The sequence below is a fragment of the Streptomyces violascens genome (genome assembly GCF_014649955.1).
GTDB lineage: Bacteria > Actinomycetota > Actinomycetes > Streptomycetales > Streptomycetaceae > Streptomyces > Streptomyces violascens.
Genome location: NZ_BMUA01000004.1, coordinates 229,037 through 285,280 on the forward strand (window position 1 = coordinate 229,037; position 56,244 = coordinate 285,280).

Consider the following 56,244-nt stretch of genomic DNA (forward strand, 5'->3'; position numbering starts at 1 on the left):
CGGCGGGCTTCCCGTTGTTCGTGGCCGGCGGCTGGTTCTCGTACAACGTGCTGCCCGCCGCGGCCAGGGTGCTCCTGGACTTCACCCCGGGAGGGGTGGCCAACCTCCTGCCGCTCAACGAGCTCATCGACCTCGTCACCCGCATGATCATCGTCTTCGGCCTCTCCTTCGAGCTGCCGCTGTTCCTCGTCATGCTCAACTTCAGCGGCATTCTCACCGGCCGCCGGATGCTGGGCTGGTGGCGCGGAATGATCATGGGTGTGACGGTCTTCGCGGCCTTCGCGACGCCGACCGTCGACCCGGTCTCGATGCTCTCGCTCGCCACCCCGATCGTGGGCCTCTACTTCATCGCCGTCGGCATCTCGCTGGTCAACGACAAGCGCCGCAAGGAGCGTGCCGAGGCCGGTCCGGCCGACGACGAGGCCTCCGACCTCGACCTCACGCCCGAGGACATCGGCACCGTCGAGTCCGTGTCCTCGCCCCCGGCCGTGCCCGAGCAGGCCGACGGCGGCCGCTCCAGCAAGCTCAACGGGTACGACGACATCACCTGACCTTGACGTGATCGCCGGACCTTGTAGGGTCCGGCGGGTGACCAGCGAGATCACCCTCTTCGTCAATCCCACCGCGGGACGCGGCCGGGGCGCGCACGCCGCGCAGCCGGCCGCTTCGGCGTTGCGGGCCGCCGGATTCTCCGTACGCACGGTGCTCGGCGAGGACGCCGACGACGCGCTGCGCCGCGCCCGCGAGGCCGTCCGGGGCGGCACCGTGGCCCTGATCACGGTCGGCGGCGACGGCATGGTCAACCTCGCCCTCCAGGCGGTCGCCGGGACCAGGACCCCGCTCGGCGTCGTCGCCGCGGGCACCGGCAACGACTTCGCCCGCGCGCTCGGCCTGCCGATACGCGACCCGGCCCGCGCCGGGGAACTCGCGGCGCGGGCCCTCGAGGGCGCGCACATCAGGGACATCGACCTCGGGCGCGTCGGCGACCGCTGGTTCGCCACCGTCCTCGCCTCCGGCTTCGACTCCAAGGTCAACGACCGCGGCAACCGGATGCGATGGCCCGGCGGCCGCTTCAAGTACGACCTCGCGATGCTCGCCGAACTGGCCGCCTTCAGGCCGGTCTCGTACAAGATCACGCTCGACGACGGGGAGACCCGTGAGATCGAGGCGACCCTGATCGCCGTCGGGAACGCGTCCTCCTACGGAGGCGGCATGCGCATCTGCGCCGACGCCGATCCGACCGACGGGCTCTTCGACGTCACCGTCGTCGGCGGCTGCTCGCGCACCACCCTGCTCAAGGTCTTCCCGCAGGTCTACAAGGGCACCCATCTCACCCACCCGGTGGTCACCACGCACCGCGTCGCCTCGATCACGCTCGCAGCCGACGGCATCACCGGGTACGCCGACGGGGAACGCCTCGGTCCGCTCCCGCTCACCGCGGAGTGTGTACGCGCCGCCGTACGGGTATTGGCACCGGTACCGGCGCCCGGCCGGAAGGCCGTCGGTACCGGCCTCCAATAAAGATCGCGACCTCTGTCAGAGGCGGCGGGTAGGCTCGAAGACAAGATGACAGAGGACCTCTCACCAGCCGAAGCGTACGCAGCTGCCCGGCTCCGCGCCGTCGAGCAGGCCACCGCGCTCGCGCCCTTCCGCGACCTGTACGACTTCGATCTGGACCCCTTCCAGATCGAAGCCTGCCAGGCCCTCGAAGCCGGAAAGGGCGTGCTCGTCGCGGCCCCCACCGGCTCCGGCAAGACCATCGTCGGCGAGTTCGCCGTGCACCTGGCCCTGGAGCAGGGCCGCAAATGCTTCTACACCACGCCCATCAAGGCGCTGTCCAACCAGAAGTACGCCGACCTCGTGCGCCGCTACGGCGCCGCCAAGGTGGGCCTGCTGACCGGCGACAACAGCGTCAACGCCGACGCACCGGTGATCGTCATGACCACCGAGGTGCTCCGCAACATGCTGTACGCGGGCTCCCAGGCGCTGCTCGGCCTCGGATACGTGGTGATGGACGAGGTGCACTACCTCTCCGACCGCTTCCGCGGCGCCGTATGGGAAGAGGTGATCATCCACCTCCCGGAGTCGGTCACGCTGGTCTCGCTGTCGGCGACCGTCTCCAACGCCGAGGAGTTCGGCGACTGGCTGGACACCGTCCGCGGCGACACCGAAGTGATCGTCTCCGAGCACCGCCCCGTGCCGCTGTGGCAGCACGTCATGGCCGGCCGGCGGATGTACGACCTCTTCGAGGAGGAGTCCGACCACGGCGGGCGCGGCGTCGCCAGGCGCGAGGTCAACCCCGACCTGCTGCGCATGGCGCGGATGGAGAACCAGAAGACGTACAACCCGCGCGACCGGCGCCGCGGCAAGATGGTCCGCGAGGCCGACCGCGAGCGGGAGCGCCGTCAGCGCTCGCGGATCTGGACGCCGGGCCGCCCCGAAGTCATCGAACGGCTCGACGCCGAAGGCCTGTTGCCGGCCATCACCTTCATCTTCAGCCGCGCCGCCTGCGAGGCGGCCGTCCAGCAGTGCATGTACGCGGGCCTGAGGCTCAACGACGAGGAAGCGCGCCAGAAGGTCCGCGAGATCGTCGAGGAGCGCACCGCCTCCATCCCCGGTGAGGACCTGAACGTCCTCGGTTACTACGAGTGGCTCGAAGGCCTGGAGCGCGGCATCGCCGCCCACCACGCGGGCATGCTGCCCACCTTCAAGGAGGTCGTGGAGGAGCTGTTCGTACGCGGCCTGGTGAAGGCCGTCTTCGCCACCGAGACCCTCGCGCTCGGCATCAACATGCCCGCGCGCTCCGTGGTGTTGGAGAAGCTCGTCAAGTGGAACGGCGAACAGCACGCCGACATCACGCCCGGCGAGTACACCCAGCTCACCGGCCGGGCCGGGCGGCGCGGCATCGACGTCGAGGGCCACGCCGTGGTCCTGTGGCAGCGCGGCATGGACCCGGGCGCGCTCGCGGGCCTGGCCGGCACGCGCACGTACCCGCTGCGCTCCAGCTTCAAGCCCTCGTACAACATGGCCGTCAACCTGGTCCAGCAGTTCGGCAGGCACCGCTCGCGCGAGCTGCTCGAAACCTCCTTCGCGCAGTTCCAGGCCGACAAATCCGTCGTCGGCATCTCGCGCCAGGTGCAGCGCAACGAGGAGGGCCTTGAGGGCTACCGGGAGGGCATGCACTGCCACCTCGGGGACTTCGAGGAGTACGCGCGGATGCGGCGCGACCTCAAGGACCGCGAGACCGAGCTCGCCAAACACGGCGCGGCCCAGCGCCGGGCGGCCGCCGCGGCCTCCTTGGAGAAGCTCAAGCCGGGGGACGTCATCCACGTGCCGACCGGCAAGTTCGCGGGTCTCGCCCTCGTCCTCGACCCCGGGATCCCCGCCGGGCGCACCAATGGCCACCGCGGCTTCGAGCAGCACGACGGGCCCCGCCCCCTCGTGCTGACCGCCGAACGGCAGGTCAAGCGGCTCGCCTCGATCGACTTCCCGGTGCCCGTGGAGGCCCTGGAGCGGATGCGCGTCCCGAAGTCGTTCAACGCGCGCTCGCCCCAGTCCCGCCGGGACCTGGCGTCCGCGCTGCGCACCAAGGCCGGGCACATCGTCCCCGAGCGGCACCGCAAGGCCCGCTCGGAGGCGGCCGACGACCGCGAGATCACCCGCCTTCGCACCGCTCTGCGCGCCCACCCCTGCCACGGCTGCGACGAGCGCGAGGACCACGCCCGCTGGGCCGAGCGCTACCACCGCCTCCAGCGCGACACCAAGCAGCTGGAGAAGCGCATCGAGGGGCGCACCAACACCATCGCGCGCACCTTCGACCGCATCGTGGCCCTGCTCACCGAGCTCGACTACCTGCGCGACGACGAGGTCACCGAGCACGGCAAGCGCCTGGCCCGCCTGTACGGCGAGCTCGACCTGCTGGCCAGCGAATGCCTGCGCGCGGGCGTCTGGGAAGGCCTGAGCCCGGCCGAACTGGCCGCCTGCGTATCGGCGTTGGTGTACGAGGCGCGGCAGTCCGACGACGCCGTGGCGCCCAAGACGCCGTCGGGCAAGGCCAAGGCCGCGCTCGGCGAGATGGTGCGGATCTGGGGCCGGCTCGACGCCCTCGAAGAGGACCACAAGATCAACCAGGCGGAGGGCGTGGGCCAGCGCGAGCCCGACCTCGGCTTCGCCTGGGCCGCCTATCAGTGGGCCTCGGACAAGGGTCTGGACGAGGTGCTCCGCGAGGCCGACATGCCCGCGGGCGACTTCGTCCGCTGGTGCAAGCAGGTCATCGACGTCCTCGGCCAGATCGCGGCGGCGGCGCCGCGCGAGAACAGCACCGTCGCGAAGAACGCCCGCAAGGCGGTCGACGCGCTGCTGCGGGGAGTCGTGGCGTACAGCTCGGTCGGCTGAGCGTTCGGGCGGTACGGGCTCCGTGCTGCCGGGTTGGAGTGGCCCCCGCCGGGGTTGTGGGCGGGGGCCGGCTTCATGTCCGCTTCCGTCGGGTTCGGCCACTCGGCGCCTCGCAAGTCGGGTCGTACGCCGTGACCTGGGCGGGGGCGGCGGGCCGCTTCCGGAGCGGCCGAAAACGGTGCCTCCGACCCCTCTCGGCCGCGTGTGCGACGATCGGCTTCATGAGTGCCACGACGGGTCGAAGGGTCGGGCGGCCGCGGGCTGTGCAGCGGCCGGACAGTGGGCTGGCCGCACGGGACGAACTGCTGTGCGCGGCCGCCGAGTTGTTCACGCTGCACGGATACGCGGCGACCACGACCCGGGCGGTGGCGGACCGGGTGGGGCTTCGGCAGGCCACGATGTACCACTACTTCTCCGGCAAGGAGGACCTGCTCGCCGAGTTGCTGGAGTCGACGGTCACCCCCTCCCTGGAGCTCGCGCGACGGCTCCTCGAAGATGCCTCGCGCAGCGCCGAGGACCGGCTGCGCGAGCTCTGCCGCTCCGACGTGAAGCTACTGTGCGGCGGTCCGTACAACCTGGGGGCGCTCTATCTGCTCCCCGAGATACGCGCCGAGCGCTTCGCCGTGTTCCACCGCAACCGCGCCGAACTGAAGGCGGCGTACGGGGAGCTGCTCGCCGGGACCGAGGCCTGTGCCGAGCTGGACGGGGACGCGCTGGCGCTGCGCACGGACCTGGTCTTCGGCCTGATCGAGGGCGTCATCCTGATCCACCGCTCGGCACCGGGCCGCGATGTCACGGTCTTCGCGGCGGCTACGGCTGATGCCGCGCTGCGTATTGCGGGTGCGCGCTGATCCCGGGGTGATGTCCGGGGATGTCCGACAGGGCGGCTCCGGGCCGGGGGCCCGCGCCTGCCGGCACCCGGAGCCGTTTATGTGCCCGAACCGGCGCCCAACTTCCTTGCCAGCGCGCCCAGTTCGGCTGCCCTCAGAACCCGGTCACCGAACCCCGGCAGGGGGACGTGCAGGGGGGTCGTCCAGCGGGCCGGGATGGAGGGGAGGCCGTAGCAGGCGCCCGCCAGGCCGCCGGTTACGGCCGCGACCGTGTCCGTGTCTCCGCCCAGGTCGATCGCCGCGCCGAGCGCCCGCTCGAACGAATCGGTCGTGCGCAGGGCCCAGAGGGCGGAGCCGAGGCAGGGCCAGACCGCGCCGTTGAACTCCGTCGCGTCGTCGGGGTGCCAGTCGGGTGCCAGGACCGTCGACCAGCGGGCGCGATGGTCGGGGTGGACGGCGGCCAGCGCGTCCGGCACGGCCGACAGGGGATCGGCGCCGGTCAGCGCGGCCCGTATCAGGTCGTGGTAGATCGCCGTGCCCTCCCAGGCGGCCGCGTCTCCGTGGGTGAGGGCGGCGATGCGGCGGGCCGCGGCCATCGTCGCCTCGCGCCCCGCCTTCGCGAAGTACACGGCGGCCGTGGTGGCCCGCATCAGCGAACCGTTGCCCGCCGCACGGCGGTTGACCTGGAAGTGGAGTGCGGCCGCGCGATCCCACGGCTCGCCGTTCGTCAGGACGTCCTCGGTCTGGAGCCCGATGTCCTTGGGGTCGGAGACCGCCCAGCGCTGGAACCGCCGGAAGATGTCGGCCGGTTCGAGGCCGCCGCGTTCGAGCAGCGAGTCGGCGACCAGCACAGCCATCTGTGTGTCGTCGGTGGCCTCGCCCGGGTCCCAGCCGCCGCCCCCGCACATCGTGCCGACGCCGTCGGGGAACCGCCCCGAGTACACCCCGGGCAGCCCGAACTCGAAGGGCGCCCCCAGCGCGTCGCCCACCGCCGACCCGACCACGGCCCCCGTCACTCGCTCCCCCCAGCGCGCGGTCCCGCCCGTGCCGAAGGGGGCGAGATGGTGGCGATCTTCGATGCCCATGCCGGCCACGCTAGCGAACTTCCGTACGGCCGGAGCGACGCTCTCGTTCCACTTCACCGACCTCGACGACTGTCCCGTGTCAGTTGATGTTGCCAGTCAGCGGCCGGAGAGGGCTGGCCGACGGCGGTGCTCGGCCTGCTTGCGGCGCCCCGAGCAGAAGCGAGCGTCACAACGGCGCTCCTCCTTGCCGGGTCGGGCCTGGGTGCTGCGTGCGGCGCGGGAGCGCGTCTGGTGCGGGTCGCCGTCCGTGGATTCAGGACGAAGGCATGTCCATCATGACAGGGCAGCGCCGTTTTTCGTAGGACGGAACGCACAGTTCGCGAGGCTTGTCCGGTCCGTTCCCCGCCTCTCAGAATCTCCTTCGTGCGTCATCCGGAGACAGGGGGAATGGTGACGATCGATCACGATGCGGTGCTTCGGGCCCGCGTGCTGCTGCTGGGGTCCGGCCGGCGGAGTGGGGCCGAACTGGTCGGCGCGTACCGGGTTCTGGCCGAGGTGAGTCCGAAGGCGTACGTGCCGAAGCTGGTCGACGCCCTGCTCGCGCTGCGCTACGAGAGCCGGGATCCGAAGGTGGACGTAGCGCTGGCCGCGGAGGCTTCCCGGGCCGCCCGCAGGATAGAGGTCGGGTCGCCGAACAGGGCGGATCGGTTGTGCCGGGCCTTGGACGCCTACCAGGCTTCCTTGTTCGCCCTCGGGCGCAGGGCGGAAGGACGCGCGATCTGTGAGGAGCTGGCCGAGGCCGGCCGAAGCCAGCCCCTGGCGAGCGTTCTGGCCGAGGAGGGGCGCTTCAGGGAGGCTGCGGAGCTCGACGAAGAGGCCGCCCGGAACGGGATCCCGGAGCACTCCTTCTGGAACGTGGTGCGGTGGGCGGCGAACCTGGAGGGCGCCGGGCTATTCGACGCCGCATCGACCGTGTTCCGTGAGCTCCTTGAGGAGACCCGGCGCAAGGCAGCCGAGCAGCGCACCGCTCTGGCGATACTCACCTGGGAGTTGGTTCACTTCTCCCGGATGCGGGAGACCGTCGGGGATGCGGCGGGTGCTGCGGCCGCCCGGCGAGAGGCCCTGAGTGTCCTGGAGGAGCTCGCGAACACGGGCGAGCCGAAGAACTGGGGTTGCATCCTCGGGTGGTGGAGGACGCTCTTCGTCCTGTCGGGGCGGGCAGCCGAACCCGCCGCGAGCCCCGAGTCCCCGATGCCGCCGTTCGGCACGATACTCGGATGGTCCCGCGACGTGCGGGACGGATTTCTCGGCATGCTGCCGGGCCTCGAAGCGGAGGCGGCGAGACTGCGCGAGGCCGACCGGCTGCCCGAGCTGGTCGAGGTCCAACGCAGAATCGGCATCCGCGCGGCCGTCCGCGAAGGCGACCGCCCCTACCTGTTCGAGGAGCGGTTCGCGCCGTACTTCGACGAGGGTGTGACGCTCTCCCGTCGCCTGCCCGACAACTCCGCACGCCTCGCCCGCGCCCTCACCGACCGGTCGATGTTCCTCGTCGCGGCACGATCCTTCGAACCCGCGCATGCCGACTTCGCCGAAGCGGTCGCCCTTCTCCACGATCGCTGATCGCGCCGTCCGGTCGCCGCGTCCCCGTGCTGGGCACGAAGACGTGGGCCAAGCCGTCGTGGTGCCACCGGTACCGGGCCCCGGACTACAGCAGCCGATCCCAGCCCCGTCGAAGGCCGGGATCGGCTGCTTGACCTCCGAGTCCGCGTGCCCCGCGAAGACTGAGGCTGCCCCGGCTCGTGGGAGGCAGGACACCACTGAGATTCGGCAGGACCTGCTGAGACGAACAGATCCGACCGGCAACATCAACTGAAACCCCAGATCGCCGGCCTGCCCTTCACCGATGCGCCTCCGGGAGCCGGCAGGAAACTGAAGTGAGGGAGCGGGAGAGCGGGGGCCTGCTGGTCCCGCTCCACTTCTTGCCTGCCCAGCCAGCACACCTGGAAGGTCCAACTCGCGATACATCGCGCTTGACGCAACACCCTAGTCGCGATATGTTCGGCTACGAGTATTCGGGAGCGAGGTGAGGTTCATGGCAGCCGGACGGCGCAAGCTCCGTAATCCCTTGGCGCTGGCCGTTCTGGTGTTGCTTGCCGAGCGGGAATCCATGCATCCGTACGAGATCGCCCAGACTCTGCGCCAGCGCGGCAAGGAGTACAGCATCAAGATCAATTACGGGTCGCTGTACACCGTCGTCCAGAACCTCCAGAAGCACGGGTTCGTCGAGGTCGCCGATGTTCAGCGGCAGGGCAATCGCCCCGAGCGGACGCTCTATGCCCTCACGCCTGCCGGGCGCGAGGAGATGCTCGACTGGATGGCGGACATCGTCTCGGTGCCCGTGCACGAGTTCCCGATTTTCGAGACCGCGCTCTCCCTCATGGGCGTCCTCCCGCCCGACGAGGTCGCCGCGCTCCTTGAACAGCGAGTCAATGCGCTCGAAGTGCGGGCCGCGGGTCTGCGAGGAGCGCTGCGGAAGCTGTGCGAGACGCTGCCCCGGGTCTTCCTCGTGGAGAGCGAGTACCAGCTCCACATGATCGACGCCGAGGTGGAGTGGGTGCGCGGCTTCCTCAAGGAGATGGCCGACGGCACCCTCAGCGGCGTCGATGCCTGGCGCACCTGGCACTCCACGGGTGAAGTGCCCGAGGAATGGTGGGAGTTGGAGGATCAGGACCACTCACGCGGCCGACCGGGGGAAACCCCCTAGGGCCAGTCACACAGCAAAAAAAGAACCCCGGTACGGGCTGTTGCAGCAGCCCACACCGGGGTTGCGACCCCGGACCCGACCCGCGCGCGGCAGGCCAGGCGATCGAAGGTGCGGCACACCCAGGATAGCCCGGCGCTTCTCACGCGGAACGGTCCGTCATACCGACCACCCCGCTCACCACAGGAGAGCCCCGTCATGAGCACCCGGGCGCCCGCAGTAGAGGCGCGCAATCTGATCAAGACGTATCCCGGCGACGTCACCGCCCTCAACGGCATGGCCGTCACCGTCGAAACCGGCAAGGTCTTCGGACTGCTCGGCCCCAACGGCGCCGGCAAGTCCACCACCGTCAAGATCCTCACCACCCTCGCCCGCCCCGACAGCGGCGCCGCGACCGTCGCCGGGCACGATGTGCTGCGCCACCCCGACCGGGTCCGCCGCGCGATCGGCGTCGTGGCGCAGAAGTCCGGCGCCGACCCCGTCGCCACCGGCCGCGAGAACCTCCAGCTCCAGGGGCGCCTGTACGGGCTCACGGGTGCGGCCCTGGGCCGCCGCGTCGACGAGCTGCTCGAACGGTTCGACCTCGGCCATGCCGCCAAGCGCGTCGTCAAGGGCTACTCGGGCGGCATGCAGCGCCGCCTCGATGTCGCGCTCGGCCTGGTGCACCGGCCCGAGGTGCTGTTCCTCGACGAGCCGACCACCGGGCTCGACCCCGAGGCCCGCGCCGCGATGTGGGACGAGATCTCCCGGCTCGCCGGAGACGAGGGGCTCACCATCGTGCTCACCACCCACTACCTCGAAGAGGCCGACCGGCTCTGCGAGCGGATCGCGATCGTGGACCGCGGCCGCGTCGTCGTCGAGGGCACCCCGAACGAGCTGAAGGGCGAGCTCCGCGGCGACGCCGTCCACGTGGAGCTGCGCGAGACGGTCACCGAACGCTCCCTGCTGCGCGACGCGCTCACCGGGCTGCCCGGCGTGCACGACGTGCTGCTCGACGGCCGCCGGGTCAGCGCCCGCGCCGACGACGGCGCGGCCGCCGTGCCCGTGCTGCTCGCCGCCCTGGAGCGGGCCGGAGCCCGTGTCGCCGCCGCGACCGTGGCCCGCCCCTCCCTCGACGACGTCTACCTCCGCTATGCCGGACGCCGTTACTCCGAGGCCGAGGCGGCAGCCGAAGCCCCCGCCCTCGCCACCGCGGGAGACTCCCGATGAGCACCCACTCCGCCACCCCGGCGCCCCTGCGCTCCAACGCGCTCGCCCAGACCTGGTACATGACGCAGCGTCAGCTGATGGCGATCTTCCGGCAGCCCGCCTATCTCCTCATCACCCTCGTCCAGCCGGTGATCTGGCTCTTCCTCTTCGGCAACCTCTTCAAGAAGGTCGTCGAGCTCGGCGGCTTCGGCACCACCTCCTACCTGGACTACCTCGTCCCCGGCATCGTGGTGATGAGCGCGCTGGGCTCCAGCATGTGGGCCGGCATGGGCACCCTGGAGGAGATCGAGCGCGGCACGCTCAACCGCTTCCTCACCACACCGGTCAGCCGCGGCGCCCTGATGAACGCCAACGTCGTGCAGAACGGCATCAGCATCGCCGTCCAGACGGTGATCATCCTGCTGCTCGGCAAGCTCGGCGGCGCCCACTACCCGGGCGGCTTCGGTGGTCTGGTCGTCCTCGCCGTCGCCGCGATCCTGCTCGGCACGGTCTTCGGCGCCTTCTCCAACGCGCTCGGCATGCTGGTCCGCCAGCGCGAGTCGATCATCGGCATCAACACCTTCCTGCTGCTGCCGCTGACCTTCCTGTCCTCGGCCTTCATGGCGCCGTCCCAGATGCCCTCCTGGATGCGCCACATCGCCGACTTCAATCCGCTCAACTGGGCGATGGTGGCGGGCCGTTCGGCCATGTCCGCCGACCCCGACTGGGGCATCGTCCTCGGCCGCGGCGGCGCACTCCTCGTCCTGGCGATCGTCGCGGTCTGGCTGTCGACCCGCACGTTCCGCTCGTACCAGAAGTCGGTCTAGCGGCGCGTCTCTTGCAGGGAGCCGCCCGGTCCTCCGCAGTCCAGGAGGGCCGGGCTTTCCGCGTGGTTTGCGGCGCGGGTCACCTGACGGGCTGCTTCGCCCTCTCCGGCGTACGGTCGTCTCCCGACCGGCCAACTGACAGGCGAAGTGCGGTAGTTGTTCCCAGGGCGGCCGCGAGCGCGATCAGGCCCGCGGCGCCCAGCGTCGCCCCGTCGGGGTGGACCAGGGGCTGGCCGCGCAGAGCCTGCCAGGTCAGCAGGGTCAGCACCGCCGCATACACCGCACCCGCGACCGAAACCCCCGGCGGGGCAGGCGCGCCGGGGGTTTCGGGGTGGGCGGGGGGAGGGTCAGGCCGCCGGGGCCTCCTGCTCGCGCTCCACCTGCTCGTTCCAGTCGCGCTTCATCGCGCGCCAGCCGTCGTCGTCCTGGCCCAGACGCCAGTAGCCCGAGATGGAAAGCCGCTCGCGCGGTACGTTCCGCTCGACCCGGAGCAGTCGGCGCAGCTCCTTCACGAAGCCCGCCTCGCCGTGCACGAACGCGTGCACATCGCCGGCCGGGAACTCCAACTCCCTTACGGCGCCGACCAGTTCGGAACCCACCGCGGCCTCGCCCCGGTGCAGCCAGGTCACCGTGACGCCGTCCGGAGTGCTGATCTTCTGCTCCTCCTCGGGGCCGGTCACCTCGACGAAGGCGTGCACCACGGCGCCCGTCGGCATGCGCTCCATGGCCGCCGCGATCGCGGGCAGCGCGCTCTCGTCACCGACGAGCAGGTGCCAGTCGGCCGCCGCGTCCGGGGCGTACCCGCCGCCGGGGCCGAGGAAGCGCACCGTCTCGCCCACCTGGACGCGGGAGGCCCACGGGCCCGCGAGGCCCTCGTCGCCGTGCACCACGAAGTCGACGGTCAGCTCGCCGGCCGCCGCGTCCCAGTTGCGCACCGTGTAGGCGCGGGTGCTCGGCCACTGCTCGCGCGGGAACTCGGCGCGGATCCGCTCCATGTCGAAGGGCTCCGGGTAGTCCACGCCCTCGACCGGGAAGAGGATCTTGATGTAGTGGTCGGTGTGCTCGCCGGCGCCGAATCCGGCCAGCGACTCGCCGCCGAGCACGAGGCGCACCATGTGCGGGGTGAGCCGCTCGGTGCGCACCACCTGGGCCTCGTTGGTCTTCGGTGCCTTGCGAGACGGGCGTTCTGCCACAGTGTGCTCCCCTGTATCCAGCCTGATCCACCGTTAGTTAGGATTACCTAAGTTAGCACCTTGGGGGTGAAAGACGGCACCTCATTAAAAGGTGGCGCCTCATTGAGTGGCGCCCCGCCGGTGGAGCAGGCGGCACCTCACCCGCGAAGGGTGGAGAGCAGCCGCCCCGTCGCCCCGGCCAGGCCCCACTGGGCCACCAGCTCCTCCAGGGTGGCCGGGTCGAGCGGCTCCGAGGGCAGCGCGGGGTCGAACTTTGGCAGCTCCACGTCCATCGCCACCCGCACCACCTTCGGCGCGACGTCCAGATAGTCCGCAGCCTCCAGGATTCCCCGGCGCTTGGCCGGGGTCAGCCCGGAGAAGCGGTCCGCGGCGGCCGCGCGCACCCCCGCCAGGTCGCCGTACTCGTTGATCAGCTGGGCGGCCGTCTTCTCGCCGATGCCCTTCACGCCGGGCAGCCCGTCGCTGGTGTCGCCGCGCAGCGCCGCGAAGTCCGCGTACTGATCGGGCCGCACCCCGTACTTCGTGCGGATCAGCTCGTCGTCGACCAGGTCGCAGTCGCCCACGCCCTTGCGCGGGTACAGGACCCGCACCCCGCGCTTGTCGTCGACCAGCTGGAACAGGTCGCGGTCACCGGTGACGATGTCGACCGGCCCTGACGAGAGGCCGGACAGGGTGCCGATCACGTCGTCGGCCTCGTACCCCGCGACGCCGACCCGGGCGATGCCCAGCGCGTCCAGGATGTCGTCGATCACCGGCACCTGCGGGGCCAGCGCGTCCGGGGTCTCCTCCTCGTCGGGCTGCCCGGCCGGGGTCTCCTCGGCCACCCGGTGCGCCTTGTAGGAGGGGATCAGATCGACCCGCCACTGCGGCCGCCAGTCCGCGTCCATGCAGGCGACGAGGTCGTCCGGGCGGTGGTCGTGGACAAGCCGGGAGATGAAGTCGAGCAATCCGCGCACGGCGTTGACCGGCGTGCCGTCCGGCGCCCTGACCGTGTCGGGCACCCCGAAATAGGCGCGGTAATAGAGGGACGAGGTGTCGAGGAGCATCAGGCGTCGCGTCACACCCCGATGATGCCGCACCGCACTGACACCCACCTCGCGGCCGCTAGTGAATACGTGAACTGGATCACTGTCGTGTTTGCTCCGGGCAAAGGAGGGCAGGCGCGACGCCGGAGCGGACCCAGGTATGGATTTCAACCATTTCTCGGGCTGCGGACCGAATCCGCGCCGCTCCACGGCCCGCCCGCGGGGGAGTCGGGCCGTTTTGAGTTCTACCCGTGAGGTGTATGTGTCCAGGCTGCAAGCCGAGCAGCTCTACAAGGTGTTCGGCAGACGACCCGACGAAGCCGTCCGCAAGCTCGAAGGCGGCGCGGACCGCGACGAGCTGCGGGCGGACGGGACGACCGCGGCGGTGATCGACGCCTCGTTCACGGTGGACCCCGGCCAGATCTTCGTTGTCATGGGTCTCTCCGGATCCGGCAAATCGACCTTGCTGCGCATGCTCAACGGGCTCCTGGAGCCCACCGCCGGCCGCGTGCTCTTCGACGGCCAGGACCTGACCAGCCTGTCCGCCCGCGAGATGCGTACGGTTCGCTCCAGCAAGATCAGCATGGTTTTCCAGCACTTCGCGCTGTTCCCGCACCGCAGTGTGCTCGAGAACGCCGCGTACGGCCTCGAAGTCCAGGGCGTCCCCCGTGCCGAGCGCGAGAAGCGCGCCGCCGAAGCCCTGGAGCTGACCGGCCTCGCGGGCTGGGGCGACTCCTGGCCCGACGAGCTCTCCGGCGGCATGCAGCAGCGCGTGGGCCTGGCCCGCGCGCTGGCCACCGACGCCGACCTGCTCCTGATGGACGAGTCGTTCAGCGCCCTCGACCCGCTGATCCGGCGCGACATGCAGGACCAGCTCCTCGAACTGCAAAAGCGCCTCAAGAAGACGATCGTCTTCATCACGCACGACCTCAACGAGGCCATGCGGCTCGGCGACAAGATCGCCGTGATGCGCGACGGGCGGATCGTCCAGCTCGGCACCGCCGAGGACATCCTTCTCACCCCGGCCAACGACTACGTGGCCTCCTTCATCCAGGACGTCGACCGCTCCCGGGTGCTCACCGCGCTGTCCGTGATGACCACCCCGCACCGCCCCGACGCCGGGGACTGCGACTGCGAGAGCGTCCTGGCCGACACCCCCGTCGCCGACGTGTGCACCGTGGCCGCACGGGTCCCGCACCCGGTCGCCGTGAAGGACGCCGACGGCTCGCTGCTCGGCGTCGTGCCGCAGGAGCGGCTCATCGCCTTCCTGGGGGACGACAAGCAGGGCCCGGCCGTCTGCTCGATGGAGGAGGTGGCCACGCATGCCTAGGCTCCACCTCGGCGACTGGGTCGACAGCGCAGTCGACTTCCTCCAGCGCCATCTCTCCTGGCTGTTCGACGCCATCACCCAGGTCGTCAACGGCATGTACGACGGCATCAACGCGGTGCTCGACGCACCGCAGCCGCTGCTCTTCGCGGGCATCCTCGCCGTCGTGGCCTGGTGGCTGCGCGGTCTGTCCGCCGGTGTGCTCACCTTCGCCGGTTTCGCGCTGATCGACTCGATCCAGCTGTGGGACGACACGATGTCGACGCTGTCGCTGGTGCTCGTCGCGGCGATCGTCACGCTGGTCGTCGCGATCCCGCTCGGCATCTGGGCCGCGCGCTCCAAGACGGTCAGCGCCGTCCTGCGGCCGGTCCTCGACTTCATGCAGACCATGCCCGCGATGGTCTACCTGATTCCCGGCATCATCTTCTTCGGCGTCGGTGTCGTCCCCGGCATCATCGCCACCATCGTCTTCTCGCTGCCCCCTGGCGTACGCATGACGGAGCTCGGCATCCGCCAGGTCGACGGTGAACTCGTCGAGGCGGCCGAGGCGTTCGGCACCACGCCGCGCAACACCCTGGTGCGCGTGCAGCTCCCGCTCGCCCTGCCGACGATCATGGCGGGCATCAACCAGGTCATCATGCTCAGCCTGTCCATGGTGGTCATCGCGGGCATGGCGGGCGGCGGCGGCCTCGGCGGCGCCGTCTACCGGGCGATCGGCAATGTCGACATCGGCCTCGGCTTCGAGGCCGGCATCTCCATCGTCGTCCTGGCCATGTACCTGGACCGGATGACCGGGGCGCTCAGCCGCCAGGTCTCGCCGCTCGGCCGGCGCGCGCTCGCCAAGGCGAAGGCTGCCACCGGCGGTCTCAGGATCTGGAACTACCGTCCGCAGCCCGCCGTCGCGGTCGTCGGCGTGGTCGTCCTCGCGCTCGTCGCGGGCGGCATGAACATGTTCGGCTCCTCGAACGAGGCCACCGCCAGTGGCGCCAAGGACGTCGGCAAGGGCAAGAAGATCTCGCTCGGCTACATCCCGTGGGACGAGGGTGTCGCCTCCACCTTCCTGTGGAAGGAACTCCTGGAACGCCGCGGCTTCACCGTGGACGCCCGCCAGTACGAGGCCGGCGCGCTCTACACCGGCATGGCCGGCGGCCAGATCGACTTCGAGACCGACTCCTGGCTGCCCACCACGCACGCCCAGTACTGGGCCAAGTACAAGGACAAGCTGGAGGACATGGGCTCCTGGTACGGCCCCACCTCCCTGGAGCTGTCGGTGCCGTCCTACGTCAAGGACGTCAACTCCCTCGACGACCTGAAGGGCAAGGGCGCCGAGTTCCAGAACCGCATCGTCGGCATCGAGCCGAGCGCCGGTGAGACCGGGATCCTGAAGGACAAGATCCTCAAGGAGTACGGCCTGGACGGCGAGTACAAGGTCGTCGACGGCTCCACCCCCGGCATGCTGGCCGAGCTGAAGCGGGCGTACGCCAAGAAGGAGCCCATCGTGGTTCCGCTCTGGTCGCCGCACTGGGCGTACAACACCTACGACCTGAAGAAGCTCAAGGATCCCAAGGGCGTCTGGGGCAAGGGCGACGGTGTGCACACCCTGGCCCGCAAGGGCTTCGCCTCCGACAACGCCGAGGTCGGCACGTGGCTGAAGAACTTCAAGATGGACGAGAAGCAGCTCACCAGCCTTGAAGCCAAGATCCAGTCCACCGGCAAGGGCAAGGAGCAGGACGCCGTGCGCGCCTGGCTCAAGGAGAACCCGGGCCTGGCCGACAAGTGGACTCCGGTCTCGTCGTAGCCGCCCGAGGAGGGAAGCCCCTCCTGCCTCCCGTTTCCGCAGCCGCGGCCGGTCCTCCGGCCGCGGCTGCGGAACGTCGGGATCCGGCCTGATCTCGCACGGAACCCTTGGCGATCTTGGCGGGACGGTCCCCTCGGGGCCCGAAGCTGCGTAGGGTGACGTGAACGCAGCCGGTGCGAACGCGGACCGAGTGACAGGGAGGGAGCCCGGGAGATGGACGACAAGGAAACTCTTCGGGTGGGCGTGGCGGTACGGCGGCTGCGCCGCAGCCTGGGTCTCACCCTGGCCGTGGTCGCCGAGCGCAGCGGCCTTTCGGTGCCGTTCCTCAGCCAGGTCGAGAACGAGCGCGCCCGCCCCAGTGCCCGCTCCCTCCAACGCGTGGCGGACGCCCTGAACACCACGGTCGGCGAGCTGTACGACGCCGCCGACTGCACCCGCACGGTCGACGTCGTACGCGCCGAGCCCGAGGGCGAGGGACTCGGTGTGCGGCCCCTGCTGCGCGGGCACCACCAGCTGCACGCGATGGAGTTCACCGGCGAGCAGGACACCGGCCGCGAATTCCAGCACCGCAACGACGAGCTGATGTACGTGGCCGACGGCGCCGCCGAGGTCGAGGCCGAGGGCCGCGCCTACCGCCTGGAGCGCGGCGACACACTGTGCCTGTCCGGCGGGGTGCGCCACCGCTGGCGGGCGGCGCTGCCCGGCACCCGCATCCTGGTCGTAGCGGTCGCCGACCACATCGAGGCCATCGAGGAGACCCGCCACTGATGAGGGTGGTCTCCCTCGTCCCGTCCCTGACGGAGGCGGTCGCGGTCAGCGCACCCGGGCTCCTGGTGGGTGCGACCGACTGGTGCAGCCACCCGGCCGGGCTCGACGTCGTACGCATCGGAGGCACCAAGAATCCGGACGTGGAGCGGATCATCGCGCTCGCCCCGGATCTGGTCGTCGCCAACGAGGAGGAGAACCGGGCCGCCGATCTCGCGGCCCTCGCCGCCGCCGGGCTCGACGTCCTGGTCACCGAGGTCCGCTCGCTCCCGCAGGCGTTCACCGAGCTGGAGCGGGTCCTGGTGGAGGGCTGCGGTCTCTCACGGCCGGGCTGGCTGGACGCGGCCGAGCGGGCGTGGGCCGGGGTGCGTCCGGGCCCCGAACGGATGGCGATCGTGCCGATCTGGCGGCGCCCATGGATGGTGCTCGGCCACGACACCTTCGCGGGCGACCTGCTCGCCCGGCTCGGCGTGCACAACGCCTACGCCACTCACGCCGAGCGGTACCCCCGCATCGGCATCGACGAGCTGAACGCGGCAGGGGCCGACCTGGTGGTCCTGCCCGACGAGCCGTACCGCTTCACGCCCGACGACGGCCCCGAGGCGTTCCCCGCACTGCCCGCCGCCCTGGTCGACGGCCGCCGGCTCACCTGGTACGGCCCGTCATTGGCCGAAGCGCCGGCCGTACTCGGCGCGGCGCTTCGGGGCGGTCTTTGACGCGGGCTACTTCTTCACGGGCGCCGCGAGCAGCTTCCCGCTGACGAGGCCTCGTACGGTGTGGAATCCGGCCACCAGCCAGGCCGTCACGAGCAGCGCGTACAGGGCGACCGCCAGCCAGTCGAAGGCGTGCAGGCCGGTGTGGCGGGCGAGGCCCTCGGCGCCGGTGACACAGGTGCCGACGGGGAAGGTGAAGGCCCACCAGGTCATCGCGAAGCCCATGCCGCGCCGGGCCGCCCGGATCGCCATGGCCGCCGCGAGCGCCAGCCACATCAGGGCGAAGCCCATCACGGGCACCCCGTACAGGACGGCGAAGGCGCCCATTCCGTTCGCGTAGGTGGCGTCGATCGCGCCGGTAGCCACGTCGGCGAGCTTGTTCACGGCGGTGGTGGACTGGCCGAGGGGGCCGAGCACCAGGAACAGGGTGGGGGTCAGGAACAGGGGCAGCGCGCCCCGGTGGATCAGGCGCGAGAACACCACGGGCAGGATGACCAGGGTGGCCAGCAGGCTCATGCCGAACATCGCGTACGAGCCGAGCAACAGCGCCTCGCGGGCCTGCCCGGCGGGCAGGTGGGGGACGAGCAGGGGGCCCAGCGTCGCCGAGACCATGGGGGCGACCACGGGGAGCAGCCAGACGGGGGAGGCGCTGCCGGGCGCGACGTCGTGGCGGGCGACCATCAGGTAGGGCACGGCCACCGCGGCGACCAGGCCGATCAGCGTGCCCACGCCGTAGAGCACCCACGCCAGGGGGACGGCCGCGGCCTCGCCGATCAGGTCGGCGCCGACCGACAGCGAGCCGATGCCGACGGCCAGGAACGCCATCGACAGGCAGCCGTAGAAGGGCGCCACGGTGGGGTCGAGGAGGTGCGCGCGGGCCTGGTCGCGGTGGTGCAGCCAGTGCCCGGCGCGAGCCGCGAGCAGCACCACCAGCATGGCAAGCGCCAGCGCCCAGACCACCTGGAGGCCGGGGATGTGGAACGGCAGTCCCGCGCCCGCGTTGGCGATGATGGCGGTGCCCATGACCGCGGCGTACCAGTTCGGGCCGAGGTGGCGCAGGGCGGGACGACGCCGGACGGCGGCGACGGGGGGTTGGGTGCGGGGGCGCGGTTGCGCGATGGTGGCCATGAATCCAGCTTCGTCCCGGTCAACGGCCCCCGCCACGCCTGCTGGGGCTATGGGCCCATAAGCTGGAGTTATGAGCATGAACGGTCCCGGGGACACCGCCCCCCTCGCCCACCGGGTGCCCGACCTGGGCGCGATGGAGCTGCTGCTCGCCGTCGCCCGCCACGGCAGCCTCGGACGGGCCGCCCGCGATCTCGGCATCACCCAGCCCGCCGCGAGCAGCCGTGTCCGCTCGATGGAGCGCCTGCTCGGCGTGGCTCTCGTCGAGCGCTCCCCGCGCGGCTCGCGGCTCACCGCCGAGGGCGTCCTGGTGACGGACTGGGCGCGGCGGGTCGTCGAGGCGGCCGAGGCGTTCGAGGCGGGCGCGCAGGCGCTGCGCGGCCGACGGGACTCGCGCCTGCGGGTCGCCGCGAGCATGACGATCGCCGAGTACCTGCTGCCGGGCTGGCTGATCGCGCTGCGCTCCGAGCGCCCCGGCACCGCGGTCTCGCTCAGTGCCGGGAACTCGGCCGTGGTCGCCGAGCGGCTGCTCTCGGACGAGGCCGATCTCGGCTTCGTCGAAGGGCTCGGGGTGCCCGCGGGCCTGGACTCGGCGGTCATCGGCCACGACCGGCTCTTCGTGGTCGCGGCCCCCTCGCACCCGTGGGCCCGCCGGCGCCACCCGCTGCTGCCCGCGGAACTGGCCGCGACCCCGCTCATCCTGCGCGAGCCGGGCTCGGGCACCCGCCAGGTCCTGGACGCGGCACTCGCCGCCCACGGCGGGCTCGCCGAGCCGCTCATCGAGCTCTCCTCCACCACCGCGGTGAAGGCCTCCGTCGTCAGCGGGGCCGGGCCCTCCGTGCTCAGCGAACTCGCGCTCGGCGAGGAACTGGCGGCCCGGCGCCTGGTGCAGATCCCGGTCGAGGGCGTACGGCTGCGGCGCGATCTGCGCGCGGTGTGGCGCCAGGGACCGCTGCCCGCGGGGCCGGCCCGTGATCTGCTCTCCCTGACCCGGCCCACCTGACGATCTGTCAGGCGGGCACCAGGCGGCTGCTGTCGGTGTCCCGGCAGGCGCGGGCCAGGCGCTCCTCGATGGTGTGCCGCACCATGGGCCACTCCTCGTCGAGGACCGAGTAGAACGCCGTCCCGCGTACGAGTCCGTCCAGGCCCCGGGTGTGGACCCGGCGCACCCCCTCGCACACCGCGCCGAGCCGCTCGATCGCGGCCCGGGAGCGGGCGTTGCGGGCGTCGGCGCGCAGCGAGATCCGGCGCACCCGCCAGGTGTCGAAGGCGTGCTGGAACATCAGGAGCTTGGCCTCGGTGTTGATGCCGGTGCCCTGGGCGTGCGCGGAGAGCCAGGTGGCGCCGATCTCGGCCGCGTCCGGGACCGCGTCGGCGCCGCCGCTCAGCGGCCCGCGCGGCGCGGGCGGCCACACCACGGGCCCGTCCCAGTAGTCGAGTTCGCAGAACCGGGTCGACCCCACGACCAGCCCGTCGGCGGCCCGTACGGTCGCGAACGCCAGGCTCCGCCCGGCCTGCTGGTCGGCCAGCGCGCTCTGGATGTAGGTGTGCGCCGCGTCCAGGCCGTGTGGGACGGGCGTGAAGGCGTACGAGGTCCGGTCGGCCGCCGCTGCGGCGGCCAGGGCCGGGGCGTGGGAGACGGTGAGCGGTTCGAGCCGTACGGAACGGCCCGACAGGATGACGGGTGCGGGCACGGGGCCTTCGGTCCTTCGGAGCGCGGCGGAGCTTCCCCGCCGTGGGCGGGGAGAGCGGGGACACGGAGGAACACACTGTCAGGATGTGTCCGTGAAATGGCCAGGGAAGGAACGAGAGCGCGAAGAGGAACGAGCGGCCAGGTGAAGGCGAGGAGTCTCGGGGAATCCGCCCTGCGAGGGGCGGCGAGAGGAAGATACCCGGATGATCGCCCCAACGTCACCCCCTCGGAAGAGTGAGGGTTTCCGGGCGTGTCGTACGGCCCCGGACCGCACCGGGTCCGGGGCCGTATTGGCGGGCCTGAGCTGGGGCTTCAGCGCGTGGACACGGCTCGTACCAGACCTTCCACGACGCGGGTGTCCTCGCCCATCTCGGGATGCCACTGGACGCCCAGGACCCAGCCGGGGCCGGGCAGTTCCGCCGCCTCGACGGTGCCGTCCTCCGCGTGGGCCGAGGGGATCAGGCCCGAGCCGAGCCGGTCCACGCACTGGTGGTGGTAGGTCGGCACGTCCGCGGCCTCGGGGACGAGCGTCGCGTAGAGCGTGCCCGGCACCGGCTTGACGGTGTGCTCGCCGAACACGCCCCGCCCGCCCGTGTGCCCCTCCAGGTGCTGGACCAGGGTGCCGCCGAGCGCGACGTTGAGGAGCTGGAGGCCCCGGCAGATGCCGAGCAGGGGCGTGCCCGAGGCCAGCGCGGCGTCGATCAGGGCGAGCTCCCAGGTGTCCCGCTCACGGGCGGGAGGTCCGGTACGGGGCGACGGCTCGGCCCCGTACCGGACCGGCTCCACGTCCGCCCCGCCCGCGACGACCAGGCCGTCCAGGCGTGCCACGACCTCGGCCGCGGCCGTCGGGCCGTCGTCGGGCGGCAGCATCGCGGCGAGCCCGCCGGCCGCCCGGACGAGCCGGGGATATCCGGCGGGCAGCAGGGCGGCGGGCAGGTCCCACACGCCCCACTTGGCGGGCTCCAGGTACGTACTGATGCCGATGAGCGGCTTGGACACGGTGGTGGTCTCCGTTCGGTGGGCGGGTCAGTCCCGGGCGAGTTCGGCCTCGGCGGCGGCCAGGGCGGCGAACTCCTCCTCGGGCGCGTGGGCGACCAGACGGTGGCGACTGTAGAAGGCGAAATAGGCCAGGGCGATCGCGTAGACGCCGAGCGCGATGAAGGCCGCGTCCTTGTCGACCAGGAACGTCGCGACGAGTGCGAACAGGGCGAGCACGAAGGCGACGGACGAGGTCAGGACGCCGCCGGGGGTGCGGTAGGGGCGCTCCAGACCCGGCTCGCGGCGGCGCAGGACCAGGTGTGAGAGGGCCATCAGGGCGTAGGAGATGGTGGCGCCGAACACCGCGACGTTCAGCATCCGGCCGCCGTTGCCGCTCCAGGCCGCCAGCGCGAAACCGATCGCGCCCGGGATGAGGAGGCCCAGGTAGGGGGACTTGCGGCGGCTGGTCAGGGACAGGAAGCGGGGCAGGTAGCCGGCCCTCGACAGGGCGAAGAGCTGGCGCGAGCCCGCGAAGATCAGCGAGAAGAACGAGGCGACCAGGCCCGCGAGCCCCGCGTAGTTGACGAAGCGGCTCAGGGCGGTGGGGCCGTCGTCACCCTGGAGCGCCACGACCAGCGGGTTGCCCGCGTCCTTGATGGCGGCCGAGCCGTGCGCCCCGGTCGCGGCGAAGAAGGTCACCACCGCGAGCAGCACCAGGACCGACAGGGAGATGGCGAGCGCCCGCGGCATGGACCGCACCGGGTCCTTCGCCTCCTCGGCCGCGAGCGGCACTCCTTCGACTCCGAGGAAGAACCACATGCCGAACGGAAACGCGGCCCAGATGCCGAGCACGCCGAACGGCAGCCACGAGCTGGACCCGAGCGCCGAGGCGTCGACCGGAATGTCGTTGAGGCGGGACGCGTCGAAGTCGGTGAAGGCGCCGATGGCGAAGACCAGCAGGGCGGCGACCGCGATCGCGGTGACCACGAGGCTGAAGCGCAGCGCCTCGCCGACGCCCCACAGATGGATCCCGATGAAGATCGCGAAGCAGGCGAGGTACACAGGCCAGCCGGAGGTCAGGCCGAACAGGCCGAGCGATTCGACGTAGTCGCCGATGAAGAGCGAGATCGCGGCGGGCGCCAGGATGTACTCGATGAGGATCGCGGTGCCGGTCAGGAAGCCGCCCCAGGTGCCGAGCGCCCGGCGCGCGAAGCCGTAGCCGCCGCCCGCGGTGGGCAGGATGGCGGAGAGTTCGGCCAGCGAGAACACGAGACAGGCGTACATGATGCCCATCAGGACGGTGGCCGCGGCGAGGCCGCCGAAGCCCCCCTTGGAGAGGCCGATGTTCCAGCCGGAGAAGTCGCCCGAGACCACATAGGCGACGCCGAGGCCGGTGAGGAGCAGCCAGCCGGCGCTGCCGCGGCGCAGGGTGCGCCGGTGGAGGTAGTCGTCCTGGGCGCCCTTGGCGGACGCGGACGGTGCGGTGCGCAGATCGATGTCGGTGCCCTCGGCCATGAGCCGCTCCAGGTGATCGTCAAGGGAGATCAGGTCAATGGTTCGGCTGCATACCTTTGCCGGAGGGCAGGGGGGAGCGCAAGGGGTGTACGTAAAACCGCGGTTACGGAAATCGGCGGTGAACGGCGGGGCGGGGTGGGCCGGGCGGGGCCGGCGGGCTCACGCCGGCTCCGGCGGGCCGGGGCCGGCCCCGGGCCGGGGGCCTCAGGTCAGGAAGCCGCGCAGCAGCGCCGCCGTGCCTCCGCAGTGCTCCCGCATCACCTCGCGCGCCCCGTCCGCGTCGCCGTCGAGCACCGCCTCGACCAGCGCGGTGTGCTGGTGCTGCGAGTGCTCCAGGTTGCGGACCAGGAGCGGGATGCAGTCCAGGAGGTCGTTCACGGTCGCCCGGACCGCCGCGTACTGGGCGGTGAGCGTGGGCGATCCCGAGAGCTCGGCGAGCGTGAGGTGGAGCAGGGTGTCCTGGCGGCGGTAGTCGGTGAGCTCGGCGTCGTGGGTCGAGGCGAGCGCGGCCCGCAGCCGCTCGGCGCCCTCCTCGGTCAGCCCGTGTGCCGCGCACAGGCCGGCCGCGCCGACCTCCAGGACCTCGCGGAAGCGCAGGATGTCCTCGACGTCGACCGACGCGATCCGGCGGCGCAGCTCGTCCTCGCCGCCCTCGGCCGCCCGGGGCAGCACGAACGTGCCGCCGTAGCGGCCGCGCCGGCTCTCCACCAGGCCCTGGTCCTGGAGCACCTTGAGGACTTCGCGCAGGGTGACCCGGCTGATCCCCATCCGCTCGGCCAACTCCCGCTCGGAGGGCAGTCGTTCACCGGGCGGGACCAGGCCGAGCCGCAGGAGCTGGAGAATCTGCTCCAGTGCTTCCTCGAAGCCGTTCCCGGCCCGTACGGTCCGCAGTACGGGGACGAGCGTGTCCGGCGTCCGGCCGTCCGTGCGGTCCGCCGAGTCGATCTTCTTCGCCACGTCGCGGATTCCCCTTCCCAATCAATGGTCTTACCCCATACCTTATGGCTCTCGGCTGACCCAAGGAGGAGCTTCCCGTGGCAGACCGCACACCCCCGCTCTCGATCGAGGAGCTGCGCGCCCTCGTCGCGAGCGGTGAGATCGACACTGTCGTCCTCGCCTTCCCCGATATGCAAGGGCGACTGCAGGGCAAGCGCTTCGCGGCCGGATTCTTCCTCGACGAAGTCCTGGCGCACGGCACCGAAGGCTGCAACTACCTGCTCGCCGTCGACACCGAGATGAACACCGTCGACGGCTACGCGATGTCCTCCTGGGAGCGTGGCTACGGCGACTTCGCCATGCACGCGGACCCGGCGACGCTGCGCCGCGTCCCGTGGAACGAGGGCACCGCGATGCTCATCGCCGACCTCGGCTGGAACGACGGCTCGCCCGTCGTCGCCGCCCCCCGCCAGATCCTGCGCCGCCAGCTGGAGAGGCTCGCCGAACTCGGCTACACCGCCCAGGTCGGCACCGAACTCGAATTCATCGTGTTCAGGGACAGCTACGAGCAGGCCTGGGACGCCGGATACCAGGGCCTCACGCCGGCCAACCAGTACAACATCGACTACTCGGTGCTCGGCACCGGCCGCATCGAGCCGCTGCTCCGCCGCATCCGCAACGAGATGCAGGCCGCCGGCCTGACCGTCGAGTCGGCCAAGGGCGAGTGCAATCCCGGCCAGCACGAGATCGTCTTCCGCTACGACGAGGCGCTGGTCACGTGCGACCAGCACGCCATCTACAAGACGGGCGCCAAGGAGATCGCGGCCCAGGAGGGCGTCTCGCTCACCTTCATGGCCAAGTACGACCAGCGCGAGGGCAACTCCTGTCACATCCACCTCTCGCTCACCGACGAGGACGGCCGCAACGTGATGGCGGGCGACGGGCCCGACGGCATGTCGCCGGTCATGCGCCACTTCCTGGCCGGACAGCTCGCGGCCCTGCGTGACTTCTCCCTCCTGTACGCGCCGAACATCAACTCCTACAAGCGCTTCCAGCCGGGCTCCTTCGCACCCACCGCGGTCGCCTGGGGCCACGACAACCGCACCTGCGCGCTGCGCGTCGTCGGCCACGGCGCCGGCACCCGCTTCGAGAACCGGCTCCCGGGCGGCGACGTCAACCCGCACCTCGCCGTCGCCGGACTCGTCGCGGCCGGCCTCTACGGCATCGAGAACAAACTGGAACTGCCCGAGGCCTGCACCTCGAACGCCTACGTCGGCGACTACGCCCATGTCCCCACCACCCTGCGCGAGGCCGCCGAGCTGTGGGAGAACAGCCCCATCGCCAAGGCCGCCTTCGGGGACGAAGTCGTCGCGCACTACCGCAACATGGCGCGGGTCGAGCTCGACGCGTTCGATGCCGCGGTGACCGACTGGGAGCTCCGCCGCTCCTTCGAACGCCTGTGAGGAACGACTTGTCCACTGCGTACGAGCAACAGGTACTCAACCCGGCCACCGAGGACGTGATCGCGACCGTCCGGGGTGCCACCGCCGCCGATGTCGATGCGGCGGTCGCCCGGGCCCGCTCCGCCCAGCGCGGCTGGGCGGCTGCGGCCCCCGCGGACCGGGCCCGCCTGCTTCGCCGTTTCGCCGCCGTCGTCGACGAACACATCGAAGAACTGGCCCAGTTGGAGGTCCGTGAGGCCGGGCACACCATCGGCAACGCCCGCTGGGAGGCGGGCAACGTCCGCGATCTGCTCGACTTCTCCGCCGGGGGAGTGGAGCGACTGAGTGGTCGTCAGATCCCGGTCGCGGGCGGCCTCGACATCACCCTGCTCGAACCGCTCGGCGTGATCGGCGTCATCGCCCCCTGGAACTTCCCGATGCCGATCGCCGCCTGGGGCACCGCCCCGGCCCTCGCGGCCGGCAACGCGGTGATCCTCAAACCCGCCGAGACGACCCCGCTCACGGCGCTGCGCCTGGCCGAACTCGCCCTGGAGGCAGGGCTCCCCGAAGGCCTTTTCCAGGTCCTTGCGGGTGCGGGGGCCATCGCGGGCGACGCGCTCGTCGCGCACCCCGGCGTCGCGAAGATCGTCTTCACCGGGTCGACCCGGGTCGGCAAGCAGATCATGGCCAAGTGCGCCGACCGCGTGAAGCGGGTCACCCTCGAACTCGGCGGCAAGAGCCCCAACATCGTCTTCGCGGACGCCGACATCGAGGCCGCGGCCCTCGCCACCCCGATGTCGTTCCTCGACAACTCCGGCCAGGACTGCTGCGCCCGCACCCGCATCCTGGTCCAGCGCACGGCGTACGACCGCTTCATGGAGCTCCTCGGCCCCGCGATCGAGCAGATCGTGGTCGGCGACCCGGCCGACGAGAAGACGCAGATGGGCCCGCTGATCTCGCGCGTCCAGCTGGACCGCGTCCGTTCCTACGTCGCCGACGACGCGCCCGGTCTGCGCGGCAGCGCACCCGACGGGCCGGGGTTCTGGTTCCCGCCGACCGTCCTGACCGGCCTGGACGAGGACGCGCCCGCCGCCGTCGAGGAGGTCTTCGGGCCCGTCGCCGTGGTCCTGCCCTTCGAGGACGAAGAGGACGCGGTACGGCTCGCCAACGCCACCGAGTACGGGCTTTCCGGGTCGATCTGGACCCGGGACGTGGGTCGCGCGCTGCGCGTCTCGCGGGCCGTCGCGGCGGGCAACCTGTCCGTCAACTCCCATTCCAGCGTGCGCTATTCGACCCCGTTCGGCGGCTACAAGCAGTCCGGCCTCGGCCGCGAGCTCGGCCCCGACGCCCTCACCGCTTTCACCGAAACCAAGAACGTCTTCATCAGCACGGAGGCCTGAGCACACATGACCGACGACACTGCAACGACCTCTGGGGGTTCCCCCCAGACCCCCGTTTGCCGCCGCCTGGTCGGCCGCACCGCCGTCATCACCGGGGCCGGCAGCGGCATCGGCCTCGCCACCGCCGGGCGGCTGGCCGCCGAGGGCGCGAACGTGGTGTGCGGCGACATCGACGAGAGCGCCGGAAAGGCCGCCGCCGAAGCGGTCGGCGGCACCTTCGTCAAGGTCGACGTCACCGACCAGGAGCAGGTCGAGGCGCTCTTCAAGACGGCCTTCGACACCTACGGCAGCGTCGACATCGCGTTCAACAACGCGGGCATCTCGCCGCCCGACGACGACTCCATCCTCACCACCGGACTCGACGCCTGGCGCCGCGTGCAGGAGGTCAACCTCACCTCCGTCTACCTGTGCTGCAAGGCCGCGCTGCCCTACATGCAGCGCCAGGGCCGGGGCTCCATCATCAACACGGCCTCGTTCGTGGCCATCATGGGCGCCGCCACCTCGCAGATCTCGTACACCGCGTCCAAGGGCGGCGTCCTCGCCATGTCGCGCGAGCTCGGCGTGCAGTTCGCCCGCGAGGGCATCCGCGTCAACGCGCTCTGCCCGGGGCCGGTCAACACCCCGCTGCTTCAGGAGCTGTTCGCCAAGGACCCGGAGCGTGCCGCGCGCCGCCTGGTGCACATTCCGGCGGGCCGGTTCGCCGAGGCCGAGGAGATCGCCGCCGCGGTCGCCTTCCTCGCCAGCGACGACTCGTCCTTCATCAACGCCACCGACTTCCTGGTCGACGGCGGCATCTCCGGGGCGTACGTCACTCCGCTCTAAACCCAGCCAACCCCCGTTGTTCACCCGGGGGTCACACACACGGCAGCCGGGCGTCGCGCGACGCCCGGCTGTGCTGTCTAACGTCCGCGATGTTCCTCCCGACGACAGGAGTTCCTCAGCGTGTCCAAGTCCAGCACCGTCCGCCGACTGCCGGTCCTCGCCGCGGCCCTCTCCATAGCCGCCGGCGGCCTCGTCGCCGCCCAGCCCGCCGAGGCGCGGACGCCCCACTGCCCGCAACTGACCATCTCCGACGGGTGGTACGGGGACAACCGGGCCCGGATCCAGGACCTGATCGACACGTACGGAAGGTGCGGAGCGGGCGCGGGACACGGCAAGAAGCCGGTCGCCGTCTTCGACTGGGACAACACCGTCGTCAAGAACGACGTCGGCGACGCCACGATGTACTGGCTCCTTCGCAACTCCAAGATCCAGCGCCCGGCGCGCGGCGACTGGCACACCACCAGCCGCTATCTGACCGACGACGCCGCGAAGTCCCTCGCCGCCGCCTGCCCGACCGGCACCTCCAAGACCCTTCCGACCGGCACCGACACCAAGTGCACGGACGAGATCCTCGCGGTCTACGGCGACGGCAGGACCGGCAAGGGCGCCGCCGCCTTCGCCGGGTACGACCGCCGCACCATCGAGCCCTCGTACGCCTGGCTCGCCCAGCTCCTGCACGGCTGGACCCCGGCCCAGGTCAAGTCCTTCGCGAGCGCGGCCCGCACCGAGAACCTCGACGCCCCCGCCGACGCCGTCCAGACCGTCGGCAGCAACACCAAGGCGACGGCCTGGGTGCGCTACTACGACCAGCAGCGCGACCTGATCCGCACGCTGAAGAAGGCGGGCTTCGACGTCTGGATCACCTCGGCCTCGCCCGAGCCCGTCGTCGACGTGTGGGCGCGCGGCGCGGGCGTCGACCCGGACCACGCCATCGGCATCCGCTCCACCACCGAGCACGGCCGCATCACCTCGCACCTGAAGGGCTGTGGTTCGGCCAAGGACGGCGACGACTCGGTGATCACGTACATCGACGGCAAGCGCTGCTGGATCAACCAGGAGATCTTCGGCGTGCGGGGCGCGGCCGCCGAGAAGGTCCAGCCCGCGGCCAGGCGCCAGGTGTTCGCGGCCGGCGACTCCGACACCGACGTGTCCTTCCTGCGGGACGCCACCGGCCTGCGGCTGGTCCTGAACCGCAACAAGAACGAGCTGATGTGCCGGGCGTACGACGACAGCGACGGCCGCTGGATCGTGAACCCGATGTTCATCGAGCCGAAGGGCCGGAAGGCGGCGCCCTACCCCTGCGCGACCACCGGCTACACCGACCACGACGGCACCCCGGCCCCCGTACGGCGCGCCGACGGGTCCGTGGTGCCGGATCAGCGGGACTCGGTGTACGGCGGTTAGACACCCCCTAGGGTGTGCGCATGAGCATGACGACCCCGCCCGGCTGGTACCCGGATCCGGGCGTGCCCGGCACCGAACGCTGGTGGGACGGCGCCGCCTGGACCGGCCACACCAGAGCGCCGGGCGGGCAGGCGTTCGGGCCGCCCGAGCCCGTCACCGTGGTGGCCGCGCCCGTGGTCCGGCGGCGCGGCTCGCTGCCGGCCATCGGCGCGACGGCCGTGGTTCTGGTGGCCGCGATCGCCGTCGGGGTCGTGGTCCTCGGCAAGGGCGACGACACCCCGCACACCGCGAGCGGGAGCAAGAGCGCCACGGCGCCGGTGACCGTCAACTCACCTTCCCCGAAGCCGAGTTCAGGGCCGTCCGACGATCCGCACACCCTCGTCGACCAGCTCAACGGCATCACGCTGCCGATCCCCGACGGCTGGGAGAAGACCGACGACGCGGTGACGGGCCTGGTCACCATGGCGACCAAGGACACCTACAACTGCCCCGGCGACTCGGGGTTCTGCCACCACGGCAAGGTCACCACCTCGACGGCCACCATGACCGATCTCAAGACCGCCGAAGCCGTCGCCAAGAACGACATCGCCGACGCCGCCAACGACGCCTACGACCACGACCCGGTCGGCGCCCGCCTCTACAACGGCATCACCTCGCACCGCGAGGTGAAATCCGGCTCCGTGGTGGTCGACGGACGCACCGGATACCTGGTGCGCTGGGAGGTCAGGACCGGCGCGGGGCCGGGCGGCTACGTCGAGTCGCTCGCCTTCCCCTCGACGGTGGGCAGCGAGGCGATGGTCATCGCGCGGTTCGCCTTCGACGCGGGCAAGGACGGGCCGCCGCTCGCCCTCATGGACACCGTCACCCAGGGCATCGCCCCCATCGGCGGCGGCCGGAACGGCGGGGTCGGCAGCAGCCTGCCCCCGCCGTCGCTGTGAGCCTGAGGTGAGTCAGAGGAACGTGCGTCCCTCGCCCCGGTAGGTCGGCACGGTCGCCGTCACCCGGTCGCCCTCGACGAGCTGCAACTCCTCGAAGCGCTCGCACAGTTCGCCCGCCTTGGCGTGCCGGAACCACACCTTGTCGCCGATCAGGAGATCGTCCGCGGCGGAGCCGAGCAGCGGGGTCTGCACCTCGCCCGCACCCTCCTGCGGGTCGTAGCGCAGCCCCTCCGGAAGATACGGCACCGGCAGCCGGTCGGCGCCGGGCGCGCCCGAGGCCGGGTATCCGCCGCCGAGCACCGTCACCACGCCGACACCGGGCCGGCGCACCATCGGCTGGGCGAACAGCGCCGCCGGACGCCCGCTGAACGACGTGTAGTTGTCGAAGAGCCGCGGCACATAGAGCCCGGAGCCCGCCGCGATCTCGGTCACCGCCGCCTCGGCCGCCGTGTGCTGCACACTGCCGGTGCCCCCGCCGTTGACGAACTCCAGGTCCGGCACGACCGCCCGCACCGCGCGCACCACCTCGGCCCGCCGCGCGGCCAGTTCCTTGCGGGCCGCGGCCTGCATCAGCCGGATCGCGCGCGAGCGCAGCGGACTGCCCGCCACCGCGTCCCCGACCCCGGCCACATGACCCTCGTACGCCATGAGCCCGACCAGGCGGAACCCGGGCCGCCGGTCCACCGACCGGGCCAGTTCCGCGAGTTGGGCGGGGGAGCGCAGTGGGGAGCGGCGGGCGCCGACGCGGACCCGGCCGCCGAGCAGCTGGAGCGAGGTGTCCAGTTCCAGACACACCCGTACCTCCAGGCCGTCGCGTTCGCGCGCCCGGTCCACGAGGTCGAGCTGCGCCGGGTCGTCGACCATCACGGTGATCGCCCCGGCCAGCTTGGGATCCGAGGTCAGTTCGGCGAAGGACGCCCGGTCCGCCGACGGATAGGCGAGCAGCACGTCCTCGAACCCGGCCCGCGCCAGCCACACCGACTCGGCGAGCGTGAACGACATGAGGCCGGCGAACCCCGGCCGGGCGAGCACCCGGTCGAGCAGCGCGCGGCAGCGCACCGACTTGCTGGCGACCCGGATCGGCTTCCCGGCCGCCCGGCGGACCAGATCGTCCGCATTGGCGTCGAACGCCTCCAGATCGACGATCGCGACGGGCGCATCGAGATGAGCGGTCGCCCGGTCGTACCGGGCGCGGTCAGCGGCGCGGGGAGTCATGGCGGAAGCCTGCCAGAACCGGTTACCACAAGGTAGGGGAGGACCGGTGCGGATGTGGAAGCCAGGCGACCGGTCTGCGCCCGCACAGGATCAGCCCGTAGAGTGACGCCCGAGCGGCAACGGGCTGAGCTGGACGGCAAGAGGGGCAAGAGGGGGGCGGATGACCACCGACGCACGACCCCCGGGCACCCCTCGACTGCCGCCGCCCGCACCGGAGTCCGAGCGCTCCGAGGCTCCAGCGCCGGCCCCTTCGCCGCTCGCGCCCGAGGCGCCCGCGAGCCGGCTCCGCTCGGCGCTCGACCTGATCGATCCGGGACCGGTCCTCCCGAACACCCCCATACCGCCCAGATCTTCGACCCCGCCGCCTCCCGAGATACCCCCGCTGCCGGTCGCCCCGCCAAAGCCGCTGCTCCCGCCGGAACCGCTGTCCGACGAGCCGGGCCCGCTGCGGCCGGTGCCGGCCCGAAGGCCCGGGCGCGTGGCAGCCGCCGCCGTCTGTGTGGTCCTCGGCGCCGGACTGCTCGGCGGAGCGGCCGCGGGCACCTGGCTCGACGACGACTCCGACGGGCCCGCGGCCCGCAGCAACTACACCGCCGCCCGCGACCTGTGGCACAGCGTGCCCGTCGACACCCTCTTCCCGCGCACCATCCGGGGCACCGGCGCGGGCCCCGGCGGTGCCGACCGCGAATGGACCCGTATCGCGGTCGCCCCCGACGGCGACTGCGCGGACGCGCTCGACCCCCTGCTCCTGAAGGTCCTCGAACCGGTCGGCTGCGCCCGCATGGTGCGCGCCACCTATACGGACGCGACCGCCACCAGCGTGACGACCGTCGGCCTGGTCTTCACCCAGGCCGAGCCCGCCGCGATGACCGCCCTGGCGAACCGGTTCGCCAACGAGAAGCTGGGCGACCGGCCGGATCTGATGCCGCGCACCTACCCCGTCAAGGGCGGCGTGGCCGCCGCGTTCGGCGACAAGCAGCGCGCGAGCTGGACCGTGCGGGTCCTCACCGACGCCCCCGTGGTCGTCACCGCCGTATCCGGCTTCGCCGACGGCCGCGCGATCACGACCCCCCAGTCCGCCGAACAGGCCACGGCCGACGGCGCGAGCGGCCCCGCGGCCGAGGCGGGCCTCGGCCACGACGCCAAGGGCATCGCCGACAACGTCGAACGCGGCCTGCGCAAGAAGGCCGCCGCAAGCCCGGAGCCCGCCCCGTGACGAAGTCATCCTCGACCGGGCCGTCCCGCCGGCTGCGCCGCACCGGCGCCCTCGCCACGGCCGCCGCCCTCACCCTGCTGCTCTCCGCAGCCCCGGCCCACGCCGACGGCATCCGCGACCGCCAGTGGGAGCTCACCGCCATGCACACGCAGCAGGCGTGGCGTACGACCAAGGGCCAGGGCATCACGGTCGCCGTCCTCGACACCGGCGTCGACGGCAGCCACCCCGACCTCGCCGGACAGGTCCTGCCCGGCAACGACCTCGTCGGCTTCGGGGCCGGACAGGGCAGCCGCGACTGGGCCCGGCACGGCACCGCCATGGCCGGCATCATCGCGGGCCACGGGCACGGCGCCGGAAACCAGTCCGGGGTGCTCGGCATCGCCCCCGAAGCCAGGATCCTGCCGGTCCGGGTCATCCTGGAATCCACCGACCCGGCCCGCAAACAGGCCCGCGAGACCAAGGGCGGCGCGCTCGCCGAAGGCATCCGCTGGGCCGCCGACAACGGCGCCGACGTCATCAATCTCTCGCTCGGCGACGACAGCGCCTCCGCCCACCCCGAACCCGCCGAGGACGCCGCGATCCAGTACGCGCTGGGCAAGGGCGCCGTCGTGGTGGCCTCCGCGGGCAACGGCGGCGACCAGGGCGACCACATCTCCTACCCGGCCGCCTACCCCGGTGTCATAGCGGTGGCCGCCGTCGACAAGAACGGCACCCACGCCTCCTTCTCCACCCGCCGCTGGTACGCCACCGTCAGCGCCCCCGGCGTGGACGTCGTCATAGCCGACCCGGACCGCAAGTACTACGAGGGGTGGGGCACCAGCGCCGCCTCCGCGTTCGTCTCCGGCGCCGTCGCCCTCATACGCTCCGCGCACCCCGGCCTCGGCCCGGCCCAGATCAAGAAGCTCCTGGAGGACACCGCCCGCAACGCCCCCGAGGGCGGCCGCGACGACGCCCGGGGCCACGGCATGATCGACCCGGCCGCGGCCCTCACCGCCGCCGCCAAGCTGAAGCCCGCACTGCGCTCCGAGTCTGCCGCGTACGGCGCGACGTACTTCGGCGGCGGCCCCGACGCACCCGTCGCCTCCGACGACCCGGCGAACTGGCTGGCCCCCGTCTCCGCGGGCGGCGGCCTCCTGCTGCTCGCGACCGGTGCGGTGCTCTGGCGCTCGACCCGGGTCAGGACCCCGCGCGAGTGGCTCTGAGGGCGGGCGCGAAGGCCGCGGCGGGCCCGGCTAGGCTCGTGACGTGGCGCTCAAGAACATCCCGGATTCCGGCTTCTCCGACGACGACGGCACTGCCGCCCCCGAACTGACCGAGGCGCTGGCCGCCTGGGCCAAGGACAGGGCGGCCGAACCGCGGGTCCTGGCCGCGCTGCGCACGGCACGGCTGCTCGTGCCGGTCGTCGCGATGCTCGGCGAGAGCGAGATCGACGAGAACGGCCTCAAGCGCGAGAAGACCAGCGACATGGCCGTCCCCACCCTGAAGGCCGGCGACCGCACGGCGCTGCCCGCGTTCACCTCGATCGAAGCCCTTGCCCTGTGGGACCCCGAGGCCCGGCCGGTCGCCGTCCCGTTGCACCAGGCGCTGGCCGCCGCCGTGCACGAGAAGGCCGACACCGTGGTCATCGACCTCGCGGGCCCGGTCGCGTACGAGCTGAAGGGCGCGGCCCTGCTCGCCCTCGCGGAGGGCCGCACCAGCGCGGACCCGCTCCAGGACCCCTCGGTGATCGAGGCGGTCCGCTCGGCGGTGGCTGCCGTTCCCGCGGTCCTTCGCGCTCACCTCGGCCCCGGCACCGCGGACGGCACGCTCGCCCTGGTCCTCGCCGACGGCACGGCGCCCGCCGACGCGGCCCGTGAGGTGGCCGAGCTGATCGCCGCCGACGAGACCCTGCGGGCCCGCCTCGTACGCGGCCTCGACCTCGCCCTGCTGCCGACGGGGGCCCCACAGCCGAACGAGCCGCTCTTCACCCGCTGAGGGAGAGGAGCGGCTCGGCTCTGTACGCAGACGTCGTAGAAGAAGAGGCTCAGCCGAAGACGGCGCCCGTGTACTTCTCGCCCGGGCCCTGGCCCGGCTCGTCCGGCACGATCGACGCCTCGCGGAACGCGAGCTGCAGCGACTTGAGGCCGTCGCGCAGCGGGGCGGCGTGGAACGACGAGATCTCGGTGGCCCCTGCGTCGAGGAGACCGGCCAGGGCGTGCACCAGCTTGCGGGCCTCGTCGAGGTCCTTGTACTGGTCGCCCTCCTCGGTCAGACCGAGCTTCACGGCGGCGGCGCTCATCAGGTTCACGGCGACCGTCACGATCACCTCGACCGCCGGAACCTCCGCGATGTCGCGGGCCATGGTGTCGAAGTCTGCGGGCTCATTGGGGGGCGTCTCACTCATGCCCACACGATATGCGGTGCGCGCCGCTCCTCTTCCCGCGCACTCGATTAGCCCGTCTGTCCGGTTCCTGCTAACCTTGTGTAACGACCGGCCAGGCACGTGTGCCCGGCCCACAAGTGGAGGCTCCGATCTCCCACCCGGCCACCCTCACGGGCGGCGGGTCATCCGGTCAGGTGGCCACCATCGTTCCGTACGGACGATGGAGCCGCCCGATGTGCGCCCCGCGGTAGACCGCGGCGGTGTTCCGGTTTTCTTGGAGCCCCGCCTGTGTCCGTCCGGGGCATTTTTTGTGCCTCGCGGCGGTTGGTCACGTCAATAGAGACGTACGCGGCTGTCTGCCAGACAGTCGTGTGGTGCTACCGAGGAGGATCCATCAGCGCCGAGCCCCGCATCAACGACCGGATTCGCGTTCCCGAGGTGCGACTTGTCGGCCCCAGCGGCGAGCAGGTCGGAATTGTTCCGCTTGCCAAGGCCCTGGAGCTCGCCCAGGAGTATGACCTCGACCTGGTCGAGGTCGCGGCGACCGCCCGTCCGCCCGTGTGCAAGCTCATGGACTACGGGAAGTTCAAGTACGAGTCGGCCATGAAGGCCCGTGAGGCGCGCAAGAACCAGGCGCACACGGTCATCAAGGAGATGAAGCTCCGGCCGAAGATCGACCCGCACGACTACGACACCAAAAAGGGTCACGTCGTCCGGTTCCTCAAGCAGGGCGACAAGGTCAAGATCACGATCATGTTCCGTGGTCGTGAGCAGTCCCGGCCGGAACTCGGCTACCGACTGCTCCAGCGCCTCGCTTCGGACGTGGAGGACCTCGGCTTCGTCGAGTCCAGCCCGAAGCAGGACGGCCGAAACATGATCATGGTTCTCGGTCCGCACAAGAAGAAGACCGAGGCGATGGCCGAAGCCCGCGAGGCCCAGGCGGCCCGCAAGGCGGAGCGCCAGGGTCAGTCGGCTCAGACGGAGGAGTCCGCCCAGGACGAGACCGTTGCCGAGGCGCCCGCCGCCGAGGCCACGCCGGCCGAGGAACCCGCCGAGGCCTGATTCCGGGACAGCCCGTTCCGGATATCAACCGATACATATGACGCTCCCGAGCGCCGGTCCCCGGACCGGCTGGGAGCGCCACTGACGAGGAGATAACGGCGCTATGCCGAAGAACAAGTCGCACAGCGGTGCCAGCAAGCGCTTCAAGATCACCGGCTCCGGCAAGGTGCTCCGTGAGCGCGCCGGCAAGCGCCACCTGCTCGAGCACAAGTCGTCCAAGAAGACCCGCTCGCTGACGGGCACGGTCGTCCTGGCTCCGGCCGACGCCAAGAAGGTCAAGAAGCTTCTCGGCAAGTGACGTTCCTCCGCCTCCGGATTCCGGAGGCGGAACGTCGAGACCGGGACCTATTCGATTTCGGGTCGTGTGAGTCCAACCACGGCCCCGCTACAAGGAGTTAACAAGTGGCACGCGTCAAGCGGGCAGTAAACGCCCACAAGAAGCGCCGGGCAATCCTCGAGGCGGCCTCCGGCTACCGCGGTCAGCGTTCGCGCCTGTACCGCAAGGCCAAGGAGCAGGTCACCCACTCGCTGGTCTACAACTACAACGACCGCAAGAAGCGCAAGGGCGACTTCCGTCAGCTGTGGATCCAGCGCATCAACGCCGCTGCCCGCCAGAACGGCATGACGTACAACCGCCTCATCCAGGGTCTGAAGGCCGCCAACATCGAGGTGGACCGCAAGATCCTGGCCGAGCTCGCGGTCAACGACGCCAACACGTTCGCCGCGCTCGTCGAGGTGGCCCAGAAGGCCCTCCCGAGCGACGTCAACGCCCCGAAGGCCGCGTAAGCGCCTGACGGCTTGTTGAGCCGGACCGGACCCGCAGGCCATCGGCCTGCGGGTCCGTGCGTTCCGGAGACCCCGGCCTTCCCGGGCGGGCCCCGCTTTTGACCGCGGGTTGTGTGTGGCTGGTCGCCCCCCAAGTTCTCGGCTTCGCCCGAACAGGGGGACCCCATCGCGGCGGAGCCGCACATCGGCACCGCCCCGCGCCCCCGGCGGGACGCACCCCCGCCTCCTCGTAGAGAGACCGCGAGTACATGTCCAGCCCCGAGCTGATCTCCTCCCGTTCCCCCCGCGTCGCCGCCGCGAAGCGGCTCGCGCGGCGCAACTTCCGGGGCAAGGAGCGCCGGTTCATCGCCGAGGGGCCGCAGGCCGTGCGCGAGGCCGTCGAGCACCGCAGCGAGGGCGAGCCCACCCTCGTCGAGCTGTTCACCACCGTCGAGGCGGCCGAGCGGTACGCCGACATCGTGGCCGCCGCCCTGGACGCGGGTGCCCGCGTCCACTACGCCGACGACGAGGTGCTCGCCGAGGTCTCCCAGACCGTCACGCCGCAGGGCCTGGTCGGAGTCTGCCGGTTCCTGGACTCCCCGTTCGAGGAGATCCTCAAGGCCGGGCCCAAGCTGGTCGCCGTGCTCGCGCACGTCCGCGACCCCGGGAACGCCGGCACCGTGCTGCGCTGCGCGGACGCGGCCGGCGCCGACGCGGTCGTCCTCACCGACGCCTCCGTCGACCTCTACAACCCCAAGTCCGTTCGCGCGTCCGTCGGTTCGCTCTTCCATCTGCCGGTCGCGGTGGGCGTCCCCGTCGAGCAGGCCGTCCAGGGCCTGCGGGACGCGGGCGTACGCATCCTCGCGGCCGACGGCGCCGGCGAGGACGACCTCGACGCCGAGCTGGACGCCGGGACCATGGGCGGGCCCACCGCGTGGATCTTCGGCAACGAGGCCTGGGGCCTGCCCGAGGAGACCCGCGCACTCGCGGACGCCGTGGTGCGCGTGCCCATCCACGGCAAGGCCGAAAGCCTCAACCTCGCCACCGCCGCCGCCGTGTGCCTCTACGCCTCCGCTCGTGCGCAGCGTGCTGCCGGAGGGTGCCGCTCCGTCACCTCGTACTAGTAGTGTTGCGGGCTCGGGGGCCCACTCAGCGCTTCGGAGAGGTGGGATAGGGGGATGGCTGTCGGCATGAGCAGCATCGGCAACAGCACCGCGCTGTGCCCGTCCGGCCGTCCTGACGTCCTCGGCTTCGATCCGGACGACCTGCCCGACGGCATCGTCGTCGCCGACGAAAAGGGGCAGGTGATCTGCTTCAACGCCGCCGCCGTCAGGATCACGGCGGTCGCGAAGCACGAGGCGCTCGGCTTCCCGCTGGAGCACGCGCTGCCCCTGGAGGACCTCAAGGGCCGCCGCTGGTGGCAGCTCACCGACCCCTACGGCGGCCTCGCCATCCGGGTCGGCCAGCCCGAACGCAATCTGCTGCTGCCCGGCGGCCGCGAGGTGCTGGTCTCCGCACGCTACGTACGCGAGCACCCGACCGGGCCCGTGCGCCGGGTCGTGGTCAGCCTGCGCTCCACCGAGGCCCGGCGGCGCACCGAGCGCTCGCACGCCGAGCTGATCGCCACCGTCGCCCACGAACTGCGCTCGCCGCTGACCTCCGTGAAGGGCTTCACCGCGACGCTGCTCGCCAAGTGGGAGCGGTTCACCGACGACCAGAAGCGGCTCATGCTGGAGACCGTCGACGCCGACGCGAACCGCGTCACCCGGCTCATCGCCGAACTCCTCGACATCTCGCGCATCGACTCGGGCCGCCTCGAAGTGCGCCGCCAGCCGGTCGACATCCCGGCCGCCGTCGGCCGCCACCTCCAGGCCCACGTCGCCTCCGGACAGTCCCCGGACCGCTTCCTGGTCCGCATCCAGCGGCCGCTGCCCGATCTGTGGGCGGATCCGGACAAGATCGACCAGGTGCTCGGCAATCTGCTGGAAAACGCGGTGCGCCACGGCGAGGGAACCGTCACCATTGAGGTGGCACCAGCACCCGTCCGTATCGACGAGCACGACGAGAAGGGAACGGCCGTCACCGTGAGCGACGAAGGCCCCGGCATCCCGGAGGAGTCGATGGGCCGTGTCTTCACCCGCTTCTGGCGGGGGAGCAAGCGTGGCGGGACCGGGCTCGGCCTGTACATCGTCAAGGGCATCGTCGAGGCGCACGGCGGCACCATCACGGTGGGCCGCGGCCCCGGCGGCGGCGCCCAGTTCCGATTTATCCTGCCCGTCGCGGCTCCGGCGTATCTCCAGTAGATCGCTCCCCGAGCCGCCCACGGGCGCAATCGCATTCCCCCACCCCGTTAGACTCGACCTTTGGCGCGTTTGTGTCCGCGCGCTATCGCGGTATCGCTGTCGCGGTCGCGGGGACCCCCAGCCAAGCCAATCGGAAGCACGGGAAGAGATGTCGGCACCCAATAAGTCGTACGACCCTGTCGAGGTCGAGGCACTGAAACCGGAAGAGATCGAGCGCATGCGGGACGAGGCGCTCGCCGCCTTCGCGGCCGCCGGCGACCTCGACGCGCTCGCCCAGGCGAAGACCGCGCACACCGGTGGTACCTCGCCCCTCTCGCTCGCCAACCGCGAGATCGGCGCGCTGCCGCCGCAGGCCAAGGCCGCGGCCGGCAAGCTCGTGGGCATGGCCCGCGGCGCCGTGAACAAGGCCCTGGCCGCGCGCCAGGCCGAGCTGGAGGACGAGCGGGACGCCCGGGTCCTGGTCGAGGAGGCCGTGGACGTCACGCTGCCCCACGACCGCGTTCCGGCCGGCGCCCGCCACCCGCTGACGACGCTCTCCGAGCGCATCGAGGACGTCTTCGTGGCCATGGGCTACGAGGTCGCCGAGGGCCCCCAGGCCGAGGCCGAGTGGTTCACGTTCGACGCGCTCAACATCGGCCCGGACCACCCGGCCCGCACCGAGCACGACACGTTCTTCGTGCAGGGCCCGGACGGCTCGGCCAACTCCGGTGTCGTGCTGCGCACCCACACCTCGCCCGTGCAGATCCGCTCCATGCTCGACCGCGAGCCTCCGGTGTACGTGATCTGCCCCGGCCGGGTGTACCGCACCGACGAGCTGGACGCCACGCACAGCCCGGTCTTCCACCAGGTCGAGCTGCTCGCCGTGGACGAGGGCCTCACCATGGCCGACCTCAAGGGCACCCTCGACCACATGGTCAAGGCACTGTTCGGCGATGACATGAAGACGCGCCTTCGGCCGAACTTCTTCCCCTTCACCGAGCCGTCCGCCGAGATGGACATGGTCTGCTACGTCTGCCGCGGCGAGTCCGTCGGCAACCCGGACCGGCCCTGCCGCACCTGCTCCAGCGAGGGCTGGATCGAGCTCGGCGGCTGCGGCATGGTCAACCCGAAGGTGCTCGCCGCCTGCGGTGTGGACCCCGAGAAGTACAGCGGATTCGCCTTCGGCTTCGGCATCGAACGAATGCTGATGTTCCGCCACAACGTCGAAGACATGCGAGACATGGTCGAGGGTGACGTCCGGTTCACCCGGCCGTTCGGGATGGAGATCTGATGCGGGTCCCGCTTTCCTGGCTGCGGGAGTACGTCGACCTCCCCGCCACCGAGACCGGCCGCGACGTGCAGGCCAAGCTCGTCGACGGCGGCCTCGAGGTCGAGACCGTCGAGCAGCTCGGCCAAGGGCTCAAGGGCCCGCTCGTCGTCGGCAAGGTCCTCACCATCGAGGAGCTGGAGGGCTTCAAGAAGCCCATCCGCTTCTGCACCGTCGACGTCGGCCAGGCCAACGGCACCGGTGAGCCCCAGGAGATCGTCTGCGGCGCCCGCAACTTCGCGGTCGGCGACAAGGTCGTCGTGGTGCTGCCCGGCGCCGTGCTGCCCGGCGACTTCGCGATCGCCGCGCGCAAGACGTACGGCAGGACCTCGCACGGCATGATCTGCTCCAGTGACGAGCTCGGCATGGGCCCGGACACCACCGGCGGCATCATCGTGCTGCCCCCGGAGCACGAGGTCGGCACCGACGCCATCGCGCTGCTCGAACTCGTCGACGAGGTCCTCGACATCGCGGTCACCGCCAACCGCGGCGACTGCCTGTCGATGCGCGGCGTCGCCCGCGAGACCGCCATCGCCTACGGCCTGCCGCTGCGCGACCCGGCGCTCCTCGACGTGCCCGCGCCCAACTCGTACGGCTACCCGGTGAAGGTCGCCGACCCGATCGGCTGCGACCGCTTCACCGCGCGCACCGTGACCGGCCTCGACCCCGAGGCCCGCTCTCCGATCTGGCTGCAGCGCCGGCTGCAGAAGGCCGGGATGCGCCCGATCTCGCTCGCCGTCGACATCACCAACTACGTGATGATCGAGCTCGGCCAGCCGCTGCACGCCTACGACCGCACCCTGGTCGACGGCCCCATCGGCGTGCGCCGCGCCGAGCCGGGCGAGCTCCTCACCACCCTCGACGGCACCAAGCGCAAGCTGGACGCCGCCGACCTCGTCATCACCGACAACCGGGGTCCCATCGGCCTCGCCGGGGTGATGGGCGGAGCCAACACCGAGATCGCCGACTCCGTCACGGACCCCGAGACCGGCGAGGTCAAGGGCACCACCGAGGTCGTCATCGAGGCCGCGCACTTCGACGCGGTCGCCATCGCCCGCACCGCGCGCCGCCACAAGCTGACCTCCGAGGCGTCCAAGCGCTTCGAGCGCGGCGTCGACCCGCAGGCCGCGGCGGCCGCCGCCCAGCGGACCGTCGACCTGCTCGTGCTGCTCGCGGGCGGCACGGCCGAGGCCGGCGTCACGGAGATCGTCTCGCCGTCCGCGCCGCGCACCATCTCCATGCGCGCGGACCACCCGGACCGCGTCGCAGGCATCGAGTACGGCCGCGAGACCGTCGTACGCCGCCTCCAGGAGGTCGGCTGCGACGCGTACGGGCAGGACGAGCTCGTCGTGACCGTGCCGTCCTGGCGCCCCGACCTCACCGAGCCGAACGACCTGGCCGAAGAGGTCATCCGCCTGGAGGGCTACGCCAACCTGCCCTCCACGCTGCCCAAGCCGCCCGCCGGGCGTGGCCTGACGGAGCGTCAGCGCCTGCACCGCAGGGTCGGCCGGGCGCTCGCCGGCGCCGGGTTCACCGAGGCGCCGAGCTACCCGTTCGTCGCCGAATCGGTCTTCGACCAGCTCGGCCTCGACAAGGACGACGCCAACCGCTCCGTCGTGAAGCTGGTCAACCCGCTCAGCGACGAGGAGCCGGCGCTGCGCACCACGCTGCTGCCGGGCCTCCTCGCCACGCTGCGCCGCAACGACGGCCGCGGCAACCACGACCTCGCGCTGTTCGAGACGGGCCTGGTCTTCCACCCGTCGGCGAACCCGGGCGTCGCGGCCCGGCTGCCCGTCGACCGCCGCCCCACCGACGAGGAGATCGCCGCCCTCAACGCCGTGCTGCCCGTGCAGCCGCGCCACGTGGGCGCCGTCATCGCCGGTGCGCGCGAGCAGGCCGGCTGGTGGGGCAAGGGACGCCCGGCCGACTGGGCCGACGCGATCGAGGCCGCCCGCACCGTGGCCCGCGAGGCTGGGCTCGAACTCGCCGTGGAGCAGGGCCAGTACGGCCCCTGGCACCCGGGCCGCTGCGCCGAGCTGTACGTGTTCGTCGAGGGCGTGAAGACCCTCGCCGGGTACGCGGGTGAGCTGCACCCGCGCGTCGTCAAGGCGTTCGGGCTGCCCGCCCGCAGCTGCGCGATGGAGCTCGACCTCGACGTCATCGAGAGGGCCGGAGAAGGCACCGTGCAGGCGCCGAGCATCTCCACCTTCCCGGTGGCCACCCAGGACGTGGCGCTCGTCGTCGACGCCGGTGTCCCGGCCGCGGCTGTGGAGAACGCGCTGAGCGCCGGCGCCGGTGAACTCCTCGAGTCCATCCGGCTGTTCGACGTCTACAGCGGCGAGCAGGTTGGCGAGGGCAAGAAGTCGCTGGCCTACGCGCTGCGGTTCCGCGCGGCCGACCGCACCCTGACCGTCGAGGAGGCCACGGCCGCCCGCGACGCGGCGGTGGCCCGCGCGGCCGAGGCCACGGGTGCGGTGCTGCGCGGCGCCTAGCCCGCACGAGCACGCACCGAGAGGGGCGCACCGGGATTCCCGGTGCGCCCCTCTCGCCGTCCACGGACGAGCCGTTGCCGCCTCACTCATTCGGGTGAGAACTCCGGTCGGCTGCGCACAAGGGCGCGGACGATCGACAGAATCAGTCCGGCCGTGCAGGCCGGTGCGGCCTCCGGCCCTTGCGGTCCGGTGCAACGCAGAGCGCAGAGGCCAGGGGGGCCGACGGCATGATCCGTACACCGGGATGGACCTCGGCCTGCGCGGCCGCTCTCCGCTCCCGCCGGGCGCTCGGCGTCGCCCTCGTCCTGCCGTCCTGCTGGCTGGTCCTGGTCATCGCCTGGCAGCTGGCCTGCCCGCTGGCCCGCTCGGACCGCATGGGCCTGCGGATCGCGACGTGCCTGGCCTTCCTGATCGCCGTGGTGTGGCTGGCGGGCGGCGTACGGGCCACGGCGGCACGGGAGCTCAGGAGGATCCGGCACATCGCCGAGGTCGCCCAGCGGGTGCTCCTGAGGCCCCTGCCCTCGCGGCTCGACGGCATCGCGCTCGCCGCCGGCCAGCTCTCCGTGAGCCGCGGCGCGTCGATCGGCGGCGACCTCTACGAGGCGATGTCGACCCCGTACGGGGTGCGTGTCGTGATCGGCGACGTACGCGGCCACGGGCTCGGCGCGATCGGCGCGGTCGCCGCCGTCCTCGGCAGCTTCCGCGAGGCGGCCTACGACGAGCCTCAACTGGCAGGCGTACTAAGGCGGTTGGACCGGGCGCTGGCCCGGCATCTGCGCGAGCGCTGCCGCGCCGAGCACCCCGCTGCGGGCGGCTGCGAGCCGGACAGCCCGCTCGCCGAGGAGTTCGTCACCGTACTCCTCCTGGAGATCCGCCCGGGCGGCGAGGTGTACGCCCTCAACTGCGGGCACCCGTGGCCCCACCGGCTCTGCCGCGGAGCCGAGCCGCTCACGCCCGGCGACCCGCTGCCGCCGCTCGGACCCTTCCCGCTCCCGGCCGAACTGGCCCCGATGCGCTGCACCCGGCTGCTGCCCGGCGAGGCGCTGTGCCTGCACACCGACGGCGCCGAGGACGCGCGGGACGGAGCCGGACGGTTCTTCGCGCTGCGCGAGGCCCTCGCCCATGCGGCCCGCACCTCGCCGGTGTCCCCTGCGGACGTCGTCGAGCAGGTCCAGCGCGCTCTCCTGCGCCACACCCGCGGACGGCTCTCGGACGACGTCGCCCTCCTGGTGCTGCGCAACGACCGGGTCCGGGTGCCCGCCCAGCCGACCGGCAGCGGGGCGGCGGGTGTTCACCGCTGACGGTGGGGCGCCGCCACCCTGCCGGGAGTGCCGGGCAGCGCGGACAGGGCGGACGGCGCCGGGAGCGGGCCGCCGCACTGTTCGAGGGGGAGCCGGCGGCCCGGTCGCCTCGAGGAGAGGCGATTTAGAGTCAACCGACTCGGGACCCTGATGGGCAGAGAGCGCGGCGCATAAATGCGGGTACTCGCTTCACACCCCGTGTGAACCGGGCTCGTCTACGCTGACCTCACCGAGCCAACGGAGGGCCCCATGCAGCCCAATACCCTGCTCGACGCCCTGGTGGACGAGGCGGGGATCTCACACGCCGGGCTGGCCGCCCGGGTGAATCAGGCGGGCCGGGCCAGAGGCCTCGCACTCAGATACGAACACACCGCCGTGGCGCGGTGGTTGAAGGGCCAGCGGCCGCGCGGCCAGGTGCCCGACCTGATCTGCGAGGTGCTCGCGGGCCGACTGCGCCGCCGGGTCACCCTCGACGACATCGGTCTCGGGGTGCCGGGCGAACCGGTCCCCGCACACGGCTCGCCGCTCGCCGGATTCGTCGAGCGGGCCACCGCCCTGTGGCGCTCGGACGAACAGCAGCGCACGCACATACTCGACGCCCCGGCGGTCACCGGCACCCCGGCCGTCATGCCCGTGTGGGAGTGGGAGAACCCGCCGGAGGACACCGATGTGTCCCGCAACGGGCAGACCGCGGTGGGCGAGTCGGACATCGAGATGCTGCGCTCGGCGCGCGAGCACTACGAGCTGATGTACCGCAAGGCGGGCGGCATCGCGACCCGCTCGCGCATCGTCGGCTTCCTCAACGCGGAGACGGCCCCCTTGCTGCGCGGCGGCTACACGGACGCCACCGGGCGCCAACTGCACCGCGCCACGGGCGGGTTGGTGGCCATCGCCGGAATCTGCGCGTACGACTCGAACGCCCAGGGTCTCGCCCAGCGCTACTTCCACCAGGCGCTGCGGCTCGCGAAGGCCAGCGGGGACAGGGGACTTGGCGCCTACGTCATCGCGCTGCTCGTCAACCAGTCCCTGTTCATGCGGGACTACCGCCAGTCGGTCGCCTTCGCGGAGGCGGCCCTGCGGGCGGCGGGCGGCCGGCTGAGCCCCGCGCTCGCGGCCGATCTGCACGCCATGCAGGCCAAGGCATACGCGCATCTGGGGGACGGGCAGAGCGCGCTGTCCTCGATCATGAGCGCCGAGTCGGCGGCCGGGCGGATCAGGCCGGGCCAGGAGCCGGCCGAGACCGGCTACGTCCAGCCGGGCCTGGTCAATGTCCAGGTGGCCGAGGCCCTGCTCAGCCTCGGCGATCTGACGGCCGCGCGCGAACAGGCCGCCCTCGCGGCCGACGAGCCCTGCCACGACAGGGGCAGGGTGCACCGCCTTGCGATGCTCGCGCAGATCGAGCTGCGGCAGGGCGACGCTGACCGGGCCGTGGCCACCGCGGTCGAAATGGCGGAGCGGGCCCGGGGGATGGAGTCGCAGCGATTGCGTGACCGGCTGCGCATGGTGCGCGAGTACCTGGTCGAGAGCGGTTGCGCCGGCGCCGACGAAGCCGCCGAGCTGATCGACGGGGCACTTCGCGTTCCCCTGTGACCGACAGCCTGCTGCGATATTGCCATCTACTTGTCGGAAGGTGGCAGAAACGTGCAGTGGACGAACCTAAGCGAACAGACTGTGTATGAGAATCGCTGGTTTCGGGTCAACCTCGCGGACGTAGAGCTTCCGGACGGGCGGCACCTGGACCACTTCCTGATCAGGCTGCGGCCGGTCGCCGTCGCGACCGTCGTCAACGCCGCCAACGAGGTGCTGCTGCTGTGGCGGCACCGCTTCATCACCGACAGCTGGGGCTGGGAACTGGCCGCCGGGGTCGTCGAGGACGGCGAGGACATCGAGGCCGCCGCCGCCCGCGAAATGGAGGAGGAGACCGGCTGGCGGCCCGGGCCGCTCAAACCCCTGCTCACCGTCGAGCCCGCCAACGGGCTGATCGACGCCCGGCACCATCTGTTCTGGTCCGAGTCGGCCGAGTACATCGGCCACCCCGAGGACGACTTCGAGTCGTCCCGCCGCGAGTGGATACCCCTCAAGCTGGTGCCCGACATGGTCGCCCGGGGGGAGGTCCCGGCCGCCAACATGGCGGCCGGACTCCTGCTCCTGCACCACATGCGGCTAGCGGACGGCTAGCCGCTGCGGCGTCGGCAACCGACGACAACGCGGCAGACCGGCGTGCCAGGGCCGCGCGTCCCGGGCACGATCCGCCGGGCGGGCCCTAGTGACCGAGGGCCTGCCACACGGCGAGCGAGAGTGCGCCGACGGCGGTCAGCACGGTGAGGGCGGGGAGCGGCCACCTCAGATGTTCGAGGGCCGCCACCCGTCCCACCGCGTCGGTCAGTTCGCGCTCTGTCTGCTCGCCCCGCTGGGCGAGCAGCGCGAGCTGGCCGTCCAGGCGGGTCATGCCGACGTCCAGACGGAGTCGTAACTCCGCCAGCTCGTCGACGGTGGTCGAATGTCCCGGGTCGGTGGACACGGCGTGGCTCCTTAGTCCTGTTCCGGACGTGCCATTGATGTGTTGGCTCAGAGTCAACTCGCCGTGTTCCAGGGACGGGAGCGTGTGCGATGGGCATATGCGGGCTCGTTCCGCACACCCGGTGTGCGCGGTACGAGCCCGGCTCATGCCTTTCAGACGTACACCCGCGTATACAGACGTACGCCGTTTTACTCAGGCGTAGGAGTAGAAACCGGACCCGGTCTTGCGGCCGAGGCGGCCGGCGTCGACCATCCGCTGGAGCAGCGGGGGAGCGGCGTACAGCGGCTCCTTGAACTCGTCGTACATCGAGTCCGCGACCGAGGCGACCGTGTCCAGGCCGATCAGGTCGGAGAGCTTGAGCGGGCCCATCGGGTGGGCGCAGCCGAGCTCCATGCCGTTGTCGATGTCCTCACGGCTCGCGATGCCCGACTCGAACATCCGGATCGCCGAGAGCAGATACGGGATGAGCAGCGCGTTGACCACGAAGCCCGAGCGGTCCTGGGCGCGGATGGCGTGCTTGCCGAGCACCTTCTCGACCAGGACCTGGGCCCGGCTGATGGTGCCCTCGGAGGTGGTGAGCGCGGGAATCAGCTCGACCAGCTTCTGCACCGGGGCCGGGTTGAAGAAGTGGATGCCGATGACCTGGTCGGGGCGCGAGGTGGCGACCGCGAGCTTCACCAGCGGGATGGAGGAGGTGTTGGAGGCCAAGATCGCGTCCGGGCGGGTCACCACCTGGTCGAGAACCTGGAAGATCTCGGTCTTGACCTGCTCGTTCTCCACGACGGCCTCGATCACGAGGTCGCGGTCGGCGAACTCGCCGAGGTCGGTGGTGAAGCTGAGCCGGGCGAGCGTCGCGTCGCGCTCCTCCTCGGTGATCTTGCCGCGCTCGGCGGCCTTCGAGAGGGAGTTGTGCAGCCGGGTGCGGCCGATCTCCAGGGCCTCGCCGGTGGTCTCGGCGACCATGACGTCCAGGCCGCTGCGGGCGCACACCTCTGCGATGCCCGCGCCCATCTGGCCACAGCCCACAATTCCGACGCGTTCGATGTCGGTCACATCGTGCCTTTCGCTCTACTGCAGTCCCCGGCAGGTCCCCCGTGTGATTCCGGCGCCCGCCTTAAGCCCCTGACGTTACTCCGGACGCGCGCGTGCATGAGGGGCCGGGGCGGGCATGCTCTCCGGTACACCTGGGGCGAGGGACCAATGTGAGGGGTGCGACGTGGGGCGAATCACGCGGCGGGGCTTCGTGGCGGGCACGGCCGGAGCGCTGAGCGGGCTGATCGCGGCGGGCGGCGCGGCGGCCGCGGACCGGGACGGGACACTGGAACAGGCGGTGCGGACGGTGGCCGCCAGGCGCCGTGGCCGGGACTTCCGCGGGGTGTGGACCGCGTCCGTGGCCAACCGGGACTGGCCCTCCAGACCGGGCCTGACCGCCGCCGCCCAGCGCGCCGAGCTCCTCGCCCATCTGGACAAGGCGGTCGAGCGGCGGCTGAACACGGTGGTCCTCCAGGTCCGCCCGACCGCCGACGCGCTCTGGCCGTCCCCGTACGAGCCCTGGTCGGAGTGGCTCACCGGGGTGCAGGGCCAGGATCCGGGCTGGGATCCGCTGGGCACCGCCGTGCGCGAGGCGCACCGGCGCGGCCTGGAACTGCATGCCTGGTTCAACCCGTACCGGATCGCCAACCACACCGACCTCTCGCGCCTCGTGCCGACGCACCCGGCACGCGTCCACCCGGACTGGGCCGTCGCGTACGGCGGAAAGCTGTACTACAACCCGGGCCTGCCCGAGGTCCGCCGGTTCGTCGAGGACGCCATGCTGGACGCGGTGCGCCGCTATGACATCGACGGCGTGCACTGGGACGACTACTTCTACCCCTACCCGGTGGCGGGCGAGACCTTCGACGACGACGAGGCGTACGAGCGGTACGGCGACGGCTTTCCGGACCGGGACGCCTGGCGGCGGAACAACATCGACCTCCTGGTACGCGAGACGGCCGCCCGGATCAAGAGGATCAACCGCCGAGTGGCCTTCGGTATCAGCCCGTTCGCGGTGTGGCGCAACGCGGCGAACGACGAACGCGGGTCGGCGACCACGGCCGGCGTCCAGACCTACGACGACCTGCACGCGGACACCCGCACGTGGGTGCGCGAGGGCTGGATCGACTACATCTGCCCGCAGGTGTACTGGAACATCGGGTTCGCCGCCGCCGACTACGCCGTCCTGGTGCCCTGGTGGAACGAGGTCGCGCGCGGCACCGGCGTCGACCTGTACATCGGCGAGGCCCTGTACAAGGCGGGCGATCCGGCGCAGCCCGCAGCCTGGCAGGACCCGGCGGAACTGTCCCGCCATCTGACCCTGGCCCACCGGTACGCCTCGGTGCGCGGCCACTGCTTCTTCGCCGCGAAGGAGGTCACCGAGGACCGCATCGGGGCCATGGCCCGCGTCGTCGCCGACCACTACACGCGACGGGCCCGCTGAGGCCTCGGCTACTTGTCCTCGGTGATGTGCCGCACCACCGTGTCGGGGCCCGGTGACATCAGGGTTTCGTGCCCGTCCTCGAACCGCACCCGGAACGGGGGAGTGCCGTCGGGTCCCAGAGTTTCGATGACCTCGGCCTGCCGGTCGTGCTGCCCGACGGTCCTGCCGTGTACGAGGAGTCGGTCGCCCACCATTGCTCGCATGCGGCCAGTCTAGGACGGGACGGGCAAGTTGGCAGGGCCTCAGAGCCTGTGTCCTGACCCCGCCCGGGCACAGGCTCTAGGACCGCGCCCGCTGGGTCACCGCGATGCACACCAGGACGCCCACCGCGGCCAGCGGGGCCGCCGGGGACAGGTGCTCGCCGAGCAGCAGCACCGACCACAGCAGCGTGAGCAGCGGCTGGGCCAACTGGAGCTGACTGGCCTTGGGCACGCCGATCGCGGCCAGGCCCCGGTACCAGACGTAGAGCCCGAAGAAGTTGGACCCCGCGGCCAGCCACAGCAGCCCGGCCACCCCGTGCGCGGTGAGCCGCCACGGCTCGTACGCCAGCGCCACCGCGGCCCCCACCAGGGCGAACGGCAGACACAGCACCAGCGCCCAGCCGACCACGTGCCAGCCCGGCATCACCGAGGCGAGCCTTCCGCCTTCGACGTACGCGGCCGCGCACACGAGCAGCGCCGCGAACAGGTACACATCCCCGGCGGACAGCGCCCCGCCGCTCTGCTGCACGGTGAACGCGGCGACCACCGCGGCCCCGGCCAGCGCGGCCGCCCAGAACGCCCGGGAGGGCCGCCGTCCGGTGCGCACCGCGCCGAGCGCTGCCGTGGCCAGCGGAAGGAGTCCGATCACGACGGCGGCGTGCGAGGTCGTCGAGGTCTGCAGGGCGATCGTGGTGAGCAGAGGGAACCCGATCAGCGAGCCGACCGCGACGACCGCCAGGCCCGGCCAGTGCGCCCGGTCGGGGAACGGCACCCGCTGCCCGAGCAGCAGCGCACCCGCGATCAGCGCGGACAGCGCGATGCGCAGCGACACGAGCGTCCAGGGCCCGAAGCTTTCCAGGCCCCAGGCGGTGCCGGGGAAGGTGAGCGAGAAGGAGACCACGCCGAGCGCGGCGAGCATCGCCCCTCGCGGCAGGAGGGAGCCATCGGCGGGACCGGAATCGGAACCGGTGCCCGGCCGGATGGAGCCGGAGCCGCCATCCGGCACGGCGGCCCCGGAACTGGACCCGGACCTGTCGTCCGCTCCGACCGCTATCGTCGTCTGTGCGGTAGCGCTATCCTGTGCTGTCATGCATGAGCGTAGCAGTGTGGCGGACCTGGCGAACTCCCTTCGAAATGAACTGAACCGCTACTCGGTGGGTGGAAAGCTGCCGTCGAGCCGGGCGCTCGTCGAGCGCTACCGGGTCTCCCCGGTCACGGTCTCCCGTGCGCTCGCCCAGCTCGTCGCCGAGGGCCTGGTCGTCACCCGGCCCGGCGCGGGCGCCTACCGCGCCGAGCCGCGCACGGTGACCGCCCGCACCGGCGACACCTCCTGGCAGCAGGTCGCGCTCAGCGCCGACGGCGCCACCGACCCGGCCCCGCGTGCGGTCGACGCCACCGGCGTGCTTGCCACCCTCAACGTTCCGCCGACCGGCGTCATCGACCTCAGCGGCGGCTACCTCGACCCCGGTCTGCGGCCCGAGCGGGCCATGGCCGCCGCCCTCGGCCGGGCCGGCCGGCGCCCCGGCGTCTGGAGCCGCCCGCCCGTCGACGGGCTCACCGAGCTGCGCGAATGGTTCGCCCGTGAGATCGGCGGCACCGTCACCGCCGCCGACGTCCTGGTCACCGCGGGCGGCCAGACCGCCCTGACCACCACCCTGCGCGCGCTCGCCGCGCCCGGCGCGCCCGTCCTCGTCGAGTCACCCACCTACCCCGGTCTGCTGGCCATCGCCCGCGCCTCGGGCCTGCGCCCCGTCCCGGTCCCCGTCGACCCGGACGGCATCCGCCCCGAACTCCTCTCCCGCGCCTTCGAAGCCACCGGCGCGCGCGTCGTCATCTGCCAGCCCCTCTTCCAGAACCCGACCGGCGCCCTCCTTTCCCCGGACCGCGGTCGCGACGTGGTCCGCATCGCCCACTCCTTCGGCGCGTTCGTCGTCGAGGACGACTTCGCCCGCCGGCTCGCCCACCAGGACGCGGGCCCGCTGCCCGCCCCGCTCGCCGCCGCCGACCCCGACGGCGTCGTCGTCCATGTCTCCTCGCTCACCAAGGCGACCTCGCCGAGCCTCAGGGTCGGTGCGCTCGCCGCCCGCGGGCCCGTACTGGAACGGCTGCGCGCCATCCAGGTCGTCGACTCGTTCTTCGTGCCGCGCCCCCTGCAGGAGACCGCCCTCGAACTCGTCGGCTCCCCGGCCTGGAGCCGCCATCTGCGCGCCGTATCGGCAGAGTTGACCGCGCGCCGGGAAACCCTGGCCGCCGCCGTCCTGCACCACCTCCCCGAACTCGCCCTGCCCCACATCCCCTCCGGCGGCTACCACCTCTGGCTCCGTCTGCCCGACGGCACCCCGGAGACCGCCGTCCTGTCCGCGGCCCTGCGCGCGGGCGTCGCCGTCGCCCCCGGCCGCCCCTACTTCAGCGCCGAACCCCCGGCCGGCCACATCCGCCTCGGCTTCGCGGGCGTGGCGGGCCGCGCGGAGATCACCGAGGCGGTACGGAGGCTGCGCACGGCCCTGGACGAGGTGCTGGGCTAGCGGGCCGGCGTGCTGGTCCCTGATATCTCTCTCATGGCAACCAGCGTGGCATCCGCCACTGACAATCGGCCCGCCGCCTGGGAGGCTCCCCGCATGAGTGACGTGATCTTCCGCGAGTACACGATCTCCAGCGACCCGGCGCGCATCGATGCCGCCCGCGTCCATCACTGGCTCTCCACGGACGCGTACTGGGCGCTCGGCCGCAGCCGCGAGAAGCAGGACGCCGCCATCGCCGGATCCCTCAACTTCGGTATGTATGACGGGAGTTCGGGCGGGCAGGTCGCCTATGCGCGGGTCGTCACCGATCACGCCACCTTCGCCTGGCTCTGCGACGTGTACGTCGATCCCGCGGTGCGCGGCAAGGGGCTCGGCACCGCGCTCGTGGCCGCCGTGCGGGATCACCTGGAGCCGCACGGCCTGCGCCGCATCCTGCTGGCCACGGCGGACGCCCACGGGGTCTACGAGAAGATCGGCTTCCGCACGCTGGAAACCCCGGGCAAGTGGATGGCGCTCGGCCTGCAATAGCGGCTCACCGCCTCTTGACCTGCCACGCTCGTGGCCTCACGATCGCGGCCATGAACCGGGTCACGCTGGTCGCCGCCGCACGCAGCTCCGCGCTCCTCGACGAGCGTTTCGACGACGACCGCCCGCTGGACGGAGCCGGCTGGCACGCGGTGGAGCTGGCCGCGCACACCCTCGTGCCGCTCGGCGCGGCGGAGCTGCGCTACTGCTCGCCGAGCCCGCGCAGCCGGGCGACCGGCACCGCACTCGGCTACGCGCCGATGGCCCAGCCCGCCCTGCGGGACTGCGACATGGGGCGCTGGCGCGGCCGTACCCTCGCCGAGGTCACGGCCTGCGAGCCGGCGGCCGTCGACGCCTGGCTCGCCGACCCGTGGGCAGCCCCGCACGGCGGCGAGTCGCTGCTCGCGTTCATCACCCGGATAGGCGGCTGGCTGGACACCCGGCCCGCGGACGACGGCAGCTCGATCCTGGCGGTCGCCGAACCCGCCGTCGTCCGGGCCGCGTTGGTGTACGCCCTGAAGGCGCCGCCCGCCGCGTACTGGAACGTCGAGGTCCGCCCGCTGTCCACGGTCACCCTGACCGGGGCGGCCCGGCGCTGGCACCTGTGCCTGGAGGCCGGGTCCTGGAGCGGCCCGGCAGCCGCCTGAGGCCCGGTACGGCTCAGGTCAGGTCAGCTCGCGCACGACCCGGGCCGGGTTGCCGACCGCGAGCACGTTCGCCGGCAGGTCCCTGGTGACGACGGCGCCCGCGCCCACCACCGTGTTCGCGCCGATCGTCACCCCGGGGCACACGATCACGCCGCCTCCCAGCCACACGTTGTCCCCGATGGCCACGGGCAGTGCCTTCTCCCAGCCGGCCCGCCGTCGCTCGGCGTCCAGCTCGTGGGTGGGAGTGAGGAGTTGGACGTTCGGGCCGATCTGGACATCGGCGCCGATCGTGATCCGGCCGGTGTCGAGGAAGACCGCGCCGAAGTTCACGAACGTACCGGCGCCGATGGTGATGTTGTAGCCGAAGTCGCACTGGAACGGCGCCCTGATGCGTACGGAATCGCCGACCTCGCCGAGGAGCTCCGCGAGGATCTTGTGGCGGTCGGCGGTCGGGGCCGTAGTGGCCGCGTTGTAGGCGGCGCACAGCTCGACGCGGCGCTCGGTGTCGGCACGGAGTTCGGGGTCGTCGGGGATGTACCACTCGCCGGCCAGCATCAGCCGCTTGTTCTCACCCACGGGGTGTCCTCCCAGCTCGGTTGCCCGAAACCGTACGGGCCGAGGAGCGGGCGCGCGGAAAAATATCCTCACGGGTCCGTGTTCCGTGTCGATCCGGCGGGCCCCCGTTCGTATAGATGGTGCGGGCCGCCCGCCCGGGCGCCACCGTCCGAGGAGAACGCGATGACGAACGCGCGGTACTACCTGCTCGGCGTGGTCCAGCCGACCGGGGGGACGCCGCCCGAGCCCGACGAGATGACGCGGATCACGGCGAACCTGGACGCCTTCCGCCAGGAGCTGAAGGACGCCGGGGCCTGGGTCTTCGCCGGGGGCCTCGCCGCTCCCGGTACAGCCACCGTCCTCCGTGCGGAGGGCAGCGACGCGCTCACCACCGACGGCCCGTACATCGAGAGCAAGGAGTACCTCGGCGGGCTGTGCATCGTGAAGGCGCCCGACCTCGATGCCGCCCTGGACTGGGGCCGCAAGGCGCTGCACGCCACGACGCTGCTGTGCTCCTGCCGTCGGCCGTGCTGCTGCTCATCGCCGCTCGGGCGGACCCCCGAAGACGCTTGGTCGAGGCGCGGGTCCTGGGTGTGGCGGGCGCCTTCCTCGCGCTGGGCGCGACGATCGGCCCGACGGTGTTCGTCTGGGATCTCGTGGTGGCCCCCGCCGTCGCGAAGCCCCACGCCTACCGGGCCCTGCTCGATCCCGAGGACGGCCACTACGACCGCGGCATCGGGGATGTGCGGGAGCTGCTGCGCGGGTTCGGCGCGACGGATGTCGGCGAGTTGAGCGGCGGCGGCATCGCCTTCCTGGAGGTCGATTTCCCCGAAGGCCTCTCCCGGCAAGAGCGCGTCCGGCTGAAGGAGAAGGCGGCGCAGTTGCCCGGAGTCGAGAAGGTCGAGCTGTGCGGGGCGAGCGACTGCTGGTGAGGGCTGCTGGTGAGGGTCTGCGGGTGAGGGGCCCGTCCCGCCGGAAGCCCGCCCGTCCGGGAATTGGACTGCCACCTGTGTCACATCCCCGCACCGCCCGGTGTCAGAGCAGCAGATCCACCCGACCGGGCGGAACGCGGCGGGGGCCCGGCCCCCGCGCCGGACAAGCTGGAGCAGCCATGACATCGACGTCCCCCATCCTCGTCACCGGCGGCACGGGCACGCTGGGCGGCCACGTCGTCCCCCTGCTGCGCGCTGAGGGCCGTGACGTGCGGGTCCTCACCCGGCAGAAGCGCCCGTCCGTGGACGGCGTCGAGTACGTGACCGCCGACCTGCTCAAGGACGAGGGCATCGAGGCGGCGCTCGACGGAGTCGAGACGGTCCTTCACCTCGCGGGCGGCGCCAAGGGCGACGACGAGGCGACCCGCAACCTCGTACGCGCCGCGCAGCGGGCCGGGGTGCGCTACCTGGTCTACATCTCCGTCATCGGTACGGACACGATGCCGCTGGCCTACTTCAGGTCCAAGCTCGGCGCCGAGCGGGCCATCGCCGAATCCGGCATCCCGTACACCACGCTGCGCGCCGCCCAGTTCCACGACCTGACCCTCACTGTCGTGTCGAAGATGGCGAAGCTGCCGGTGGTGCCCTGCCCGGGCGGCCTCCGCTTCCAGCCGGTCGACTCGCGCGAAGTGGCAAGCAGGCTGGTGGAGTTGACGCTGGGCGACCCGGCCGGGCTTGTGCCGGACCTGACAGGCCCGAAGGTGTACGCGATGGCCGACCTGGCCCGCGGCTACCTGGCGGCGCGCGGCCGCCGCCGCCCGATGCTGCCGATCCGCCTTCCGGGAAAGACGGGCCGCGCGTACCGGGCGGGCGAGAACCTGTCCCTGGACCGGGCGACGGTGGGCAGCCGCACGTGGGAGGCGTTCCTGTCGGAGCGGGTCGGTTAGGCGGGGGAGGGGAAGGGGCACTCCTTCCGGCCGGGGTGGGCTGGGCAGGGCGTGCCTCCGCCATCCCCCTGCATCGCGGGCGCCCCCTCCGACGGGCCGGTCGCGGTCAGGCCGGCGCCTTGACCGCCGGGTCCGCCCCGGCCGGCTCGCGCACGACGACGGGGCGGCGCCGGGCCGGCATCCCGAGCAGCGGGTTGGCGACGCCCCAGGCCGCGCCCTTGCAGACCAGCTCCTTGTACAGCGCGGCGAACCGCCCCGTCAGGGCCGCCCGGACGGCACGGTCGTCGGCGGTGACGTACTGGACAAGGCCCTCCTTGCGGCCCAGCGAGATGCACTGGTTGAAGTAGCGCAGCGGCACGTTCGGGAGTTTTCCGCCGGTGAGACGGGCCGCGATGGCGTCGGCGGCCTGCCACGCCATGGGGGTGCCCGAGGCGCACGACATCCGCAGCGGCTTGTCTCCGGGGCCCATCGCCATGGCCGCGTCGCCGATGGCGTACACATCCGGGTGCGAGACGGACCGCATGGTCGCGTCGACCACGATCCGGCCCGTGCCGGTGACCTCCAGGGTGGTGGCCCGCGCGATCGGGTGGACGGCGAAGCCGGTGGTCCACACGGTGACCGCGGCCGGGATGAACGTGCCGTCGGCGACGGCCACTCGGCCGTCCTCGACGCCGGTGACATCCACGTTCTCGTACGCGGTGATGCCGAGCCTGCCGAAGACGTCCCGCAGGTGACGGCGGCCCTTGGGCGAGAGCCAGTCGCCGAGGCCGCCGCGGGCGGCGAGGGCGACATCGAGG

General features: G+C 71.9%; 54 protein-coding genes and 1 pseudogene (2 of these 55 only partly in view). 38 read left to right on the forward strand and 17 right to left on the reverse strand.

The features are described from left to right. The 4 genes from tatC to IE206_RS12020 form a co-directional block, all read left to right on the forward strand. Positions 1-551: the 3' portion of a twin-arginine translocase subunit TatC gene (tatC, locus tag IE206_RS12005; protein WP_189962094.1), read on the forward strand. The gene continues 409 nt to the left of window position 1, outside the view; 551 of the gene's 960 nt are visible here — the last part of the coding sequence; the start codon falls outside the window, past its left edge; the stop codon is at positions 549-551. A gap of 37 nt (positions 552-588) precedes the next feature. Next, positions 589-1,521 carry a diacylglycerol kinase gene (locus IE206_RS12010; protein ID WP_189962095.1) on the forward strand — a complete coding sequence of 311 codons (933 nt, stop codon included), beginning with the start codon at positions 589-591 and terminating at the stop codon, positions 1,519-1,521. Positions 1,522-1,566: 45 nt separating this feature from the next. Then, entirely contained in the window at positions 1,567-4,395 is a 2,829-nt protein-coding gene (locus tag IE206_RS12015) for a DEAD/DEAH box helicase (protein ID WP_189962096.1), read from the forward strand. A 221-nt stretch (positions 4,396-4,616) separates the two neighbouring features. Continuing rightward, entirely contained in the window at positions 4,617-5,246 is a 630-nt protein-coding gene (locus IE206_RS12020; protein WP_189962097.1) for a TetR/AcrR family transcriptional regulator, read from the forward strand. A gap of 77 nt (positions 5,247-5,323) precedes the next feature. Here the strand turns inward: IE206_RS12020 and IE206_RS12025 are convergent, their stop codons facing one another. Next, positions 5,324-6,310 carry an ADP-ribosylglycohydrolase family protein gene (locus IE206_RS12025; protein ID WP_189962098.1) on the reverse strand — a complete coding sequence of 329 codons (987 nt, stop codon included), beginning with the start codon at positions 6,308-6,310 and terminating at the stop codon, positions 5,324-5,326. Between the two features lie 390 nt (positions 6,311-6,700). Between IE206_RS12025 and IE206_RS12030 the strand changes: the two genes are divergently transcribed. The 4 genes from IE206_RS12030 to IE206_RS12045 all read left to right on the forward strand — a co-directional run bounded on the left by IE206_RS12030 (position 6,701) and on the right by IE206_RS12045 (position 11,026). Further along, the gene (locus IE206_RS12030; protein ID WP_189962099.1) at positions 6,701-7,870 is read left to right on the forward strand and encodes a hypothetical protein; all 1,170 of its coding nucleotides are present in this window, start codon (positions 6,701-6,703) and stop codon (positions 7,868-7,870) included. A 472-nt stretch (positions 7,871-8,342) separates the two neighbouring features. Further along, complete coding sequence (locus IE206_RS12035; RefSeq protein ID WP_189962100.1) at positions 8,343-9,014, forward strand: PadR family transcriptional regulator; 672 nt, start codon at positions 8,343-8,345, stop codon at positions 9,012-9,014. A gap of 195 nt (positions 9,015-9,209) precedes the next feature. Then, positions 9,210-10,220, forward strand: a complete 1,011-nt coding sequence (locus tag IE206_RS12040) for an ATP-binding cassette domain-containing protein (RefSeq protein ID WP_189962101.1) — start codon at positions 9,210-9,212, stop codon at positions 10,218-10,220. Next, the gene (locus tag IE206_RS12045) at positions 10,217-11,026 is read left to right on the forward strand and encodes an ABC transporter permease (protein ID WP_189962102.1); all 810 of its coding nucleotides are present in this window, start codon (positions 10,217-10,219) and stop codon (positions 11,024-11,026) included. Before IE206_RS12040 ends, IE206_RS12045 begins: the two co-directional genes overlap by 4 nt. Positions 11,027-11,105: 79 nt before the next feature. Here IE206_RS12045 and IE206_RS12050 read toward each other — a convergent pair whose 3' ends face one another. The 3 genes from IE206_RS12050 to IE206_RS12060 form a co-directional block, all read right to left on the reverse strand. Further along, entirely contained in the window at positions 11,106-11,294 is a 189-nt protein-coding gene (locus IE206_RS12050; protein ID WP_189962347.1) for a hypothetical protein, read from the reverse strand. Positions 11,295-11,373: 79 nt separating this feature from the next. After that, positions 11,374-12,219 (reverse strand): siderophore-interacting protein, encoded by an 846-nt coding sequence (locus tag IE206_RS12055; protein ID WP_189962103.1) that lies wholly within the window; start codon positions 12,217-12,219, stop codon positions 11,374-11,376. 137 nt (positions 12,220-12,356) lie between these two features. After that, a complete protein-coding gene (locus IE206_RS12060; protein WP_189962324.1) occupies positions 12,357-13,265 on the reverse strand; it encodes a 5'-3' exonuclease in 909 nt (302 codons plus the stop codon). A 241-nt stretch (positions 13,266-13,506) separates the two neighbouring features. Between IE206_RS12060 and IE206_RS12065 the strand changes: the two genes are divergently transcribed. From IE206_RS12065 to IE206_RS12080, 4 genes are all read left to right on the forward strand, one after another. Beyond that, the gene (locus IE206_RS12065) at positions 13,507-14,574 is read left to right on the forward strand and encodes a quaternary amine ABC transporter ATP-binding protein (RefSeq protein WP_226598745.1); all 1,068 of its coding nucleotides are present in this window, start codon (positions 13,507-13,509) and stop codon (positions 14,572-14,574) included. Beyond that, positions 14,567-16,369, forward strand: a complete 1,803-nt coding sequence (locus tag IE206_RS12070) for an ABC transporter permease/substrate binding protein (RefSeq protein WP_189962105.1) — start codon at positions 14,567-14,569, stop codon at positions 16,367-16,369. The genes IE206_RS12065 and IE206_RS12070 overlap by 8 nt, the downstream gene beginning before the upstream one ends. Before the next feature lie 213 nt (positions 16,370-16,582). Further along, positions 16,583-17,137, forward strand: coding sequence for a helix-turn-helix domain-containing protein (locus tag IE206_RS12075; protein WP_189962106.1), 555 nt, complete (start codon positions 16,583-16,585; stop codon positions 17,135-17,137). After that, the gene (locus IE206_RS12080; protein WP_189962107.1) at positions 17,137-17,850 is read left to right on the forward strand and encodes a helical backbone metal receptor; all 714 of its coding nucleotides are present in this window, start codon (positions 17,137-17,139) and stop codon (positions 17,848-17,850) included. The genes IE206_RS12075 and IE206_RS12080 overlap by 1 nt, the downstream gene beginning before the upstream one ends. 6 nt (positions 17,851-17,856) lie before the next feature. Here the strand turns inward: IE206_RS12080 and IE206_RS12085 are convergent, their stop codons facing one another. Beyond that, entirely contained in the window at positions 17,857-18,975 is a 1,119-nt protein-coding gene (locus IE206_RS12085; protein ID WP_189962108.1) for a TDT family transporter, read from the reverse strand. A 70-nt stretch (positions 18,976-19,045) separates the two neighbouring features. Here IE206_RS12085 and IE206_RS12090 point away from each other — a divergent pair, with 70 nt between their 5' ends. After that, positions 19,046-19,975, forward strand: coding sequence for a LysR family transcriptional regulator (locus IE206_RS12090; RefSeq protein ID WP_226598744.1), 930 nt, complete (start codon positions 19,046-19,048; stop codon positions 19,973-19,975). 7 nt (positions 19,976-19,982) lie between these two features. On the opposite strand, the gene IE206_RS12095 is transcribed toward IE206_RS12090, so the two are convergent. The 4 genes from IE206_RS12095 to IE206_RS12110 all read right to left on the reverse strand — a co-directional run bounded on the left by IE206_RS12095 (position 19,983) and on the right by IE206_RS12110 (position 24,115). Then, complete coding sequence (locus IE206_RS12095) at positions 19,983-20,666, reverse strand: GNAT family N-acetyltransferase (protein ID WP_189962109.1); 684 nt, start codon at positions 20,664-20,666, stop codon at positions 19,983-19,985. Positions 20,667-20,977: 311 nt separating this feature from the next. Beyond that, positions 20,978-21,664, reverse strand: coding sequence for a gamma-glutamyl-gamma-aminobutyrate hydrolase family protein (locus IE206_RS12100; RefSeq protein WP_189962110.1), 687 nt, complete (start codon positions 21,662-21,664; stop codon positions 20,978-20,980). 27 nt (positions 21,665-21,691) lie between these two features. Beyond that, complete coding sequence (gene eat, locus IE206_RS12105) at positions 21,692-23,158, reverse strand: ethanolamine permease (protein ID WP_189962111.1); 1,467 nt, start codon at positions 23,156-23,158, stop codon at positions 21,692-21,694. Between the two features lie 204 nt (positions 23,159-23,362). Continuing rightward, positions 23,363-24,115: a FadR/GntR family transcriptional regulator gene (locus IE206_RS12110; protein ID WP_226598743.1), complete on the reverse strand. Its 753-nt coding sequence runs from the start codon at positions 24,113-24,115 to the stop codon at positions 23,363-23,365. Positions 24,116-24,192: 77 nt separating this feature from the next. Between IE206_RS12110 and IE206_RS12115 the strand changes: the two genes are divergently transcribed. From IE206_RS12115 to IE206_RS12135, 5 genes are all read left to right on the forward strand, one after another. Continuing rightward, positions 24,193-25,557 (forward strand): glutamine synthetase family protein, encoded by a 1,365-nt coding sequence (locus IE206_RS12115; protein WP_189962112.1) that lies wholly within the window; start codon positions 24,193-24,195, stop codon positions 25,555-25,557. Positions 25,558-25,565: 8 nt separating this feature from the next. Continuing rightward, positions 25,566-26,936: an aldehyde dehydrogenase family protein gene (locus tag IE206_RS12120; protein ID WP_189962113.1), complete on the forward strand. Its 1,371-nt coding sequence runs from the start codon at positions 25,566-25,568 to the stop codon at positions 26,934-26,936. Between the two features lie 6 nt (positions 26,937-26,942). After that, positions 26,943-27,758 (forward strand): 3-oxoacyl-ACP reductase, encoded by an 816-nt coding sequence (locus IE206_RS12125; protein WP_189962114.1) that lies wholly within the window; start codon positions 26,943-26,945, stop codon positions 27,756-27,758. 120 nt (positions 27,759-27,878) lie between these two features. Then, positions 27,879-29,162, forward strand: coding sequence for a haloacid dehalogenase-like hydrolase (locus tag IE206_RS12130; RefSeq protein ID WP_226598742.1), 1,284 nt, complete (start codon positions 27,879-27,881; stop codon positions 29,160-29,162). 20 nt (positions 29,163-29,182) lie between these two features. Next, positions 29,183-30,100 carry a DUF2510 domain-containing protein gene (locus IE206_RS12135; protein WP_189962115.1) on the forward strand — a complete coding sequence of 306 codons (918 nt, stop codon included), beginning with the start codon at positions 29,183-29,185 and terminating at the stop codon, positions 30,098-30,100. A gap of 12 nt (positions 30,101-30,112) precedes the next feature. On the opposite strand, the gene IE206_RS12140 is transcribed toward IE206_RS12135, so the two are convergent. Next, positions 30,113-31,315 carry an amino acid deaminase/aldolase gene (locus IE206_RS12140; RefSeq protein WP_189962116.1) on the reverse strand — a complete coding sequence of 401 codons (1,203 nt, stop codon included), beginning with the start codon at positions 31,313-31,315 and terminating at the stop codon, positions 30,113-30,115. A gap of 160 nt (positions 31,316-31,475) precedes the next feature. Between IE206_RS12140 and IE206_RS12145 the strand changes: the two genes are divergently transcribed. Genes IE206_RS12145 through IE206_RS12155 form a run of 3 tightly spaced genes read left to right on the forward strand, consistent with a single transcriptional unit; the run spans position 31,476 to position 34,505 of the window. After that, positions 31,476-32,531, forward strand: a complete 1,056-nt coding sequence (locus tag IE206_RS12145) for a hypothetical protein (RefSeq protein ID WP_189962117.1) — start codon at positions 31,476-31,478, stop codon at positions 32,529-32,531. Further along, entirely contained in the window at positions 32,528-33,733 is a 1,206-nt protein-coding gene (mycP, locus tag IE206_RS12150; protein WP_189962118.1) for a type VII secretion-associated serine protease mycosin, read from the forward strand. The genes IE206_RS12145 and mycP overlap by 4 nt, the downstream gene beginning before the upstream one ends. A gap of 43 nt (positions 33,734-33,776) precedes the next feature. Beyond that, positions 33,777-34,505 (forward strand): SseB family protein, encoded by a 729-nt coding sequence (locus tag IE206_RS12155; protein ID WP_189962119.1) that lies wholly within the window; start codon positions 33,777-33,779, stop codon positions 34,503-34,505. Between the two features lie 49 nt (positions 34,506-34,554). Here IE206_RS12155 and IE206_RS12160 read toward each other — a convergent pair whose 3' ends face one another. Then, positions 34,555-34,914 (reverse strand): DUF1844 domain-containing protein, encoded by a 360-nt coding sequence (locus IE206_RS12160; protein WP_189962120.1) that lies wholly within the window; start codon positions 34,912-34,914, stop codon positions 34,555-34,557. A gap of 348 nt (positions 34,915-35,262) precedes the next feature. Between IE206_RS12160 and infC the strand changes: the two genes are divergently transcribed. The 10 genes from infC (at position 35,263) to IE206_RS12210 (ending at position 46,300) form a co-directional block, all read left to right on the forward strand. Beyond that, the gene (gene infC, locus IE206_RS12165; RefSeq protein WP_189962328.1) at positions 35,263-35,955 is read left to right on the forward strand and encodes a translation initiation factor IF-3; all 693 of its coding nucleotides are present in this window, start codon (positions 35,263-35,265) and stop codon (positions 35,953-35,955) included. Positions 35,956-36,058: 103 nt separating this feature from the next. Further along, positions 36,059-36,253 carry a 50S ribosomal protein L35 gene (gene rpmI / locus IE206_RS12170; protein ID WP_053723558.1) on the forward strand — a complete coding sequence of 65 codons (195 nt, stop codon included), beginning with the start codon at positions 36,059-36,061 and terminating at the stop codon, positions 36,251-36,253. A 104-nt stretch (positions 36,254-36,357) separates the two neighbouring features. Further along, positions 36,358-36,741 carry a 50S ribosomal protein L20 gene (rplT, locus tag IE206_RS12175; RefSeq protein ID WP_189962121.1) on the forward strand — a complete coding sequence of 128 codons (384 nt, stop codon included), beginning with the start codon at positions 36,358-36,360 and terminating at the stop codon, positions 36,739-36,741. Positions 36,742-36,989: 248 nt separating this feature from the next. Continuing rightward, positions 36,990-37,844 (forward strand): TrmH family RNA methyltransferase, encoded by an 855-nt coding sequence (locus IE206_RS12180; RefSeq protein WP_189962122.1) that lies wholly within the window; start codon positions 36,990-36,992, stop codon positions 37,842-37,844. Between the two features lie 66 nt (positions 37,845-37,910). Next, a complete protein-coding gene (locus IE206_RS12185; RefSeq protein WP_226598741.1) occupies positions 37,911-39,023 on the forward strand; it encodes a sensor histidine kinase in 1,113 nt (370 codons plus the stop codon). Between the two features lie 148 nt (positions 39,024-39,171). Continuing rightward, the gene (pheS, locus tag IE206_RS12190) at positions 39,172-40,293 is read left to right on the forward strand and encodes a phenylalanine--tRNA ligase subunit alpha (protein WP_189962124.1); all 1,122 of its coding nucleotides are present in this window, start codon (positions 39,172-39,174) and stop codon (positions 40,291-40,293) included. Continuing rightward, a complete protein-coding gene (pheT, locus tag IE206_RS12195; protein WP_189962125.1) occupies positions 40,293-42,821 on the forward strand; it encodes a phenylalanine--tRNA ligase subunit beta in 2,529 nt (842 codons plus the stop codon). Before pheS ends, pheT begins: the two co-directional genes overlap by 1 nt. Before the next feature lie 227 nt (positions 42,822-43,048). Continuing rightward, positions 43,049-44,122, forward strand: a complete 1,074-nt coding sequence (locus IE206_RS12200; protein WP_189962126.1) for a PP2C family protein-serine/threonine phosphatase — start codon at positions 43,049-43,051, stop codon at positions 44,120-44,122. A 249-nt stretch (positions 44,123-44,371) separates the two neighbouring features. Continuing rightward, positions 44,372-45,712: an NsdA family TPR-like regulatory protein gene (locus IE206_RS12205; RefSeq protein ID WP_189962127.1), complete on the forward strand. Its 1,341-nt coding sequence runs from the start codon at positions 44,372-44,374 to the stop codon at positions 45,710-45,712. Between the two features lie 51 nt (positions 45,713-45,763). After that, positions 45,764-46,300, forward strand: coding sequence for an NUDIX domain-containing protein (locus IE206_RS12210; RefSeq protein ID WP_189962128.1), 537 nt, complete (start codon positions 45,764-45,766; stop codon positions 46,298-46,300). A gap of 85 nt (positions 46,301-46,385) precedes the next feature. Here the strand turns inward: IE206_RS12210 and IE206_RS12215 are convergent, their stop codons facing one another. Beyond that, the gene (locus tag IE206_RS12215; RefSeq protein ID WP_053723564.1) at positions 46,386-46,643 is read right to left on the reverse strand and encodes a hypothetical protein; all 258 of its coding nucleotides are present in this window, start codon (positions 46,641-46,643) and stop codon (positions 46,386-46,388) included. A gap of 192 nt (positions 46,644-46,835) precedes the next feature. Then, the gene (locus IE206_RS12220; RefSeq protein ID WP_189962129.1) at positions 46,836-47,696 is read right to left on the reverse strand and encodes a 3-hydroxybutyryl-CoA dehydrogenase; all 861 of its coding nucleotides are present in this window, start codon (positions 47,694-47,696) and stop codon (positions 46,836-46,838) included. Positions 47,697-47,859: 163 nt separating this feature from the next. Here IE206_RS12220 and IE206_RS12225 point away from each other — a divergent pair, with 163 nt between their 5' ends. Then, positions 47,860-49,119 carry a glycoside hydrolase family 10-like protein gene (locus IE206_RS12225; protein ID WP_229853187.1) on the forward strand — a complete coding sequence of 420 codons (1,260 nt, stop codon included), beginning with the start codon at positions 47,860-47,862 and terminating at the stop codon, positions 49,117-49,119. Positions 49,120-49,127: 8 nt separating this feature from the next. Here IE206_RS12225 and IE206_RS12230 read toward each other — a convergent pair whose 3' ends face one another. Both IE206_RS12230 and IE206_RS12235 read right to left on the reverse strand, forming a co-directional pair. Next, entirely contained in the window at positions 49,128-49,322 is a 195-nt protein-coding gene (locus IE206_RS12230; protein ID WP_189962131.1) for a DUF1918 domain-containing protein, read from the reverse strand. 76 nt (positions 49,323-49,398) lie between these two features. Next, entirely contained in the window at positions 49,399-50,409 is a 1,011-nt protein-coding gene (locus IE206_RS12235; protein WP_189962132.1) for a DMT family transporter, read from the reverse strand. Here IE206_RS12235 and IE206_RS12240 point away from each other — a divergent pair. The 3 genes from IE206_RS12240 to IE206_RS12250 all read left to right on the forward strand — a co-directional run bounded on the left by IE206_RS12240 (position 50,408) and on the right by IE206_RS12250 (position 53,013). Beyond that, positions 50,408-51,844: an aminotransferase-like domain-containing protein gene (locus tag IE206_RS12240; protein ID WP_189962133.1), complete on the forward strand. Its 1,437-nt coding sequence runs from the start codon at positions 50,408-50,410 to the stop codon at positions 51,842-51,844. The genes IE206_RS12235 and IE206_RS12240 overlap by 2 nt on opposite strands. A gap of 93 nt (positions 51,845-51,937) precedes the next feature. Further along, positions 51,938-52,369 carry a GNAT family N-acetyltransferase gene (locus IE206_RS12245; RefSeq protein WP_189962134.1) on the forward strand — a complete coding sequence of 144 codons (432 nt, stop codon included), beginning with the start codon at positions 51,938-51,940 and terminating at the stop codon, positions 52,367-52,369. Between the two features lie 50 nt (positions 52,370-52,419). Continuing rightward, on the forward strand, positions 52,420-53,013 hold the full coding sequence (locus tag IE206_RS12250; protein ID WP_189962135.1) for a histidine phosphatase family protein: 594 nt from the start codon (positions 52,420-52,422) through the stop codon (positions 53,011-53,013). Between the two features lie 18 nt (positions 53,014-53,031). On the opposite strand, the gene IE206_RS12255 is transcribed toward IE206_RS12250, so the two are convergent. After that, positions 53,032-53,589 carry a sugar O-acetyltransferase gene (locus IE206_RS12255; protein WP_189962136.1) on the reverse strand — a complete coding sequence of 186 codons (558 nt, stop codon included), beginning with the start codon at positions 53,587-53,589 and terminating at the stop codon, positions 53,032-53,034. Positions 53,590-53,823: 234 nt separating this feature from the next. Here IE206_RS12255 and IE206_RS42390 point away from each other — a divergent pair. From IE206_RS42390 to IE206_RS12270, 3 genes and pseudogenes are all read left to right on the forward strand, one after another. Then, positions 53,824-54,042: pseudogene (locus IE206_RS42390) on the forward strand (YciI family protein); the annotation flags it as partial. A gap of 35 nt (positions 54,043-54,077) precedes the next feature. Then, positions 54,078-54,500, forward strand: coding sequence for a hypothetical protein (locus tag IE206_RS42395; RefSeq protein WP_226598849.1), 423 nt, complete (start codon positions 54,078-54,080; stop codon positions 54,498-54,500). A 179-nt stretch (positions 54,501-54,679) separates the two neighbouring features. Continuing rightward, positions 54,680-55,447, forward strand: coding sequence for an SDR family oxidoreductase (locus tag IE206_RS12270; protein WP_189962139.1), 768 nt, complete (start codon positions 54,680-54,682; stop codon positions 55,445-55,447). Between the two features lie 106 nt (positions 55,448-55,553). On the opposite strand, the gene IE206_RS12275 is transcribed toward IE206_RS12270, so the two are convergent. Continuing rightward, a protein-coding gene (locus IE206_RS12275; protein ID WP_189962140.1) for an NAD(P)/FAD-dependent oxidoreductase crosses the window boundary here: on the reverse strand, positions 55,554-56,244 show its 3' portion. The gene runs 512 nt beyond the window's last position; only the last 691 of its 1,203 coding nucleotides appear in the window; the start codon falls outside the window, past its right edge; its stop codon occupies positions 55,554-55,556.

What these genes read in the sequence shown, in the direction of transcription:
- IE206_RS12240 (WP_189962133.1), top strand. Translation starts at nt 50,408, where the DNA reads ATGCATGAGCGTAGCAGTGTGGCGGACCTGGCGAACTCCCTTCGAAAT.
- IE206_RS12080 (WP_189962107.1), top strand. Translation starts at nt 17,137, where the DNA reads ATGAGGGTGGTCTCCCTCGTCCCGTCCCTGACGGAGGCGGTCGCGGTC.
- IE206_RS12140 (WP_189962116.1), bottom strand. Translation starts at nt 31,315, where the DNA reads ATGACTCCCCGCGCCGCTGACCGCGCCCGGTACGACCGGGCGACCGCT.
- IE206_RS12180 (WP_189962122.1), top strand. Translation starts at nt 36,990, where the DNA reads ATGTCCAGCCCCGAGCTGATCTCCTCCCGTTCCCCCCGCGTCGCCGCC.
- pheT (WP_189962125.1), top strand. Translation starts at nt 40,293, where the DNA reads ATGCGGGTCCCGCTTTCCTGGCTGCGGGAGTACGTCGACCTCCCCGCC.
- IE206_RS12035 (WP_189962100.1), top strand. Translation starts at nt 8,343, where the DNA reads ATGGCAGCCGGACGGCGCAAGCTCCGTAATCCCTTGGCGCTGGCCGTT.
- IE206_RS12205 (WP_189962127.1), top strand. Translation starts at nt 44,372, where the DNA reads ATGCAGCCCAATACCCTGCTCGACGCCCTGGTGGACGAGGCGGGGATC.
- IE206_RS12145 (WP_189962117.1), top strand. Translation starts at nt 31,476, where the DNA reads ATGACCACCGACGCACGACCCCCGGGCACCCCTCGACTGCCGCCGCCC.
- IE206_RS12025 (WP_189962098.1), bottom strand. Translation starts at nt 6,310, where the DNA reads ATGGGCATCGAAGATCGCCACCATCTCGCCCCCTTCGGCACGGGCGGG.
- IE206_RS12070 (WP_189962105.1), top strand. Translation starts at nt 14,567, where the DNA reads ATGCCTAGGCTCCACCTCGGCGACTGGGTCGACAGCGCAGTCGACTTC.
- IE206_RS12185 (WP_226598741.1), top strand. Translation starts at nt 37,911, where the DNA reads ATGAGCAGCATCGGCAACAGCACCGCGCTGTGCCCGTCCGGCCGTCCT.
- pheS (WP_189962124.1), top strand. Translation starts at nt 39,172, where the DNA reads ATGTCGGCACCCAATAAGTCGTACGACCCTGTCGAGGTCGAGGCACTG.
- IE206_RS12015 (WP_189962096.1), top strand. Translation starts at nt 1,567, where the DNA reads ATGACAGAGGACCTCTCACCAGCCGAAGCGTACGCAGCTGCCCGGCTC.
- IE206_RS12245 (WP_189962134.1), top strand. Translation starts at nt 51,938, where the DNA reads ATGAGTGACGTGATCTTCCGCGAGTACACGATCTCCAGCGACCCGGCG.
- eat (WP_189962111.1), bottom strand. Translation starts at nt 23,158, where the DNA reads ATGGCCGAGGGCACCGACATCGATCTGCGCACCGCACCGTCCGCGTCC.
- IE206_RS12235 (WP_189962132.1), bottom strand. Translation starts at nt 50,409, where the DNA reads ATGACAGCACAGGATAGCGCTACCGCACAGACGACGATAGCGGTCGGA.
- IE206_RS12085 (WP_189962108.1), bottom strand. Translation starts at nt 18,975, where the DNA reads ATGGCCACCATCGCGCAACCGCGCCCCCGCACCCAACCCCCCGTCGCC.
- IE206_RS12230 (WP_189962131.1), bottom strand. Translation starts at nt 49,322, where the DNA reads ATGCGAGCAATGGTGGGCGACCGACTCCTCGTACACGGCAGGACCGTC.
- IE206_RS12160 (WP_189962120.1), bottom strand. Translation starts at nt 34,914, where the DNA reads ATGAGTGAGACGCCCCCCAATGAGCCCGCAGACTTCGACACCATGGCC.
- IE206_RS12040 (WP_189962101.1), top strand. Translation starts at nt 9,210, where the DNA reads ATGAGCACCCGGGCGCCCGCAGTAGAGGCGCGCAATCTGATCAAGACG.
- IE206_RS12250 (WP_189962135.1), top strand. Translation starts at nt 52,420, where the DNA reads ATGAACCGGGTCACGCTGGTCGCCGCCGCACGCAGCTCCGCGCTCCTC.
- IE206_RS12075 (WP_189962106.1), top strand. Translation starts at nt 16,583, where the DNA reads ATGGACGACAAGGAAACTCTTCGGGTGGGCGTGGCGGTACGGCGGCTG.
- IE206_RS12125 (WP_189962114.1), top strand. Translation starts at nt 26,943, where the DNA reads ATGACCGACGACACTGCAACGACCTCTGGGGGTTCCCCCCAGACCCCC.
- IE206_RS12020 (WP_189962097.1), top strand. Translation starts at nt 4,617, where the DNA reads ATGAGTGCCACGACGGGTCGAAGGGTCGGGCGGCCGCGGGCTGTGCAG.
- IE206_RS12135 (WP_189962115.1), top strand. Translation starts at nt 29,183, where the DNA reads ATGAGCATGACGACCCCGCCCGGCTGGTACCCGGATCCGGGCGTGCCC.
- IE206_RS12200 (WP_189962126.1), top strand. Translation starts at nt 43,049, where the DNA reads ATGATCCGTACACCGGGATGGACCTCGGCCTGCGCGGCCGCTCTCCGC.
- IE206_RS12270 (WP_189962139.1), top strand. Translation starts at nt 54,680, where the DNA reads ATGACATCGACGTCCCCCATCCTCGTCACCGGCGGCACGGGCACGCTG.
- IE206_RS12060 (WP_189962324.1), bottom strand. Translation starts at nt 13,265, where the DNA reads ATGCTCCTCGACACCTCGTCCCTCTATTACCGCGCCTATTTCGGGGTG.
- IE206_RS12090 (WP_226598744.1), top strand. Translation starts at nt 19,046, where the DNA reads ATGAGCATGAACGGTCCCGGGGACACCGCCCCCCTCGCCCACCGGGTG.
- IE206_RS12045 (WP_189962102.1), top strand. Translation starts at nt 10,217, where the DNA reads ATGAGCACCCACTCCGCCACCCCGGCGCCCCTGCGCTCCAACGCGCTC.
- rpmI (WP_053723558.1), top strand. Translation starts at nt 36,059, where the DNA reads ATGCCGAAGAACAAGTCGCACAGCGGTGCCAGCAAGCGCTTCAAGATC.